Origin of the sequence: Solidesulfovibrio sp. C21 (assembly GCF_047785625.1) — a bacterium.
Classification (GTDB): Bacteria; Desulfobacterota; Desulfovibrionia; order Desulfovibrionales; family Desulfovibrionaceae; genus Solidesulfovibrio.
In genome coordinates this window covers 57,672-100,073 of record NZ_JBLODY010000007.1, presented here as the reverse complement: position 1 = coordinate 100,073, position 42,402 = coordinate 57,672, and the positions used below count along the sequence as shown (strand labels likewise).

Sequence of the window (42,402 nt, the reverse complement as noted above, 5' to 3'; positions counted from 1 at the left end):
GCAGTGGCGGATAGGTCGACACGGCTACAGGTCGCCGGAGCAGGTCAGGGAAAACCAGAAGGCCAAGCCCGCTAAGGTGGCATAACTTTGCCGCTCGAACTGTCCAAGAAAACCTAGACCGCTACACAGCCTGTTTGAGAGAATTCTGGATACGGTTAAGATGAGACATGTGTGAGTTACGAGCAGCCCTTTTCCCGGCTTATTCCTGGGCACCTTGGGTATTGTCGCTGTGCGATCGCGATGGTTTATCACCTGAGTTCGGTTGTTTTGACCGATATTACTGGCACTATCGAACCGAACGCGAATTTCCTGCCGCCACATATCAATACCATGTTCTATCTTTGGCCGGGTTCTACTTGGACCGGCATTCACCGTGGCACGGTCGATCAGAACTGAGGACCCTCGTCCTAGCGGGGTGCCGTTTTTGGGCTCGGATGCAGCGTCGCGATGGCACTTTTGACGAGTGGCTGCCTTACGAGCAGTCCCATGTCGCCACGGCGTTCAGCATGGCCATGATCACGGAAGCCCTCTTGCGGTTTCAAGAGGCGGGGGAACCGCTCAAAATCGGCCAGGAGGTATGGAACGCACTAAGCAAGGCCGGCCAATGGCTTTCGCGCCATCACGACCGGGTGGTACTCAATCACACGGCCGGGGCCGTAGCCGCCTTGGGCAACCTATACGCCCTGACGGGGGCACCGGCTTGGCGCGAAGGGGCCCAGGCGGCTTTAGATGTCCTAGCCCGGTCGCAAAACAAGGAAGGATGGTTCCCGGAGTACGGTGGAGCCGATCCGGGTTACACCTCGGTCAGCATCAATTTTCTGGCCCAGTATTGGCGGCGGAGCCAGGACCTGCGCGCTTGGCAACTGCTTAAACGCGCTGTGGCGTTTCTTGAGCCCTTCGTGCATCCTGACGGCACAGTAGGCGGCACCTACGGTTCGCGCAACACCCGATACCTTCTGCCCCATGGTCTGTTCATCCTGCGGCATCTGCCCCAGGCCCGCCAAGCGCTGGCACGATGGGCAGATGCCCAACAGGCCGGACGAGGCATCACCCTGCAGGGCCTTGACGATCGCTACCGAGGATTTTTCCTTGCCAACCAGTTGCTCGTGCTGCTTGATCTCGATGCTGGCGCGACGCTTGATACTGACGCCGCATCGCCAACAGCGAAGCCGGAGGAGATGTTTTATTCCGAAGCCGGGTTGGTCAAAGCCGAACGCGGCACGTATCTGCTGTACTGCAGCCTCAGGAAGCTCGGTGTGTTCGATTGCTTCGCTGAGCGGGAACTTATCTATGCAGATAGCGGTTATGATCTGCGCTTTGCCGATGGCAGACGGGCCACCACGCAATGGCCTGATCCTCAAGCGGTCGTTTCATGGGATGCGTCACAGGGACAGGCGGACGTCGCGGGCAGGCTGGCTCTGTTGCAGTCCCCCGAACTGTTCCACCGTACCCTCTTGCCGCACCGGCTTTTGAGTCACGCGCTTGGCGCCATAGGGAGCGGCGGCGAAGCCATCAACCGCCGCATAAAGGCGCTTTTCGTCAAGCCCCGGCGAACCGCGCCAGCAGTATTTCGTCGATGCCTGCGGATCACGGACCAGGGCCTTGACATCCGGGACGACCTCGCCTGGGATGCGGTCGTCTCGGATGTCGTCATCAACCGGGGATGGGGTAGAATGCATGTCCCCAGTTCGAATTTTTACGCTGACCGCCGCGATGGGCAAGAATATCTGGATGTTTCCGGAAAACACTCCCTGAGCATAGTCACCACGTTGGACAGCCGCGGGCTGCGCAGGAGCATTGTATGAATGTCGCATTGATCGTTCCCTATACTGAAAAAACAGGTAACGTCGCCCGGGATCTCGTTTACGGCTGCTGGTGCAAGGGAGGCCGTATCGGTGGTGCCTCCTTCCCGCCGCTGCCGCTCCTGCATTGCGCCGGCGTGCTGAGACAGGCAGGACACCGCACGGTCCTGGTCGACGCCCAAGCCGAAGGCCTTTCCTTGGCAGAGGTCAAGCAGCGCATCCGCGACTGCGAACTGGCCGTCATTCTCACCTCGACGACGACGCTCAATGATGACAGCGCCTATTTCCGCGAGCTTAAAGCCGCCAACCCGAAGCTTGTCACGCTCGCTTACGGTGGCCACGTCACGGCAGAGCCGGAGTCGACCCTGACCGATTCCCGCCGCAGGGGGTGTTTCGACATCCTGGCACGCCGGGAAGCCGAATGGATCATCCGCGATGTGGCCACGGCCCTGGAAAAGGGCGACGGTTCATGGACGAAGGTCAACGGCATCGCCTATCTGGAGCAGGACGGACGCTGCATTGTGCGGCCCGACTATCCGCTGAGCGAGAATCTTGATGACTTGCCCATAGCCGACCGGACCCAACTCAAGCCGGAGCGCTATTTCAATCCGATTATCTCGCGGACCCCTTTCACTACCATGCAGACTAGCCGTGGCTGCCCCGGACGATGCATTTTTTGCGCCAGCCCCTATTTTTACGGACGGGTCGAACGGACCATGAGTGCGGACAGGGTCCTGGAAGAAATTGAGTATTGCACGAGTCTCGGCTACAAGGAGATTTTTTTTCGGGACGAAAATTTTACCACCATCCCTGAACGGGTGGCGGCTATCTGTGAAGGAATCTTGGCGCGCCACCTGGATGTAACCTGGATTTGCTCCACTCGCGTGACCCATGTTCAGCGGGAGATGATGCGCCTCATGCGCCGAGCCGGTTGCACCATGCTGCGAATGGGCGTGGAATCCGGCAACGACGAGGTGCTCAAGCGCATAGGCAAAGGTTCCTCCGTGGAGGTTATTCGCCAAGCCTTCGCTTGGGCGCAAGAAGTCGGCCTTCGTACCCACGCGCATATGATGATTGGCCTGCCGGGCGATACCACCGAGACCCTTGACAGAACCATCGCCTTTATCAATGAGATCGCTCCGACCCTGGTTACCTATGGTATTCTCACCGCATATCCCGGAACGCCGCTTTTCGATTCCCTTCGAAGAAAAATTCCCGAGATCAAGGACGGAACGGATATCGATCTGACGCAACTGCACACGCAGCCCCTGTTCAACCAAGCCTTTTGCTCTCTTTCCAACGAACGGCTGCAATGGTATGTGCGGCATGCCTATCGTTCGTTTTATCTACGGCCGCGCTATCTGCTGGATCGTCTGCTCGAGATTCGCAATCCCAGCCAGTTTAATCGGTATGCCCGGGCCGGCCTCAAGGTCTTGCGCTTCGCCCGAGGTGGCGATTAAGGCCTGCTCGTTGCAGGGTCTCTCACATTCAGAAGCACTTTTTTTAAAGTCAATCACTCATGATATTATGACGTCATTTCCTAATAATACAGAAATTCACGAGGCAGGGGGGTGTCCACGCGATGAACGTCGATGGAACGCCAGTGCCTGGATGGATACCTAAGTTATGTGCGGCATTTGCGGCTTCGCCGGGATGCGCGATGACGAGCTACTTTGCCGGATGAACGACCACATGCGACACCGTGGGCCAGACGGAGAAGGGGTCTTTGTCACGGATGAGGTCAGCCTCGGGCACAGGCGGCTAGCTATCATTGATTTGGCGACCGGCGGTCAGCCCATCTACAATGAAGACCGTTCTGTCGTCGTTGTCTTCAATGGTGAAATTTACAATTACCCGACGTTGCGTCGAAATTTGGAGGCCAGAGGCCATCGTTTTGCCACAGCCACGGATACCGAAGTGATCGTCCATACCTATGAGCAGTACGGCTTGGACTGCGTGAAATCTTTTAACGGCGAATTTGCGTTTGCCCTTTGGGATAAAAAGACACGGACTCTTGTCTTAGCCAGAGACCGACTTGGAATTCGCCCTCTTTTCTACTGCCGGTGGGGAAGCCGCCTAGCCTTTGCCTCGGAACTCCGATCCCTTCTGTGTTGGAAGCAAGCGCGCGGCCCGCTTTCGACCAAGGCACTCGGAGCTTATCTGACGCTCCGATATGTACCACGGGCCGGCACTATGTTCGACGGCGTGGAACAGTTGCCACCAGGATCATATTTCGTTTTCCAAGAGGGGAAAAGCCGCACGGTACGTTACTGGCATGCCAGGGCTGCCAAGCTGGCCCCGCGAAGCACCAAAGATTGGGTGGAGGGTTTCCGTGATCTTTTTATCGACAGCGTGCGGCTTCGTATGCGAAGTGATGTTCCCATTGGCGCCTACCTTTCCAGCGGGATTGATTCCGCCTCCATCGTGACGGTCATGCGGCAGTTGACGTCACTACCGATCCAGACATTCACCATTGGCGGCTTTGGTGCCGGGGTGGACGAAAGCGCCGAAGCCCATGCCTTGGCCCAGTATCTGGGTGCCGAACACCATGCTTTGACCATTGAGTCGGGACAGTTTGAACTGCTTCCCCAGGTGATGGCGAGCATGAACCGACCTATCGGCGACGCAATCATCCTGCCAACATGGCTCTTGGCTAAGGCCACAGCCTCTCGTGTAAAAGTGGTCTTGTCCGGTGAGGGTGCTGATGAGATCCTGGCAGGATATGTGCATCATTTGGCGCTTTCCACCGGACAGACCATACAACGGGTGACGCCGGATGCGCTGTTACGCTTGGGCCGATGGATGCTGGGAAAGTGCTCGGACAAGTTTTTGAATTGTTTTTTCCCCTACCCCGCCGCATTGGGGAAGAAAGGAAAACAAAAATTAATTAATTTTTTAGATATGTTAGTCAGACACGATGTCGGACAGCAGTATTTACAATTGGCCTGTGTATTTCGCGAGCAGGACAAGCGCCTTCTGTTGGCCCAAGGAAGTTATGAAGCATCGATTGCCGACACATTCGTACTTGATTTGCTCCACAACGCCTTGGTCGAGGGAGAAAGTTTTTTTGATTCCCTTATTGCATGTGATCTGGAAAATTGGTTGGCTGACTATACCCTGGCCAAACAGGATGCCCTGTCAATGGACCATTCATTGGAAGCACGTGTGCCTTTTCTGGATCACCGACTTGTGGAGTATGCTCTTGCACTTCCGACACATATGAGATGGCGAGGGCTCCAATCAAAAGTTATTTTACGCCGGGCAATGCGTCAATCATTGCCGCGAAAAACTGCATCAGTGAAAAAAAAAGCCTTTTACATCCCATTTGAGAAATGTTTCAATAAAAAATTTGATTGTTTTGTACAGGATGTCCTATTAAGTAGAAGGTGCCTTAATCGTGGGATTTTTAATCAATCTTATATTGAGCGTTACACTTCACGAGTTCGTTCATGTGAGTTAATCGAGAATAAACAAATAATGTCACTATTACTTCTCGAACTTTGGTTGCGTGAATATAGTGATTTTTAGAGTTAATAGTGTTGTTTGCTGATATATACAACATTCCGGGAGAAAATGTAGGAAGCCATGCAAGACTTAAAAAAATATATAAAATGCCCTGGCTGTGGGGGAAAGCTTTTATCGACACCAGAGCAACATTCTTGCCAATCCTGCGGACGCATTTTTCTTATTGAAAATGGGATACATATGCTCTTATTTCCCCCTGAAAAAAAAACAATCCCTTTCTACGATGATCCGGATTACAAAAAATATCTTTCCCAGATAACCCGCCTTCACGCAGCTCATTACAAAAAAGGTTCCCTGACAGCAAGAATTGAGAGCAGCATGAAGAACGCTCTCCGGAATATTGCAAAACCAGCTATCCCTCCTTATATAGATTTAGGTTGTGGTATAGGCTCAGGATTCAGTTCCATTGGGAAAGATAAAGACATCATCGGCATTGATAATAACTTAAAATTACTTAAGCATTGTCGATCGTTGCATCCAGATGCAACTTTGATATATTGCGATATGTTAATGCCACCGTTAGTTCAAGGAGTATTTCAAAATATATTTTGCTTAAATACGCTGGAACATATATTTTATCTTGAATCTTTTATAGAATCTACAGCTAATATCCTTGACAAAAATGGGCATATGTATGTGGCCATCCCTACAGAGGGAGGCTTGGCCTGGAGCCTGGGGCGATTCTTGTTAACTACTCGACGCAACTCAAAACTATTGGGGATAGACTACTTAAAGGCTATAAAAAAGGACCATTGCAACACTGTATTTTCTGTCAATTCTGCGCTTCAAAAGCATTTTTCAATTGACATTTTATATCAATATCCATTCAGATTTTGTGGTGCCAATGTGAACATATCTTTTATCTATAGATTGAGTAAGTTATTATCGAATTCACATGACGATAATTAGCGCGGATCAGCGTCGTTCAGGTTAGTATCTTGTCATATCCCAATCTTTCAAGCAGGTTGCTCTTTTATGGCTATTACACAAGCCTTCTTATATTTGTTTTAGCACGGCGGTAACATGAAACTAATAATCCAAATCCCTTGTTATAATGAAGAAGAAACATTGCAATCTGTATTACAGGACCTCCCAACATTTATTGATGGCATCGATCACATCGAAACACAAATTATCGATGACGGGTCAACAGACAACACAATTGCCATCGCCAATAAATGCAATGTAGATTATATCATAAAGCACACCCACAATACTGGACTAGCGGCGGCCTTCCGTAGCGGTATTGAAAATGCATTGAAAAATGGTGCGGATATTTTGGTTAATACCGATGGCGACAACCAATACAATGGCCGAGACATCGTATTGCTTGTCAAAGAGATGTTGGCAAAGGGTGCCGACATTGTTATAGGCTGTCGTCCAATAAAAGACCATTTTGAATTTTCGAATAGTAAAAAGATGCTTCAGATTTTCGGAAGTTTTGTTGTTCGACTCATATCCAGAACAGATGTTCCTGATGCAGTAAGTGGTTTTAGGGCTTACAGTAAAGAGGCTATGCTACGGCTTAACATCTTATCCGATTTTTCCTACTGTATCGAAACAATAGTCCAAGGTGGGTTGATGAATATGAAGATCGGATATGTTCCGGTAAGAGTGAACCCCAAAACCCGTGAGTCTCGTTTGTACAAAAGTGTTTTTCAGTACTTGACCAAGCAGTTTAAAACAATCATTTTTCTTTTAACTATTTATAGGTCAGCACTCATTTTCAATGGAATTGCGACACTCCTTCTCGCAGCAGCAATATTTTTGACCATCCGTTTTGCTGTCCTAGTATATTTTTTTAATTCTCCGTTTACAAGCACATGGCCGTCTCTCACCCTTGCTGGCGTCCTGCTGATGATTTCCTGTATAGTCTATTTGGTGGGCTTGCTAACATCACTACTTGCGACTCAACGGAAACTCTCAGAGGAGATGCTCTATCATTTGCGATGCATGAATTTGCTTCAAGAAAATTTTAAAATAAAAAAACGCACACCAAACAATTCGACTATTGACTTTTAGTCCAATGGCCCCCCCCCCGGCTTTGCCGGGGGACCTCAAAAGTTTGACTTATGCGGGAGTAGAAGAAAGCCTCTCCATCTGTGAGCAGCTCAAAGTGAGCGATGGAGAGGCTTTCGATGAAGTGCTATTTGGTAAAACTCGTGGGTGCTTGGGCGAAAAGTTTCACGTTTTGGCTCGGCAGCGCGAGAGCAACATTTTGGAAGGGCATTTGTGCAAAGATCATGTTCACATGTATATTGCGATTCCTCCCAAGTATGCAGTTGCCCAGGTCGTAGGATTTATAAAGGGAAAAAGCACGATCCATATTGCCCGAGAAGTGCAGGGTAGGACGCGCAATTTCGCAGGTCAAAACTTTTGGGCACGCGGATATTTTGTTTCGACCGTTGGTCGTGACGAAAAGGTGATCCGAGAATATATTCGCCGGCAGGAGCAAGAAGACCAGCGGCTTGAGCAGCTCAAACTGGTCACGGAATAGCCGCCTTTAGGCGGCCCCAATATTAAGCCGCTTTGAGCGGCTCACAAGTGCAAGCCCCCGGCTTTGCCGGGGGTATCTGACTAAAGAATAGCCACGTTCCAACAACATGCAAACATGATTGATCGCCATGCACATTTATCGCTGTAATTGTTGTAATAATTCTTCATTCAAGCAAATTGGGCAGCTTTACGGCAGAAGTCTTGTCGTTTGTTGCTCCTGTGGCCTCAGAAGTTTTTACCCGGTACCAACGTATGCAGAATTGGCGGCATTAAACTCCGATGGAGGCATTCCATTTAAAAGTTATTTTAAATTAAATAAAAATAACAATTCCACCCATTATAAAAGAATTTTACAATATTTCGAACTTCTAAAAAATCGCTATCGCCCTGGCAATCGCGTCCTTGAAGTTGGCCCTGGCTCTGGAGATTTCATAGAGCTTTGTTTAGAAAAAAAAATAGAGATTGAAGCATTAGAGATATCGAAAACATTGGCGGAGTCCTTGCGGAATCGATATTCTGTTATTGTAAACGAGCGCCCCTTAGAACAGGCTTCCTTACCTCCCGACAGTTTTTTTGCCATCGTTGCGTTTGATATTATAGAACATGTAAATAACCCTAGGGCTTGGCTTCAAGCCGCTTGGTCTGCCTTGAGGCCTGGTGGGACACTTGTTTTTAGTACGGTAAGCACAAAGAATTTATTGAATATCATTGGACTTTTTTTGAACAGGTTTGGTTTCCCGGGCGCACTGAAAAGATTGCATCCAGCGTATCACATCTACTACTTTACCCCAAATGTTCTGGAAAAATACCTTAGAGAAACAAACTTTATTATCGAAACAATACGTCAAGACAATTATGACGTTAACAAGGCAACACAAAATAATTTTATGCGTTTTGCGATGAAATGTATATATAAAATACATGCCACTTTAGGCGAAGGAACAAATATCTACATTACATGCCAAAAACCACCAACAATGGCAGTGCCTGGCGATCCTTTCGACTCTTCTGTGGGGAAGTGAATGACCATGTTTTTCGCGATGGGACGTATGATGGACACGGACCTATATCCTTGAATTTTGGGCATGAGTGCCTACCGGACGATAGATTAACCGCGCCGTCAATTTGTCCAACCTATCCGTATTACCTTAAGGGTTACCGCATGCTGGTGAATAATTTGTTTCAAAAAAAATTTTATCAAGGTTTTATTTTTGAGTGGCTTGCCAGCTCTTTAAATTGCCTGATCGGCTTAACCGCTTTATTCATGCTGGCGCTTTCTTTTTACCTTATCCCTCGAGGTTTTTTTAATGGTGATTCTGGAATTATGTATTTTGTTTTTGAAAAACCTGATCAAAATCCCTTTTTGACGGCGACTCCTTTTATATTTAGATCTCTAGACTTTTTAAAAATAGAGCCTGTTTTCCTGCGCTATTTTAGATTTATAATCAGTTTAATCCTGTCTGGAATAATATTTTTTCTTTTTGCTCTCTGGTCAACAAAAAAATTCAACATTTATTTTGATAAATATCAAGCGGTTACTGTTTTTTTTCTAACACTCCTTGGCGGGACAATGTTTCCTATGCAATTTTTGGCTTGGCCATTTTACCATCATGACTTGATTCTTTGGTGCGTTTACCTTGTCATAATATTTTATTTTATTTCAGATATTTATCCTAAAAATCTAATATTAGTTACGACTAGTTTTTCAACTGGTTTTGTTGTTGCTGTCGATTTTTTTTGTAAACCATCTTCTGGGCTACTTTTTTTTGTGATAATTTCTTTTTTTTATATATTTAAATTTCCGAAAATTATGACCAAGTTTTTTTATCTGATATTTTTTATGTCAGGGATTCTATTTTTTACTGTGTACTATTTTGGAATGATACAACCATACAGCTCTTGGATAAAAATGGTCAGATTTGGGCTTGAAAGAATTCAAGCAATGCAGGAAAGCCTAGGCAGGCCAGATTATTTTTCAACAAGCCTAATAGCTTATATTTTAAGAACTATAAACGACTTCTATTCCATTTTGACAAATCCATTTGTTGAGCTTAAAAAATATACGTCAAATCTTTTTTATATATTTTTACTTTGCATCACCACGACATGTTTTACATTCATCGTTTATAAGACATTAAAACAAAGACATTTATGCACACAATTTTATACGGATATTATTCTTCGAACGAGCTACTATTCATCAGCATGCCTTGTAGGCTTGATATATATTTACTGCCTTGATGTCTATATAATCAATGGCATCCTCTCATCCCGGCAAGTAGGTTTAAATCTTGACACGAGCTTCCTCGTACTTTGGGCTGCTATTTTATATGGTTATACAAAGCTAAGGCAAAATATTTATGGGCTGGAGACTGTACCAAGCACTTTTATACGGCACTTTTTGCTGTTGGCGATTTCAGCTTACTTTGCCGCGCAAGCAGGATCAAACCAGACACTTCAACATTATGGCTTCGAATACCTTTTTTTGCTTATTCTTTTTTTTTACAGTCTTTACCTGCGTTATTTCGGGACAAGCCAACGACACAAAAATTTATTTTTTACAATCTTTTTTTTGCCAATAACTGTGTTTTTATTATTTAATTTTAATTCTCAGTTTGTGTTCTACTATAAATCATTTGAAAATATAAAAAATTTTAAATACAAACTACCATACTCCTCTCGGACGAAAAAGATACTTCTCGACGAAGATACTTACAACCTAATTTCAAAAATTCATGAAATACTTAAATCCAAAACAACATTTAAATTTGGCGACAGCTTCTTTGCATTCAACAATCTTTCGCGAGAAATCTATCTTCTAGGCGGCTATACTTGGCTCATGGATCACAGTTATAATGGCAAGTTCATACGCTCTTCATTTTACATAAATTATATCAAACAGCTTAATGCACCATGGATAAACGCTTCATTTCTATTATTGAATACAGAAGAAGTTGAAGGCCTTAAGGATTTTTTCCAAAAGATAAACTTGAATTTTACAAACGACTACCTTTTTATTGGAGAAGTTGACGCTCATCCAAGTTACCCTTTCAAAATAAGTATATTCGTGCCAAAGACAAAGATGAAACAACTATATTGAAAAAATTTAGGCCATTCCGACTTTTTCATGGGCAGGTGACCGGCTATGGTCAGCGCCGGAGGGTGACCATGAAGGACACGGACCTGTATTCTCGGATTCTGGGGCTGAGCGACCCGTGGTTTGTTGCCGACGTCGAGTTGGACACGGCTGGAGGCCGGGTGGACGTCCATGTTGTAAGCGTTCAATAAGGCCCATCTTGTGAGGGCCGCTGGCTGCAGGATAAGCTCAGGCAGAGACGATCAGACTTTGGGGTTCGAGATGCTGGGGCAGGAGCGCCTTGCGTTGGGCATCGGTGGTTGCGGCCGGCAAGTGCTCGAAGAGGTGGCGCAGATAGCGGTATGGCTCCAGGTCGTTGGCCTTGGCCGTCTCGATGAGGGAGTAAATGGTGGCCGAGGCGTCGGCTCCGCGCGGATGGCCGGAGAAGAGCCAGTTTTTGCGGCCCACGGCAAAGGGACGGATGGCGTTCTCGGCCAGGTTGTTGTCCGGGCGCAACCGGCCGTCCTCCAGATAGACGACCAACCGGTCCCACTGCTTGATTGCATAGTTGATGGGGTCACCGCACCAAACGGAAATTTGTGTACGCTAAGCCCTGAGAACTATACTGGGACGGCTCAGACCGGCCAGGCGGCGAAGAGGCCCGCACCTGGAAGTTACCTGCCGCGGGCCTCCTCCACATAGGAGTAGAGGGTGGGTTTCGAGATGCCCATGAGCCGGCAGATTTCGATGATCGTATGCTTCTTGCCTTGGTAAAGCTCCACGGCCAGCCGACGCTTTTCCGGATCAAGCAGCTTTGGCCTTCCCCCTTGTCTTCCTCGGGCTCGTGCTGCAGTGAGACCCGCCATCGTCCGCTCCCTAATGAGATTCCTCTCGAACTCCGCGAGCGCCCCGAAAATGTGGAAGAACAGCCTGCCCCCGCTCGTGGTGGTGTCAATCGACTCCTGAAGGCTGCGCAGGCCGATCTTCCGCTCCTCCATTGTCTCCACGTGTCTGATAAGGTCCTTGAGAGACCGGCCCAGGCGGTCGAGCCGCCAGACGACAACCCACCCGCCGGGAGCACATGCTGCGCCTGATGAAGGTCTACGGCTACCAATCCTTTACTACGGCTCACTATCAGAACCTCCTTGAATGGCTACATCCCATGGCGATGCAGAGTAAGCGCAAATTCCGCCCCTTCTACCGAGCTCCCATTCTGCCCCAAGCAAGGAGGGGCGGAATTTGCGCTTACAAAACATCGTGGCCTTCGGCCTGCCGGGGCGGGGAAAAACACATTTGCTGTGCGCTATTGGGCATGAGCTTGTCCGGCGCGATCACTCGGTGCTGTTCATCCCGGCCTACCGCCTGGTGCAGAAGCTGCTCATCGCCAAACGTGTCGGGGGCGGCGCTATTTGACCCCCCTGGCGAATGTCGGGGCGAACGGAATTGACCCCTGCCAGGGCGAAGTTATTTGACCCCTCTCTTGATCGCCGGTGAAGCCCAAACCGCCATGTGGATGATTATCCCCGAAGGAAATTTTCTTTCGGGGAGGGGACATGGCCCGGAGGGTGATCACCATGACCGAACAGGTCGAAGCCATTTACCATTGGCATGCCGGACAAGGGCTTAGGACCATCGTGAAGTCGCTTGGCCTCTCGCGCAACACGGTTCGCAAGTACGTCCGCTTGGCAAAACAGGCCGGACTGCGCCGAGGGGAACCACTCCCCAGCCGTGAGCGCCTGGTCGACATTCTGTACATTCCGGGGCCGCAGCCTGCGTCCTCGGGTCCCGCCACATCGCAGCTGTCCCCTTTTCATGCCCAGCTCGAAGCCTGGTTCAAGGAAAAGGACATGACCGCCAAGCAGGCGTGGCGTCTGCTTCGAGATGACCACGGCCTCCAGGTCGGCTACACCACCGTGAAATCGTATGTCCGCGCGCACATTCGAAAAATCGGCAAGACCCTGACGGTCCGAATGGAGACGCCGCCAGGGCAGCAGGCACAGGTCGACTTCGGCTATGTCGGCTTGATGGTTGATCCCCAGACCGGCCGCAGACGCAAGGCCTGGGCGTTCATCATGGTCCTGTCCCATTCCAGGCACCGGTTTGTCCGCTTCGTGTTTGGCCAGGACTCGCCCACCTGGATCGACTGTCATCGTCGGGCGTTTGAGTTCTTCGGCGGCGTCCCGGAGACCGTGGTGCTGGACAATCTCAAGGCCGGGGTCATCAAGGCGGACATTTATGACCCCACCATCAACCGGGCCTATGCCGAGTGCGGTGAGCATTACGGCTTTCTGATCGATCCGGCCAAGGCCCGGATGGCCCGGCACAAGGGCAAGGTGGAACGGCAGGTGCCGGTGGTGCGGCAGCAAGTTCTGGCCGGGCGCAAGTTCGCCGACGTCCACGAGGCAAATCAGCGGGCGCTTCTCTGGTGCCGGGAAGAAGTCGGCATGACCGTCCATGGTACGACCCAGCGCAAGCCGTACGAGGTTTTCCAAAGCGTGGAGCGGTCCGCCTTGAAGGCGTTGCCAGCCGAGCCGTTCGAGATCCCGACCTGGAAGGAGTGCACGGTCCATCCCGACCACTACATCTTCTTTGGCAAGGCCTTCTACTCCATGCCGAGCCGGTATCTTCACCGTAAGGTCTGGGTGCGGGGCAGCGCCAGGACCGTGAAGGTCTTTTTCGAGGAGAAGCTGGTCAAGACGCATCTTCCGGCGCCGTACCCGGGATTTCGGCGCACGGACCCGTCGGACCTGCCTCCGGCCAAGGTCGCCTACTGCATGCCGGAGCCCAGCCGGTTACGGCACCAGGCCAAAACCATGGGAGAACATGTCTCGGAGCTGGTGGACACGCTGCTTCATCAGAATACGCTGCGTAACCTGCGAAAAATCCAAGGCATCCTGCGGCTCGGGGAACGGTATGGCGACCGTCGCCTGGACGGGGCCTGCGCCCGGGCCATGGCCTTCGGTAACACCCGATACCAAAGCATCAAGCGCATCCTCGACCAGGGCCTGGAAAACCAACTTCCTCTTCCGACCGCCAGCACTGTCGAGCTATCCCAGGAAGGACAAGGCTTCCTTCGGCCGGGATCGTATTACGCGATGGAGCTTCACGCCGGAGGCCGGTCATGACCATCGACCACCATCTCCGGGAAAAACTCAAGGCCCTCAAGCTCTCCGGCATCCTGCACACCCTGGACGTCCGGGTGGCCCAGACGCAAAACGGCGAGATCGGCACCCTGGAGTTCCTCCACCTCATCCTCCAGGACGAAATCGAGCGCCGGGCAGCGGCGGCAGCCGCCCAACGCATCCAGAAAGCCGCCTTCCAGGAGGAGAAGACCTTGGAAGGCTTCGACTTCGGTGCGTTGCCCAAGCTCAGGCCCGCCCAGATCCGGGACCTGGCCACCTGCACCTTCATCGACCGGCGGGAGTCCGTGATCCTCTACGGTCCGACCGGGGTCGGGAAAACCCATGTCGCCCAAGGCCTGGGGCATATGGCCTGTCGCCAGGGATATCGCGTCCTGTTCACCAAGGTGGGCAAGATGCTCCGGTCGCTTCTGGCCGCAGAGCCGACCAGACCTGGGAAAAGGCCATTAGGCGCTACATCGCTCCGGACGTCCTTATCCTCGATGACTTCGGCCTATCGGGCTTCAGCCAGCACCAGGGTGAGGACCTGTACGAGATCGTATCGGAAAGGGTCATGAAAGCCTCGACCATCATCACCAGCAACCGCCCGGTGCAGGACTGGCTGGGACTCTTCCCCGATCCAGTCATGGCCCAGGCCGTGGTGGACCGCTTGCGTCAGAATGCACACTTGGTCGTCATGGAAGGCGATTCCTACCGGGGACGCTACCGTCCAGGTGGTGTGGCTGAGGCGAAGAACACCAAGCAGGAACAAGAATAAACAGGTGCCGTCGGGGAGGGGGAGAATAGTGACCGCGGCCAGGCCGTCAAGGCTGCCGCGGCTCGCTGCGAAGACTCCGCTCGGCCTTGACCGCCCGTCCTTGCTCTCACTGGAGTGACCCCAGGCGACGGCGAGAGGAGTGGCCTTCCTGCTCCGGCTCGAGGTGCAAAACGAGAAAGAGAACGCGGCTTCAGCGGCGATGAAAAACGTCCAAAGGGGTCAAATAAACGCGCCCCGGTAGGGGGTCAAATCACTGCGGCGTTGACAATCACATGGCTGAGGCCGAGGTGGATGCACAAAAATGGTTGTCGTCAGTGCCCAAGAGTAATTGACGCCGAGCAGCTACGTCCAGACCTGGAAGCGACGACAACAGACGTTGGCAACGCCGACCGTTGCGCTCCCTATCCTTTTTGCAACCGCTGCCAATCCAAAAGTATGGCCAGTCCTTTCTCCAGGGACAGGTTAGGTGAAAATCCTGCCGCGGCAAACTTGGAAAAATCCGCTACGGAATGACGGATATCCCCCTGGCGTGACGACAAGAATTCCGGTTCCCGGTCGTTTCCCGTAAGCTTTGCCACAAGTCTGGCCAATTCGAGGATGGATGTGGAATGCCCCGTCCCTACGTTGAAGATGCCGGCCAGGGGAGTCTCCGTGGGACCTGTCAGGCCGGCGGCAAGCAGATAGCCTTCCACCACGTCGGAAACGGCCACGAAATCCCGCGTCTGCCCGCCATCCCCGAAAATCGTCAGCGGACGTCCGCACAAGCCCCTTTCCATGAACAGGGAGATGACGCCGCTGTACGGGCTCGACGCACTCTGACGGGGGCCGTAGACATTGAAACAGCGCAGGGAAACGCCGAATCCGGACGCCGCGATCCGGGCGGACGCCAAAAATTTGGCCCGGCCATACGGGCTTTGCTGCACCGTGTCCGGTCCGGCTGCGCCTTCGACGATAGGCACGGTGGCGGTCTCGCCGTATTCCGCTGCGGAACCGGCAAAGACGAACGCGCGCAACCCGGCCTCCCTGGCGGCTTCGTGCAGGGACACGCTAGCGTCCAGATTCACGGCCATGGTGTGCCGGGGGTGGTCCACGGAATACGGAACGCTGACCACGGCGGCCAGGTGAAACACATGGGAAAGCCGTGGACAAACGGTCCGGGCCTTGGCCACAAGGCCGGGTGCGCAGACGTCGCGCTCAAAAAAGGTGAAATCCGGATGTTCGGCAAAGGCGGCCATATTACGGCGATGGCCCGTGGCGAGGTTGTCCACGCCGATGACGGAGCAGCCCCTGGCCAACAGCCGCTCGGCCAGATGGCTGCCGATAAAGCCGGCGCATCCCGTCACCAGGCAGGCAATACGGCTGTCTTCCATGGACGCTAGTCCTTGCGGCGAAACTGCAGGACGCCAAAGCCCTCGGCATGGCTGGCATCCCGCGCAAGCGTATGGGTATGGCGCAACAGCGCCTCGATGGCTCTCCGGTCCTCGAGCCCGTGGGTCTCCACCAGGATGTGGCGCACATGCCCCAACATGGGTTCCAAACTGCGCAAAATGGGCAGTTCGCTTCCCTCGGTGTCGATCTTCAAGATTTCGAGCGTCGTGATATCCATCTTTTGAAACAGGGAATAGGCGTCTTTGACGGGGACCTTCTTGTGCTCTGTAAACGCTGCGCCATCGTTGGTCAGGCTGTTTTGACCGGAATTGTCCTTGTGAATGTGCAACGTTGCCTCACCGTCGTAGTCGGCCAGGGCAAGATGGAAGGCTCGCACGTCCTGGAGCCGGGCGATATTGTGCTCAAGCATGTCAAAGGAGCTTAAGCAGGGTTCAAAGCAGCATATGCGCGCCGTGGGGTACAGTATTTTAAAATAGATCGCTGTCAGCCCTATGTTGGCGCCGATATCGACGACGCTGTGCACGGGACCAGGATCGGCAATGGCGTACTCCTGTTCCTTGAAAATGGCATCAAGGCGAAAAATTTCATTTTTTGGGATTTGAATGGAAAGTGTGCCATTGCCCAGTTTGAGCTCGATGGTTTCCGGCATAGGGTCCTCGCCTCACAGCAGCCCGGCCAGCTGTAGAATATTCTGGACGACGGCATTGTTTTTACGCCGCAACGCGTCCGGATAGCGGAAATCGTGGCGCACGTCCTGGTGGCGGATGAGATCGGCAAAGGCCTCCGTCACCCGCGTGATGTTGAAGCATTCCCGTGCGTGTCGCCGTCCCAGGTTCCCCAGGGCCTTGCGCAGCAGCGGCTTTTGCATAAGCGCCCCGGCCACCCGCGGAAAATGCTCCAGAGGCACGACCACGCCGCCGGCCTGATCCCGCACCGAACCGCACTGGGGCGTGGCCAGCCACGGCGTGCCGTGGTTCATGGCCTGCAAAATAACCATGGGGCATCCCTCGCCTTTGGAGGCAAGCAACAGGAGATCGGCATCGCGTATCGCTGCGGCCGTCACGTCGCGCGGCGTGAATCCGGCGACGGTGATGCGCGGATCGCCTGCCGCCGCTTGCTGGACCGTCTTGAAATAGTCCTCCATGTGGGGATTGCCGATGATGTGGAGCTTCCACTCCCCGCCCAGGTACCGCATGAAACGGATGAGCCCGATATGGTTTTTCACGGGCCAGTAGTTGGCGACCATGAGGAAAAACGGCACGCCCGGGGCGAGACCGATGGTGTCCCGGAAGGACTCCGGCACCGGGGTATCGTGCACGGCGTGGGGAATGAACCAGCTCGGCAGGCCGACGGTCTGGAGCAGCTGGGCGTCGCAGGAAGATTCGGTGATGGTGACCAGGGTGTCCGCCTTGGCCACATGGCGCATCACCATCGGCAGGAGCCCGTCGTCGAGAAACTTGTCCAGGTCCTCGCGATTGATGATCGGCAAATAGATGAGTTGCGGGCGCGGCTGCGGCAGCGAAAGAAGGTAAAAAGGCAGGGGCGGCGGCGCGGGATGCGCCAGCAGGATCACCGCGTCATAGCCGCCTCGAAGCGCCAGGGCCCCGATGTCCGCAAGGCCGCCTGGCTTGGCGCTGTCGGGATCCATGTAGTTCGGAAATTCGAAAATCCGTACCCCTCTGTGGACAAAGACCTTCCGAGCCGGGTCGGCCTTGGCCGCCACGTCCACGGCAAAGCCCCGCTCCACCAGACCAGCGCCGAGATCGCCAAGAAAAACCTCGATGCCGCCCAGGGAAGGCCAGAAGAATTCGCCAACCAGCAGCACCCGGCCGTTTCCGCCAGGGGCGCGCGGCGTGTTGATGGCCGCAAGCACCGCCTGGCGGGCTCGGTCCTCCTGGCCGGCCTGCGCGGCTTTTTGCGAAAGGGCCTGCATCAATGCAGCAGCCAGCCGGTTGATCTCCGGGCCGGCCTTGGCCCGAAGCGCCTTGCGCACCCAGACCAGGGCCCGGCCCGTGCAGCCCAGACGCGCAAACCGGTCGGCAAATTTCAGGCAGGCCAGCCCCTCACACACCGCCTCCGGCAGCCGCGCCCAGTCCATATCCGGACAGAGCGCCCGCAGCGGATGGGCGGCCAACATGGCTTCCACGATACGACAGTCGAATTCCAGGTTCTCGCCCGTGGTGGCGCGGCCATTGTCGTGATGGCGCCATTTGCACACAGGTCTCCCCGCGTGCTTGACTTCGGCCCGACCAGGAACCCGACTGAACCATTCATAATCCTGGGCGCGCAAATAATCCGCCGCAAAAGGACCCAGCGTTTCGAAACACCGCCGCCGCACCAGGGTGCCAGGATTGGGCAACTCGTTCCAAAAGGCCATGGCCGCAAGCAACCCCTCGGGATTGCGGTACCAGTCCTTGTATTTTTCCACGCGCAGGGGGGTGAGTCGGGCATCAACGGATTCCAGATCGCCATACACGATGTCCACGTCCGGATAGCGGCGCAGGATATCCACGGCGTCGCGCACCACCCCGTCAAGCAGCACATCGTCGGAATCGAGCCACAGGAGATATTCGCCCCGGGCCTCCATAATACAACGATTGCGCGCCGCCGGCCGACCGGCATTGTCCTGGCGTACGTAGCGCAGGCGACTGTTGTCCATGCCGCCGATCAGGGTAGGGGTCCCGTCCGTGGAACCGTCGTCCACCACCACCACCTCGAGCCGGGGATAGTCCTGCCCCAGGGCCGAGGCGATGGCCTCGCCGATCAACGCTGCCCGGTTGTAGGTCGGAATGCAGACGGAAATAAGCGGATCGTGGGGAAGGGACGACGCCGGGCCGGTGTCCGGGACGCGTACTTCCGCCGGCACCTCCTGATGACAGGAAGCGGGCGTGAAATCGGGCAAACCGTTTGGAAACAGGCGCTCCCCCCGGTCGAAACGGACCGCAAGCGCCGCCGCCGTCCAATTCTCCTTGGCGGCGTGACGATTGTCGAAGCGCTGCTGCACGACATTGAGCGGCAGGCAAAAAGCCACGGATGTCGCGTAGAAGGCCAGCGCTGGCCGGGTGCGCACAAAGGCGTGCTTGCAGCCGTCAAACATGGCCTCCAGGGTATTGGGATGGTCGAAGGCGTTTCCTGTGAGCAGGGGGAGAATGTCGGCGGTGCGAAAAAGCGAGCTCGAAACCTCGAGGGGGTAGGCGAAATACTGGGCGCTCCCGGTCCAGTCCACGCAAAGCTGCCCGTCCCCGGTCAGGGAAGTGAACGCGGGCGTAGCTTGGCGCGTGCCCGTGGGGTAGTGGCTGACGATGTTGCGGCCCAGGCGGTAGGAAAAGCCGATCAGTTCCGAATGCGCCTCCAGGGCGCGCACGCCGTCGGCCACGGCGAAAGGGCGCACGAAAATGGCGTCGTCCACCACGAACAGGATGTATTTTCCCGTACGGGCAAAGCGGATCACGTCCTCGCGGAAACGGAGCTCCGGATGGAAACGGACCAGGGGAAACGCTTCGGCCAGGGCCGCATAGTGCCTGGCATGGGTTTCGCTTGAAATCGCATAGAGGACATGGACGGTTGTCCGGACGGCGTCCGTGGCGCAGGCGAAAAACGTCCGCAGCGTGCATTCGAGCTGCAGCGCCCTGTCCTTGCTGAAAACCAGTACGGCGATGTCCGAAGTGGTGGTTGCTGTCATGACCCTTGCGTAATGCCCGCAGCGCGCGCTGTTTGAGCGGTCCAGTTATTAAGCTTCAAGACCTCGCACGGGCTCTCGTCAACCATGTGCCAGGAATGCACCAGCCGTACGGCCCGCAACACGGCCGCATCATCCAGTTCCCTGACCTTTATCGCCACCACGGTGGTGTTGTGCAGCCAGGGCGGCCTGTTCCAGGCCGTATCGCGCACAGCGGCCTCGAAGCCGAACGCCCCCAGCACCCGCACGAACTTTTCCCCGTACCAGCCGTCGCAATGCACGGCCCAAGGCGCTTCGTGGGAACCGAAAATGTGGCGCATGACGGCCTGTTTTTGCTCAAACGTCAGCTCGTCGCCCAGGACCTGGCCAAAGGATCCCAGGACATCCGGGGTCTCGATGACCAGCCGTCCCCGGGCACAAAGCCAGCGGCAAAAGCGCGCCAGAAGGGCCAGGGCCGCCGGCCGGTCAAAATGCTCGAACACATGGTGGGAGCGGATTTCCTCGAGGGTGCCGGCCGGATAGTCCAGGCTTGTGAGATCCGCGAAAATGTCGGCCACGGCGCGCTGCTGGGCGGTGTGGTGGTCCGGGGGGAAATCGATGTTGACGTAGCCGGGGAGATACTGTTCGCCGCAGCCGAGGTGCAGTTTGACGGGCGCACCGTCCGGCAGCACGGCCCTTGCCGCGGCAAAATGGCTTTCCCGCTTGGCCCGGGCCAGGGCCGCCCACGCCGTGACGGCCTCGGGGGCGTCATCCCGGTCGATGCGGCGACGGCTTACATCCAGCGGCCCGAAGACCGGCTGCCACAAAGATCCATAGAGAGCGATATCCTTATCGGCGGCGGTAAAATTGGCGGCCTTGAGCTTGTCCTGGACATCGTTATGGGAAACACGCGCCGTAAAGGCGGGTAGAATGGCCTTGCCGCGATGCAGCAGCTTCAGGCACAGGTCCCCGTCGGCGCAGTAGAACTGGTAGGCATGGGAAAATCCGCCGACCTCGATGGCCTGCTCCGTGCGCAGCAACCCGTAATTGACAAGAATTTGCCGACCGAGGGTGAGATCCACGCCGAAGTCCTTCCACGCGTTATCAGCGGTCAGGTTCCTGTAGGCCATGGCCACGCCACAACAGTCCCAACCGGCGGCGTCACCCACGGCAACGGCTGTTTCGATGCTGCCAGGATCAAAGACGATATCGTCCGAGGCGTACATCATGTAGCGGCCAGTCGCCCGGGAAAGCAGGAAATTCATCATTCGCGGCCAACTTGGCCGGTCGATGAAATACCTCGCCTGGTCAAACAGGCGCACCCCGGGCAGCTCCCGCAGGGCCAGAGCGCCGGCATCCGGATCGGCATAAAGCAACAACACCTCACAAGCCACGCCCTTTGCCGCGTCAGGAATGCTGCGCAGGAAATCCAACAGCAGCTGCAACCTGTCCTTTGTCGGTACAAGCAGGGAGACGACCGCGCCGGAAGTCCCCGCCAAAGCGGCATCGAGCCGGCTTGCATCCGAGGCGTAGTGCTTCCTGATCAGGGGAAAAGCGGCAAAATCCCGACTGGCTTCGAGCAGTCCCGCCGCCGCGGGAAATCGCCCCAGAGCCTTCAGCGTCCTGGACAGCCCGGCCAGGGCCACCGGTTCAAACGGATTGCGGTTTACCGCCGTGATAAACAAGGCCAGGGCGTCATCGAAATCTCTTCGTTCAAGCATTTCGCCCGCAGTGCGACACAGTTCCGCCATGGAGCGCTTTGGTGAAGGCGTCGTATCCAATGATATCCTCCGCGGCATGTAGCCCATGACAGTTGCAACGGGCGTCACGCCGTTGACAGAAAGAGGCGGCATAAAACCAGCGTGCAACATGCCGTTTATGCGACGCGTACGCGCTTTTGACAAAAGCAGCCAACCGTCTGGCGGGCCGGCACGGCCGTTCAGGAAACGTCGCGCACGTTTTTCCGCCAATGCTTTTTGATCCAGGCATCTTTCGAACCACCGGGAAATCCTTGCATGATCGATTCCAATTCCTTGGCCGTAAGCGCGTCACGGTATTGCTCGAACCGGACGCTTTCAAGGGTTTCCAGCGCCTCTTTGCGGCGACGCAAGGCGGCAACGGCGGCTTCGGCCTCGGCCTCCTCCCTGGAGACGTATTCCGGATGCGCCCGCAACACGCCCCAGCGGGCCAGGGCGGTAAAAATATACGCGGGCACGCTCCGCACCGGTTCGCCTGTTTGCAGGTCCACGAGCTTTCCCCAAGTTTCAAGCTCCCATTCAGCCCGGTCAAGGCTTAAGGCCACCAGATCCCGCTCGAGCGCCTTGCCAAGCTTTTCCCGCGCGGCCGCAGCCTGGCCGATCTGCTCCTGACGCAACCCCGCAGCAAAAACCCGTGGCCACATGAGTTCCAGAAACGCTTCGTCCCAACCTTCCAGGGCCTGGATAGAAAGATTTTCTTTCTTTTCTATCTCAAGAGGCACAGAGAGACTGGCTGACTGGCTGTGTGGCGTATTGATGGACTGGCTTCGAGACATGCTTAAAGAGAGGTCTTGAGAGAGGTCTTTTAATTGGCTTCTTGTAAGGCTCAATGAGGGGGTTACAGTTTGGTCGCATGTATGGTCTTGTTGGTATTGCTCGATGAGCGGCTGGTTGAATACCACGCGCACGCCCTGCAGGTTGCCGTCCCGAGCCTTGCGGAAAGTTAGGAAACCCAGGGCGTCAAGACGGCGCATGATCGTGCGTACGGAGGCTTCCCGCATATCGAGGGCAGCGGCGATGTCGCGGAATTTGACGATGTAGGGCTTGGTCTGCAGGAGCAGATTCAGGACGCGGCGCTGGTTGTCGTTGAGCCGGTCGGCGACCGTGGCGCGGCCCAATGTCTGGCTTCTTGAGAGGTCTTTTTCATGGCCTATAGTTCGGCTTAAAGTAAGGTCTTCTGTGAGGTCTTGAGACTGGCTTTCCTTGAGGCTTTTTGTTTGGCTGGCTGACAGACCGGTTTTTTGATTGGCCTTTGGTGTGGCTGACAGACTGGCTGACTGCGTATGGGTGTGGCTGACCGGCGTCGTATCTGGGGGACTGACTGGTTGACTGGTCGACTGTGTGGCTGGCTGACTGGCTGGCTCCGTCATGCGCCGGGGCGAGGCCTCGGGGATCGTCGGCGATGGCGGCGCGTCCGGGGGCGGAGCCGACGTTTTGCCCGTTAAAAAGGCGATGGCGTTTTCCGGAAACGCCGTCAGGGAAGGAAAGGCGTCGAAAACCTCCTGCGGCGGGATCGTGGCAAAAGGGTCCTCGGACAGACTAGGCTTGTTTTTCGACACGAGCGATCACCTCGCGGGCCAGGGCGTGGTAGTCCAGGGCGCCGGATTTGGTGGCGTCAAACTCGAAAATGGACTTGCGGTGCGAATGCGCGCGATCGATGTCGATGTTAACCCGAATTTCCGTATCAAACACCGGGATACCCTTGGCATCGAAAAAGGCCCGGATCCGGCCCTTGTTCTTTTTGTGGGTCACGGCCCGGCCGTCGAACTTGGTCAGCACCACGCCCAAAAGCAGCAGTTTCTTGTTTTGCTGTTTGGCCTGGGACAGCACCTGGACGAAGGTGGAAAAGCCGTCCAGGGCGTACTGGTCCCCCACCGGACACGGGACGAGCACGTAGTCCGAGATGAGCAGGGCATTTCGCAGCATGGGGCCGATATTGGGCGGCGTGTCGATCAGCACGTAATCGTAGCGGCCGATGTCCTTGTCGTTTTGCAACAGCCGTGAAAACCCCAGCACCGAATCGATGCCGGCGTAGGAGCGGACTTCCCATTCCATGCAACGAATGGAATTGGGAACGATTTCAAGATGTTCCGTTTTCGTGGCGCAGGCATTGGGACTGAATGCCCCTTCGGGGTCCTCAAGCGCCTTGACCAGGCTGGAATTTTCTCGCAACCCAAAATCCGGCAAAAGGGTGGACGTCGTGTTGGATTGCGGGTCCCCGTCCACCACAAGCACGCTCGCGCCTTCACGGGCCAACCCTGCGGAAAGATTTATACAAGTTGTCGATTTTCCAACCCCACCCTTATTGTTGCCCACGGTAATAATGATGGGTCCTGCCATTTTCACTCCCCCCTAAATTTCCCTATCGGGCATATTTCCACCGAGGAAAATTTTTGTCAACGCAATCCATGGGATATTCCAGGCGGCCAGCCATGTTGCGTTGCCTTTAAGCGTAGCGGGAAAGGCATGACACCCGCCAGCCAGAAGCTGTCCATCAGGCGCGTTTTGCACAATTTCGCCAGGAGCCAACAAATCATCCGGGAAAAGGAGATGGTGCGCGAGGAGGGCATTGTTTTGGTCGACTCTTCTCGTTAACTTTTCTTAAAAAGTTAACGAGCCATGAATCGTATAAAAGCGCATGAATTGATGGTGTTAGGCGTATTTTGAGGCCAGGCGCCTGAAAAAGACCTGCCTTGCTCATTAACTCATACTCAAATAAGGAGTAAAAGTTAAAATGCGGTGGGAGGGGAAAAATGGCCGGAAACGGAAACAGGAATCATCCCCAGCGGGGGAGCTCCATCGCCGTGGAGCCGATCAAAAGCTTGCGGGCCATCGCCACCATCAAGAAATTGCTGGCGGACAGTCCGCGCAACTACGCGCTTTTTGTGGTCGGCATCAACACGGCGCTTCGCGGCTGCGACCTGCTGTCGCTTACGGCCGGCGAGGTTCGCGCAATCCTGGCCGACCCGGACGGCGCGGCCAAACGTGAACGGAAAACCGGGAAGAAGCGGCAGTTGACCGCCAACGGCGCGGTGCGCAAGGCGATGACGGGGCTTTTGGCCACGCGGGGCTTCGCGGACGAGGAACGCTTCTTTCTGGGCCAGCGCGGGCCGATCACCAAGCAGTACCTGTGGGCCCTGGTCAAAGGCTGGTGCGGGGCCATCAACCTGCCCGGACATTACGGCGCGCACACCTTGCGCAAGACCTGGGGCTATCACCAGCGCGTGACCTTTGGCGTGGATATCCCGACGCTGATGGAAATTTTCGGGCATGCCACGCAACGCCAGACGCTCACCTACCTGTGCATCCAGCCGGAAGAAATCCGGTCGGTGTACGCCAACGAACTGTGAAGTCAGGGCAACATATCGGAAAGTGTTGGAAAATGCTGGAATACCGGCGTGCTGATGCCGGTTACACGCCGAGCCACAAGGCCAGGGAGCGGTTGACCCGAACCATGATCGCATCATCCAATTTTCCGATTACATCCCGCAGCCGATCGCGTTTGACCGCGGAAATATTGTCCACCATGATTTGCGACGTTGTTTCCAGGCCGTTTTTCGGGGTCGGATCAACGGTGATCCGAAAAAGCGGCGCATCCACCAGATGCGAGGAAAATGGACAGACGACAATGCTTGCGTGGGTCAGGTTGGCCTGGTCATGTGTGGATCACGACCGCAGGCCGCATTTTCCCGTAATAGCCGGGCATGAACACAATGGCGATTTCGCCACGCTTCATTCGGCGTCATCCCAGGCGCGCACGTCGTCCAGAAACAGCATGACATCCTTCTCCTCAGCACTCCGGCTGGCAAGCAGGGATTGCCGTCGCAACTCCTTGGCAATCTCCGGCGATCGCGTGTCCGGAACCCAGATCTGGACCGCGCGCAGTCCCTTTTGCTTCATCTTGCAGCGGTATTGCCGCATCTTCTGGCCGAGCGTGAGCGGCGTCGGTTGCATGGGGTCTCCTCCTTTCCTGGTCACGTAGTTACCACAAGGCGCATTGTCAAGAAACCGGCCTTGCCGCAAGCCCGCAGCCGGCAACGATCGCCAGTGCTCCGGCGCGTTATGGATGTCTCGCGGCGACGGACCACAAATTGGTTCCAGGCCAAATAGGCTCGGCAGGGCTTGGCTGCTTCCTTGGGCGAATCGGCCGCAGGGACGCCAGTATCCGGCTTTCGTGCAGCGATATGACCCGACCATTGATCCGGCATTTGATCCGACACATGCACCGACATATTCCAGGCAAATCCCCGCCGGTTGCGGCAGAAACCCGGGGTTTTCAAAAATTATCTGGTTAAAAATCAGCGTATTTTTTGTAAACGCAAGAGAAACCTATTGACTTTACGGTCTTATTTTAGAGAAAAAGGGGCAAAGTTTGTATAAATGCAGGGGACGTCGTGGGTACTATCATTACCATCGCCAACAACAAAGGGGGCGTCGGCAAGACGACGCTGACCTGCAACCTGGCGCATGCCCTGACCCTCAAAGGTGGCCGCGCCCTGGTCGTGGACACGGATTCCCAGTGTAATTCCACGAGCCTGCTGACAGGCAACGGCATCACCTTTCAAAATTCCCTTTACGACATACTGACCTCCCGGGATCTGGTGGCCCAAAAAGCCATCGTGGAATCGAAAATCAAGAAAGTGGACATTCTGCCCAACATCTCGGACACGGCGGTGCTGGAATACGACCTATCCCAAAACCTACCGGACAATTATTCCATTTTGCGCTCGAAACTCCGCGACTACGCCAAAAAGACCTACCAATATATCCTCATCGACACGCCGCCGAACCTTGGCTTTTTCTCCCTATCCTCCCTGTTTGCCGCGGACTTTTGCATCGTGCCCATCTCCGCCGGTTCCGCCTACAGCATCGAGGGATTGCTGCGCGTGTTGACCGTCATCGAAAAAATCCAGGAGGACGGCAACCCGGATCTGCGTTTCCTGCGCCTTCTGGTCAACAACATCGACCGCCGGACCGCCATGGGGCGGCTCATCGTTTCCGAGCTGGAAGACAATTTTCGCGGCAAGATGTTTGAAACCCACATCCCGCGCAGCACCGTCTTCGAACAGGCCGAATACACCAAGGCCACCGTTTTCGGCAGTCACTCCGCCACCTACGGCGCCAAGGCCTACCGGGAATTGGCCGCCGAACTCCGGCTTATCCTCGAAAGCCCCGAATGAGCGCCCCAGGGGAAGCCATGCCTGACGCCAAGCCCAAACACAGACGCTCCATCTTCGATACGCTCAAAAAATCGGCGGATGGCCGGCTCAGTCTGGCCGAGGCCGCGCGCATGGCCGACAAGATCAGCGTTTTTCCCACCAAGCGCCCGGAACCGGAGGCGGCTCCGGCCCAGGCAGGCCCGGATGGGTCGGGTCATGCTTCGGATCACCAGCCGGATCATTTGACGGAGCAAGAGTCGGGTCAGGTGTCGGTACCCCTGTCGGGACAGGTGACCCGACCGCTGTCGGGACAGGAGTCGGGACCCTGGTCGGATCATGAACCGACCCATGCACCAACCCATGAGCCAACCCCCAAACATGACCCGACAGGTGATCCGACTGGTGTCCCTACCAATCCCCCGGCCGATACGCTCGGGATGAAACAGATAATTAGGAGCCTGGCCGAGAACAAGCGGCGCTTCCTCCATTTCATCATCGACAACGAACCGGACGGGGACGATTACATCCTCAACCGTCACGCCGTGGCGAGAGCACTACAACTTACCGAAATTTCAGTAAAAAGGTACTTTGCCGAGTTTGCCGAACTGGGCTTTTTCCGCAAGGAGACCTACCGCCACGGCGTGTGCCAGGGACTGCGCCTGTTTCTGGTCCGCTCCCGCTGCCAGGCATTCAAGCTGCATGACCCGACACTAGATCCGACGCATGAGCCGAAGGTTGTTCCAACCATGAAGCCAATGAAGGAGCCTGAGCCGACAGGTGATCCGACCGTATATAAGGAAGATAGAAAGATAGAAAATCTATCTATCTCTTCGGAGCGCATCGCGATGACCTGGCCCAATCTGCACCGGGCAGGTTTTGACCGGGAACAATTCGAACAGATCATCGCATCCCTGGCCGAGCTTGGCAAACCCGTCGACAAGGTGGTGGGAAGCCTCGATCATGCCGAATGGGAGCTTACCCAGGGGACCATGCGCGACAAAGAGGGCCAGCCTGTGCTCGATCCGTGCTCCTGGATTTTCCGATCCCTGGCCCGCACCGGCTATTACCGCCGTCCAAAAGGGTATGTTTCGCCCGAGGAACAGGCGGCCCGGGACGCCGAGGAAGAGGCCAGGGCGGTCGCCGCGGCCTGGCGCAAGGCCGAACAGACGCAGTTCGAGACGTGGCGGGACGCGCTTTCGCCTGAGCAACTGGCCGAGGCCATGCACGGGTATCCAGGGGGCCCGAGGGATGCCTGGCTCAAGGCGGCTTGGCGCAAATCCCGGAAGTAAGAACCGCGGCAGCGCTTTTGCTGCGCGTTTTGATGCATGGGGCCTTTGGGGAGTGCAAAGAAAGACGGCAGTGAAGGGGCGAAGCGACTGTTTGGCGAGCTAGGGTGAGACCGCTGCATGAGGCGAGAAAAATGTGCTGCCGGGCCGGCGGTGGAAGGCGCTTCCCGCGACCGGCCGCAACAGTCCTGAAGGGAGGAGCATGTATCGTCTGCTCAATCTCGGCTGCGGTCGAGCCTGCCATGAAGACTGGGTCAATGTGGATTTCACGCCGCAACCACCCCGTGTGCTCGGGTATGACCTGACGCTTGGCGTTCCTTTTGCGGACGACGTGTTTGACGTCGTCTATCATTCGCATCTTTTGGAACATTTTTCACGTGTCACGGCCGTTTATTTTTTGCGGGAGTGCCTGCGCACGCTACGTCCTGGCGGCATATTGCGCGTGGCGGTCCCGGATCTCGCGGCAACGGCGCGAGCCTATCTGCTGGCGCTGGAAGCGGCCCAACGCGGCGAACCTGACGCGGATGCCCGGCATGAATGGATGACGATCGAGCTCGTGGATCAACTCGCCCGGCACCACAATGGCGGTGAAATGCTCGCCTTCTGGAAGCGGGAGCCCGTCCCGGTTCAGGATTTCATCTTGGAGCGGATGGGAGCGGAGGCGCGTGAGGCCATCCGGTCGGTCCGCCATACTCCGAATGAACCACCTTCTGCCGCCTCCCCATTGGAGGTGGGACGGTTCCGGCTTTCCGGAGAATGCCATCAGTGGATGTACGATAGCCATTCCCTGGCCAGACTTTTGCGTGAAACCGGTTTTGAGGCGGTCTGTCCTGTGTCCGCCGCAGAGTCCGCCATCCCCGATTTTATGCGCTACCATTTGGACGTCGAACCGGACGGCAGCGTACGCAAGCCGGATTCGTTTTTTATGGAAGCGCGCAAACCCGTAACGGGCGCGAAAACCACTTTCCCCAGAGTCATCAGCTTTTGCATGCAGCCAGCTGGCGGCGCCGGCGGCGCGGCATTGCGCCTGCACCAGGGGTTGCGGGATATTGGCGTTGCCTCCTGCCTGTATGTCGCCACCACTTCCTTGGGCCCGATCCCCGGCGTGGCGGTTATTCCCGCTGTCGCGGGCACCAGCCTGACGCGAGACGAACAAACCGGGCGCGTCACCAACAGCGGATGGCCGGTTTTTTTCCAGCATATGGAAAAAGGCCTTGCCGCCTATCCCGACCGTCCCCCCCATTGCGAGAATTTTTCCGATACGCTCGCGGTGACGCGGATCTCCGACATCCCCGGCACGGACATGGCCGACATTCTCCATCTGCATTGGATTGCCGGCACGGTGGATCTCACCAGGGATGTGGAATTTTTAAAAAACCGCCCCATCGTGTGGACGCTGCACGACATGAACGCCTTTACCGGTGGCTGCCATTATGCCGGGGACTGTCGCGGCTATACGCGCTATTGCGGTTCATGTCCGCAACTCGGCTCGAACGAGGAGAAAGACTACTCACGGGAAATCTGGCTGCGCAAAATGGCGGCCTACCGCGAACTGGACATCACGGTGGTCTGTCCGAGCCGCTGGTTGGCGACACAGGCCGCGCAGAGCACGCTTCTCAAAAAAAAGTCCATCTCCGTCATTCCTTACAGCCTGCCCACGGATGTGTTCAGGCCGCTTCAGGCCGCTGGCGTACGTCAGGCTCTTGACATCAAGCCGGGCGCTTTTGTCGTTCTTTTTGGCGCCGAAGCCCTGGAAACGCGGCGCAAGGGCTTTGCCGAGCTTCTGGCCGCCCTGGAAGGCGTCCCCCAGGGAGAGGCGTCCGCCGAGATCATTTTGATGACCTTTGGCGACGCCAGCCGGCTTCAACAGCTGTCCTTGCCGTTTCGTGCCGTCCACCTGGGTCGGTTGCGCACCCCAGCCGAGGTGACGCTGGCCTATAACGCGGCGGATTGTCTGGTCATAACGTCCCTTGAAGACAATTTGCCAAACGTGGTGCTGGAGGCGCTGGCCTGCGGGCTGCCGGTGGCTGGGTTCGCTACCGGCGGCATTGCGGACATGGTCCAGGACGGAGGCACGGGCCGGCTCGTTTCCACGGGGGATTGCCGGGCCTTGGCCCAGGCGCTGGCGGATTTGCGCGACATGTCTGCCGATGCGCGCAGCCGGATGCGCCGCGGCTGCCGTCAAACGGCCCTGCTCCGATACAGCATGCCGGTCCAGGCGCGGGCATATCTCGAGCTCTACAGGAGCCTTCTTACCCGGGCGCCTGTTGCGGACGGGTAAGAAGGGGCGGAGGCTCTGCAATTTTTAACGCATGGTGCTTCCAGGCATCGTCGTGGCGGGCATACCGCGCCTCCCTTTAAAACCGCATCGGATAATGTCCAACCAAGGGATTATAGCCATGGATAGAAAGCCGCTTTTTCGCCGCGCGTCCGTCAGCTTCGACAAGGACGTTCTGGCCGATCCGGCTCAGGGAATAGCTTTGGCAAGGACCCTGTGGGCGCGGCAGCGCTTTGAGATTGCCATGGACCTTTACGACCGGCTTGCCCAGGTCCACCACGACCAGGCCGTGTCCATCCTGGCCGAGGCCTATGACCGATTCCAGGAAATAACCCCCTGCACCCGCTACCGCCTGTACCAGTCGCGATTTTTCGACTTCCCCATCGCGCCCGGCGACACGGTCCTGGATATGGGCAGCGGCCATATCCAGTTTCCTTTGGCCACCCATATCGCCGACATCTCCCTGACCGACAGCGTTGACCGCCTCGGGGACGTGGACGGAAAGCCCGCCTTCGAGGTCCGCATGGAAGAGACCGGATTCGCGGACAAGCAGTTCGACTTCGTCTACTGTTCCCATGTTCTGGAGCACGCCACCGATCCCGCCGCCGCCTGCCGGGAGCTGGCCCGTATCGGCCGGCGCGGCTACATCGAGACGCCGACCAAGGGAAAGGACGCTTTTTTGGGCGGCGCCCAGGAATCCAACCATCGCTGGCATGTGGAACTGGTCTATGGCGTGCTGGTGTTCACGGAATACGAGGCGCGCGACCTGGAGGGCTTTGGCGTCGACCTGCTGCGGGACATGCACGTCGCGCCCCGCACCGACCGGGAAAAGGCCCTTTCCGCTCTGCTCTACCTTCGGGCCGATCAGTGCAACACCATGTTCGGCTGGGAAGGGACCATCCCCTGCGAAGTGCGCCGTCCCCAAAATTTCCTGGTCCAAGTCGCACCGCCGCAACCGGTCGAAAGCAAGGTCGCAGGCGCCGGGAACGTGCGCGCATCAAAGGACTCCGTCACGCTGACCGCAAAGGCGTCTGTTGTGACCTTGGCCTCCCGTTTGGAAAAACTGGCCCGCCTAGGGGCCGATCCAAAGACCCTGGACATCCTTCTTGGTGAAGTGCTCGCCGTGCTGCGCGAGTTGGTGGCTCAGCACCAATGGGACCAGGCCGTGCTGCTCGGCGCGGCGACTAAGGCCTTGCGACGGCCGGTTCGCGGCCTGGATATGTTGCGCGCCTTGACCTTCCACGGCCAAGGCTCCTTGAGCGCTGCCCGGGAGTCCCTCAAGGAGGAATTGCGCTACTTCCCGGACAACGCGCAGGCGGTGGAGCTCCTGCGGGCCGTTGAGGCCGCCGAAGCCCAGGCGGCCGCCGCCGTGGCATACGAGCCGGACCTTGCGGCCATCATGCCCGTGGTCAGGCGGTACACCATGGTGGCTCCCCCACATCTGGCCTCCCTGTTTCATTTGGCCCGCAAGGCCTGCCGCAACGATCTGCCCGGCGATTTTGCCGAATGCGGCGTGGCCGCCGGCGGCACGAGCGCAATGCTCGCCTATGCCATCAAGCGCTACAGCCAGCGCCCCCGGGTGCTGCACTGCTTTGATACGTTTTCGGGAATGCCCGATCCCGGCGACCACGACGTCCATGCCGGCACGTCGGCTCAGGACACAGGCTGGGGCGCGGGTACCTGTGCCGCTCCCGAGGATAATTTACGCGAGGCCTGCCGGGCGTTGGACGCCGAGGACATTATCCGCCCCGTCAAGGGATTTTTCCGTGACACCCTGCCCAAAGCCGCCTCCCGGATGCAGGGGCTGGCCCTTTTGCACATGGACGGCGACTGGTATGAATCCACCCGGGACATTCTGGTCAATCTTTATGACCGGATCGTTCCTGGCGGTCTGGTCCAGGTGGACGACTACGGCTATTGGGAGGGCTGCCGAAAGGCGATGACGGAATTTTTCCAGGAACGCGGACTGCGCGTACCCCTGCGTCCGATCCCCGGCGGCGGCGGCGTTTGGTTCCGCGTAACCACCTGACCCGCCGTACCGCTTGGCACCTGCCCCGATGAACACCTCGCGTGCTTTCTTTCTCTTTTTCTGAATCGACTCTGGAATTAATTGCACTGCCTTTTTTTGCTTGGCATTATTTATGCTTTAAATTGCGCGTGCAACATTTTATGTCAACTCGGTGAAAGAGAAAGATTATTTCCCCTTATCGCGGTTCCTTTTACCGTACCAGGAGAAAGCATTATGCAACAGAGCGATGCATGTATTCATCCGCTAGACCACCCGATCAGACTTGCTCAAATCGGCGCAGGCTACTGGGGACCAAACCTCATTCGGCATTTTGTGCAATCCAAGGATATTTCATCCTTTTTGATTTGCGATCAGAATCAAAAGGTTATCTCCAAGGTTCAAGAGCAGTATCCGAGCGTTCACGTTGCCGGCGACGCAAAGGCCGTGCTGTGCGATCCAGAAATCGACGCCATTGTCTTGGCGACCCCGGCAAAAACACACTACGCCATGGCCCGCGAAGCGCTGCTCCATGGCAAGCACGTGTTGGTGGAGAAGCCCCTTGCCTGCGCTTTGACGGATGCCGAAGACCTTGTGTCTCTCGCCCGGGAAAAGGGCCTCATACTGATGGTTGGGCATACGTTCTTATACAATGATGCGGTTCGCATGGTGAAAAAATATATTGATAGCGGTGAGTTGGGAGATATTTATTATATCCTTTCCCAACGCCTCAATCTTGGCCGCATTCGCGAGGACGTCAACGCTTGGTGGAATTTGGCGCCGCACGATGTTTCCATCATTTTGTACTGGCTTGGAGAAATGCCGTCAAAAGTGCAATGCAAGGGGATGCGTTTTCTTCAAGAGAATATTGAAGACGTGGTCTTTGCCAACTTTGATTTTCCCGGCGGAAAATCGGCTCACATTCATGTCAGTTGGCTCGATCCATTGAAAACAAGGCGCATGGTCATCGTCGGTTCGAAAAAAATGCTCGTTTATGACGACGTTGCGACGGAAGGCAAGATTACTATCTACAACAAAGGGATAGACAAATGTAGTGGCCTGAAAGATCTTCCGGACATCGAGTCCTATGGGCAATTCCAATTTATGCATTGGAACGGCGATATCATCATCCCGCATTTCAAATTTCGCGAGCCGCTTGGCGTGGAATGCCGGCATTTTCTGGAATGCATCCGGAACGGAACGCCTCCCTTGACGGATGGCCAGCACGGTCTTGATGTCGTAGCGGTCCTGGAGGAGGCGCAACGTTGTCTCGAGGCGGCAAGGTAAACAATATGCTTCATTCCAATTCCCCCATCACGGTTTTGATAACGTCCGCCGGCGTGGCAACCGCCTCCAACGTCATCGACGCCCTGCGCCGCGAAACCTCGCTGCCGACCAGGATCGTGGCCGTGGATATGAACCCCTACGCCGCAGGTCTTTATCGCGCCGATGTAAAGCGTCGCGTCCCTCCCTGCTCGGACCCGGGATATCTCGATGCGTTGCTCGATATCTGCCGCCAGGAGGAGGTGTTTTTCTTCCTGCCGCTTTATTCGGGTGAAATAAGTCTGGCGAGCCGCAATGTGCAACGGTTTTCAGAAATCGGCGTCAAGACGATGCTAGCTTCCGAACAGGCATCCGGCTTGTGCGACGACAAACCCCGGTTCCTCGCGTTTCTCAAGGAGCATAATTTCCCCTTCCCCCCCACCTACGACCTTGGCGGCTGTCAACAGCACGTCTTTCCAATGTTTATCAAACCAGCCTCGGGCAGTTCCTCGAAAAACGCCTACCGCCTCGACGCGCAGGCCGATCTCGACTATTTTTCGGCGAAGTATCCCCGGGCGATTCTTCAGGATTACATTGAGGGCGTGGAATATACGGTGGATTGTCTTGTCGACCGGGGTGAACTTCTGGCCTGCGTCCCCCGGTCCCGGCTCGTGGTCAAAGACGGCAAATCGATGGTGGGAAAGACGGTGGATCATCCACGCCTGCGCGAAGCCGTGGGCGAGCTGCTGCGGGCGGTCGGAATGCACGGTCCCTGCAACGTTCAGGTCATTGAGGATCGTGCGGGCCGCCTGTTTTTCATCGAAATCAATCCCAGGCTAGCGGCAGGCGGTCTTCCGCTGGCCGTCCGCGCCGGGGCCAACATCCCGGCCATGATGCTGCGTCTGGCGCTGGGGCAAAACGTCGCTCCCGTCACGGACTACCAAAGGGATCTCATCATGATCCGCTATCTGGACAATCTGTTTCTGGAAGAAGGCCCGGACGGGCTTCACCGGATTTAGGCATGGTTGAAGATCCGCTCGCCGGCTTTCAAGGCGCGCTGTTCGACCTGGATGGCGTCATTGTCCGATTGGGCGTGGATTGGGACGCCGTGCGCCGGGAGTTTGCAACGATCAAGGGCGTCGCGCCGGGGAGCAGCGTGAAGAGTGCTTTGGCCTGTGAAGAGCGGATCAGGGCGCGCATCCTTGAAATTGTCGGACGGTATGAAGATCGGGCGACAGTGTCGCCCATCCCCTCCGGCCTGTTGTTGCTGCGTGCGGCCGTGCGGCGCATGCCGGTCGGCCTGGTCAGCAACAATTTGAAGCGTACGGTGCTCCGGGCCCTGGCTTTGGCGGATGCTCCGTCCGGCATCCTGGTTTTGGGCGTTGACGACGTCGAGCTGCCCAAACCCGCGCCCGGGGGATTGTTGGTCGCCGCGCGTCATCTCGGTCTTGACCCGTCCCGGACCCTGTATGTGGGCGATGCGGAGACGGACCGGGAAGCGGCCGCCGCCGCGGGCATGGCATTTTTGCATATCGACCATCTCAAATAGGCCATCCAGAGAAGAGGCGCTGTATGAAGCTGCAAGGAAAGAACATTCTTGTTACCGGCGGAGCAGGATTTATCGGCTCCCATATCGTTGAATCCCTGCTTGCGAAGGGGGCGCGGGTCACTGTGCTGGACAACCTCCAGTTCGGTCGCAAAGAGAATCTGCGCGCCGTCCTTTCCGACATTGTCTTCGTCGAGGGCGACATCCTGGACAACGCGCTTTTGGCGCGTCTGATGCCCGGCATGGACGCCGTATCCCACCAGGCGGCCCAGCTTGAAATCCTGTTGGCCACGAGCAACCCCCTATGGGATCTCCAGGTCAATACGATTGGCACGATCAATATCCTCGAAGCGGCCAAGGCCGCTGGCGTGGAGAAAGTCGTCAACGCATCTTCGGCCTGCGTCTACGGTCAGAAAAACGGCGCCACCCGGGAAAACGACGGCCGGCACCCCAACTGGACCTATGGCGTCAGCAAACTGGCCTCCGAAGAATATTGCCGCATTTACAATGACAGCAAAGGACTGCCCACGGTGAGCCTGCGCTACGCCATCGTTTACGGCGAAAGGGAATGGTACCGCCGGGCGTTGCCTATTTTTCTCAAACGCACGATCGACGGGCGGCCTCCGGTGGTTTTTGGCGACGGCCGGCAATACCGGGACTTTATTCATGTCTCCGACATCGTGGCGCTGCACGACCGGTGCCTGGAATCCGACGCGGCCAATGGCCTCTCCCTCAACGCCTCCACCGGCAAGGGCGTTTCCATCGCCGAATTGGCGGCCCTTGTCAGCCGTTTGTTTCATACCGGCGAGGTGATCACCGAAAATTTGCCCGAAGGTGGCGTTTCGCAGTTGGTAACGGACAAAAAGCGCAATACCGACGAGCTCAAAAGTATGATTTTGGATCCCGGCGAAGCGGAAAGGCTTCTGGGCTGGAACGCCGTGATACCACTTGAGGAAGGACTGCGGCGGGAATACGAATGGGCCAGGGCCAATCCGGGACGCTGGGATTCCATCCGCTACACGGACAGCAAATGAGGCAAGCATGAGCCGGGATAAATACCGGGCGCTGGAACACAGCGCCGCAGCCTATGAAAATACCGTCATTTCGGGATGGGAAGGGCTCTATAGAGAAAAGCAACGCCGACTCATCGAGGCATTTGCGCCCTACATGCGCGGAAACAACGCCCTGGAGCTGGGCGTCGCCGACGGTGAGATGAGCGTTCGACTGGCCGCTTTTTTCCCCCGGCTCACCATTATCGACGGGTCCAAGCTGCACCTGGAGCAGGCGAAAGCGCGGCTCGCGGCAGCCGGTCATGGCCAGGTGACCGCCGTGCATGCGCTTTTCGAGGAATACGCTCCAACGGAACGGTTCGACGCCATATTCATGGCCCACGTCCTCGAACATCTCGACGACCCCGTGGCCGTGCTACGGCGCGCGGCGTCGTGGCTTACAGAATCTGGCCGGATTTTTTGCGCCGTCCCCAACGCCAATTCGCTGCACCGGCACATCGGAGTCAAACTCGGCCAGCTCGAACGGATCGACAGTCTGCATGCCCAGGATATCCTCGTCGGTCACCAGCGGGTCTACGTTCCGGATTCCTTGCGGCGGGATGTTGCGGCGGCGGGGCTGCGCCGCATCAAGTTCGGCGGGCTTATGGTCAAACCTTTGTCAAACCGGCAGATGAATGACTGGCCCCAGGAGATCCTGGAAGCGCTTTTCGCTATTTCCGAAGAATTTCCGGAGATTTGCTCCGAAATTTACGTGGTGGCGGAACAGTAGCAACTCCTCAAAAAAGCGAGACGGATTTCATGAATGTTCCATTCGTCGATTTGAGCGCCCAGTACGTCGCCATCCGCAACGAGATTCGGGAAGCCATGGATGCCGTGTTGGCCGACAGGACGTTCATCCGCGGTCCCCATGTCGCCGATTTCGAAAAGGATTTCGCCACGTTTTGCGGCGCGAACCATTGCATCGGTGTGGGGAGCGGCACCGATGCCCTGACCATCGCACTCCGAAGTCTCGGCATCGGTCCCGGACACGAAGTCCTCGTTCCCGCCAATACGTTTATCGCCACATCCGAAGCGGTTACGCTTGCCGGAGCGCATCCGGTTTTTGTGGACGTACATCCGGATACCTCCCTCATGGACCTGGATGCGGCCGAAGCGAAGATCACTTCGCGGACCCGGGCGATCATCCCGGTGCATCTGTTCGGCCAACCCGTGGACATGGCCGCCGTACGGACCCTGGCCGAAGCACGAAACCTGTTGATCGTGCAGGACTGCGCCCAGGCGCACGGCGCCACGGTGGACGGGCGGCCCCTGGCGGACTTCGGAGACGCCTGCTGCTACAGCTTTTTCCCCGGGAAAAATCTCGGGGCGTATGGCGACGCCGGCGCCATCGTCGTGAATGACCCGGAATTGGCCACACGCTGCCGCATGACGGCCAACCACGGCAGGATCGGCAAATACGACCACGAATTCGAAGGGATGAACTCGCGCATGGACGGTCTCCAAGGAGCCGTGTTGCGGGTCAAGTTGTTCCATCTGGAGGCGTGGACCGAGGCCCGCCGCGCCAATGCCGCCCGCTATGCCAAATTGCTGGCGGACGTTCCCGGTATTTCCCTCCCCGTCGCTTCACCCGGCCGTCGTCACGTCTATCATTTGTATGTCATCCGGCATCCCTGGCGCGATGCCCTCCAGGCCCATCTCAAGGCACGCGGCGTGGCCACGGGCGTACACTATCCCATCGCCCTTCCCAATCTCACGGCCTATGCCGGTTTCGGGCATAAACCCGAGGACTTTCCGGTGGCCAGCCGGTTGTCAGGCGAAATACTCTCCCTGCCCATGTACGCTGAATTGACCTCGGAACAGGCCGCCTACGTGGCCCAATGCCTTCGAGAGTTCAACCACCCGGAATAATTTTCCGCTTCGTTTCCCCCGGCTCTTCCTGTCCCTCGATTCCACGGATCACCGATGGGATGCAATGGACCTGATGCAGGGCTCCGGAACCCCCAGAGCCCAGAGGTATCCGCATCCCCCGCCCGTCTTGAAATAATTCAAATAAAGGCCCGCCACAGCGCGGCCGGTTTCATGTCCGGCCGTTGACAAGGCGCGCCTCGTGTCACGGTCATGCGTCTTCGCCATCCCCGTAATACGCCTTAAAACGACGCCATTTTATATAATGGCCTGTATTTTGCATATATACGGCTATCCATATACTGTGGATGTTTGGCGGAAAAAACGGAGTCAGCCATGGAGCGCCTTGCTTATAGAAATGGCGAATTTGAAGTGACATTCGCTTACAACGAACAAACCAAGCGGAATGAACTGTCTCTTACGAGCAAAGCGAGCGGGCGGCGTTTCGCCAAGCATACGCATTTTAACCTGCTTGATGAGCATGGAGAACTGTTGGAGGTTAAGCCAATAACGGAAGATATCGCACAGTTTATACTAAACAACTTCGAAATAAAGGGTGACACTGAATCATTTTCCATATTTAAGACTGATCTTGAACAAGGAACGATAGATCATACCCGCAAAATTACGCTTCGTCCTCAAAGTATTCTGCATAAAATAACGAAATCTGAGAATAATTATACGGCAACTGGAGCAAAACTGCATTACCATTGGCCGATATTCAAAAAATTCAAGGAAACAGGTTTCGGAAGTATTATACGCGCGACATTGACATTGCATCAAAAGTGCTCTTCGCGTTGCCATTATTGCTCGACGATTTCCAGAAATAAATCGGACAGTATCACCTTGGACGAGGCAAAACGTTTCGTCGACAAACTTTACTCCGGTCAGGCTCTCTTCAACAAAAAGCACTTCCCTGAATACAATGAACTTTATCAGCGTCACTGTGGTTCCGACATCAGGGTAAGGGGAATAATCCTTTCCGGCGGAGGGCAGCCCAACCTATGGCCCCATTTCGCGGAATTCGTTCAATGGCTTTCCGGGCTTGATATTGACCTTGGCCTCATAACCAATGGTTTTCCCAAGAGTGTTCCTGAAGAAATATATAATAGCTTTAAGTGGATACGAATTTCAATCACTCCGGAAGACGCTTCGCCGTTTTATCCCGACCAGCGCTTTGACAAGCAATATCTTCCCGCGACTATTTTGCACAACGACAAGGTAACGGTTGGCTATTCCTACGTTGTAGGGGCCTGGACCGACGACGAGATTTTTACCAGAATCAATCGCTCTCTAGATGAAAACGGCTTTCGCTATTGTCGCGTTTTAGCGGATTGCAATCTTACAAGAGAGATGCAGCTTAAGTCTCATGAAATGTTGTCTAAAAGGTTATTGCATCTCGGTTTGATTGCGGAAGATGGACAACCACTTGGGCGGATTTTTCATCAATTAAAGTATCATGGATATAAAGACGATGCTATGCGCATATGGGAACGTGGGCAATGCTATGTTCAGACGTATAATGTATTTTGGGATACGACAGATCATGACGAGAATAAATATTCGTATTGCTACCCTTGTGACTCAGTAACAGTGCTTACAGATACAAAAGATGATGGGGGCGTAATCCCTTCGGCCAGAAGATTTAACCATGCCAAATGGGGTACTGTAAAAAATACGGAAGTCGAAAAATTATATACCGAACCGGTAAAGCCTTTCTTTGACCCACGCCAAAGATGCTTGTCTTGTTTGTTCATGCGAAACAATAAGACGATTCTGGATATGATGAATTCGAATACAGATTTTTTGCCTGTGAGTACAGAGCTTGACCACGTCAATTTTCCGTAAACATTTCTTCTCTGCAACACTTAAAAAGTGAGTACGGACATGGAACAGGCAGTCAAAATAGGCCAATCTTTTGCCGATCAATTTGACGAGGATTATTTTGAACGCGGGGCGATTGTTGGCACGTCTGGCTACATAAACTATTCTTGGATGGCAGAGTTGACCATTCGGATGGCTCACTTTCTTATTATGAATTTGCCGTTGACGAAGGGCCAAAGAGTGTTGGACTATGGTTGTGCAAAAGGGTTTATGGTCAAGGCTTTGCGCCTTTTGGATATAAACGCCTATGGCGTTGATATTTCTGATTATGCAGTAAGTAATACACCAACAGATGCCAAACCGTATTGTTGTAAAATCAACAGTGTGGCCGATCCGAACTGTTTTTCCCAGGAGTATGATTGGCTCCTTTCAAAGGATGTCTTCGAACATATTTCTGTGCCTGATATTTCTTTGCTTTTGCGTCGTTGTAGAAAAAATGTGGCGAAAATGTTTATTGTCGTGCCGCTCGGTATAGATGACGTTTCAAATAAGTTTATCATTCCAGAATATGACAAGGACGTCACACATATAACCATTAAGACGGCTGCTTGGTGGAAAAGATTATTTATAAAATGTGGCTGGGAAATTGACAAATTCGATTATGCCTTCAAGGGCGTGAAAGAAAACTGGACACAGATATGGCCAAAAGGCAACGGTTTTTTCATTCTTTCCTAAGAGGATCGTGATGGGGTACACAACACGTAATCCCGTTTGTTTGTTCATTTACAGGAGATCGGACACCGTTCAGCGCATCATGAAGGCCATAAGCGATGTCAAACCCAAGACGTTGATGCTTATCGCCGATGGTCCCCAATCCGATGACCCGACTGAGCGCGTTCTTTGCAGCCACGCCAGGGCGTTGGCCATGCAGGTTGATTGGCCTTGCGAGGTGTTCACCAATTTTTCCCATGTGAACCTTGGCAATACCGTCAGGTTTTCTTCAGGGCTGGATTGGGTGTTCGCCCGGAACGAACAAGCTATTATTCTGGAAGACGACAACCTCCCCAGTCCGGATTTTTTCCGATTTTGCGACGAGCTTTTGGATCGATACGCAACCGACGAACGAGTCATGATGATCGGCGGCAGCAATTTTCTGCCCGCATCCATTAACGTTCCGGACAGCTATTACTTTACGAAAATTCCCAACATCTGGGGATGGGCCACATGGCGGCGCGCCTGGAAGCATTATGACTATTCCGCTTCACTTTGGCCTGGGTTTTGTGATTCGGGACAACTGGAAACGTATTTTCAGGATAGCGACTCCATCAGGTTTTGGCGGCGCTTTATGGAGTCTTCCTGCAGTATGGGCAACAGGCAATCTTTTGAGGGGCGCTGGATATTCACCCTTATGGCTCGAAATGGATTAGCCGTTGTCCCATCCTCTAATCTTATTTCGAATATCGGATTTTGCGATGGGGGGATCAGCGGTAGAACCAGACACCCATGGGCTGATTGGCCGCATCAAACCATGACCTTTCCCTTGCGGCATCCGCATATTTTTCTGCCGAACACCCAGGCCGACTATTATTACCAGAAAGTCGGATACGAACAGCTCCCCCCGGATATAATCGCCCGAATGGGCCCGCTCAACAAAGCATAGGCGCGGAGAGATACTTTGGAAAAAGAATTGAATTTGAATCTTGGCGGAGGCAAGTTTTGGAAAATGAACTCCTGGGTCAACCTTGAGCAGGAATTAGGCTATGACCTGTCGAAGAATTTGTTGTCCCAGATAATAGATGATTCGGTCTCGAAAATTTATACATCGCATTGCCTTGAGCATATCCCCCCCATCACCATGTTTCGGCTTGTTAGAGACTGCCGGCGGGTGCTGAAACAAAACGGCATACTGCGTATCGTAATGCCTGATTGCGAAAAATTCATTAGTGCGCTTATCAACGGCGAACGGAAAGGCGCTTTGGAAGATTACAAACTATTTGCCAAAACGCGTTACGAGTACGTCATCAATATGGGCGGCAATACAAAAGGACTGGATCTCCCTTCGCCCTACGGGCATTTCTTTTTTTGGACCGTGCATAATCTTTGCTGGGTCCTTTTGGCCGTTGGTTTTACGGATATTCATATCCAGGACTTTGGAAAGTCCGTAGACCCTGTTTTCGAGACCATCGCCGTCCTTGGGGTAAACCCGAACAACCCGCAACCCGTTTCCGGCTTTGATAATCCGAGACAGCGCTCACATTCATTTTACATCGAAGCGGTCAAGAGCTAGCGGCGCATTGCACGCTTTGGCAACCAACCGTTCGTCAAAGGACTAAAGCATGTGCGGCATTGCCGGCATCTATGACTTCAAGGGGCCCGTTAGCCAGGAGCGTCTGGATTTTTTTACCGATGCCTTGGCCCATCGCGGTCCCGACGGGCGGGGAACGCTGCTCGACGGCCCGGTGGGCCTGGGGCACCGGCGCCTGGCCATCCTTGATATCTCGGACGCCGGGCGCAACCCGTTGTGCT

The 42,402-nt window shown here is 55.3% G+C and carries 37 protein-coding genes and 2 pseudogenes (1 of these 39 cut by a window edge); 29 read left to right on the top strand and 10 right to left on the bottom strand.

The window, feature by feature from the left end; all coding sequences use genetic code 11:
* Window positions 1-171 precede the first annotated feature (171 nt).
* The 9 genes and pseudogenes from ACMZ6R_RS04280 (at window position 172) to ACMZ6R_RS04240 (ending at window position 10,923) form a co-directional block, all read left to right on the top strand.
* Window positions 172-396, top strand: a complete 225-nt coding sequence (locus ACMZ6R_RS04280) for a hypothetical protein (protein WP_416109643.1) — start codon at window positions 172-174, stop codon at window positions 394-396.
* Window positions 397-506: 110 nt separating this feature from the next.
* Window positions 507-1,805, top strand: coding sequence for a hypothetical protein (locus ACMZ6R_RS04275; protein WP_416109642.1), 1,299 nt, complete (start codon window positions 507-509; stop codon window positions 1,803-1,805).
* Window positions 1,802-3,262 carry a B12-binding domain-containing radical SAM protein gene (locus ACMZ6R_RS04270; RefSeq protein WP_416109641.1) on the top strand — a complete coding sequence of 487 codons (1,461 nt, stop codon included), beginning with the start codon at window positions 1,802-1,804 and terminating at the stop codon, window positions 3,260-3,262. The genes ACMZ6R_RS04275 and ACMZ6R_RS04270 overlap by 4 nt, the downstream gene beginning before the upstream one ends.
* 166 nt (window positions 3,263-3,428) lie before the next feature.
* Window positions 3,429-5,330, top strand: a complete 1,902-nt coding sequence (asnB, locus tag ACMZ6R_RS04265) for an asparagine synthase (glutamine-hydrolyzing) (RefSeq protein WP_416109640.1) — start codon at window positions 3,429-3,431, stop codon at window positions 5,328-5,330.
* A 57-nt stretch (window positions 5,331-5,387) separates the two neighbouring features.
* A complete protein-coding gene (locus ACMZ6R_RS04260; RefSeq protein WP_416109639.1) occupies window positions 5,388-6,236 on the top strand; it encodes a methyltransferase domain-containing protein in 849 nt (282 codons plus the stop codon).
* A 114-nt stretch (window positions 6,237-6,350) separates the two neighbouring features.
* Window positions 6,351-7,349: a glycosyltransferase family 2 protein gene (locus ACMZ6R_RS04255; RefSeq protein ID WP_416109638.1), complete on the top strand. Its 999-nt coding sequence runs from the start codon at window positions 6,351-6,353 to the stop codon at window positions 7,347-7,349.
* Between the two features lie 124 nt (window positions 7,350-7,473).
* Window positions 7,474-7,824: pseudogene (tnpA, locus tag ACMZ6R_RS04250) on the top strand (IS200/IS605 family transposase); the annotation flags it as partial.
* Between the two features lie 127 nt (window positions 7,825-7,951).
* Entirely contained in the window at window positions 7,952-8,845 is an 894-nt protein-coding gene (locus tag ACMZ6R_RS04245; protein ID WP_416109637.1) for a class I SAM-dependent methyltransferase, read from the top strand.
* Window positions 8,782-10,923: a hypothetical protein gene (locus ACMZ6R_RS04240; protein WP_416109636.1), complete on the top strand. Its 2,142-nt coding sequence runs from the start codon at window positions 8,782-8,784 to the stop codon at window positions 10,921-10,923. Before ACMZ6R_RS04245 ends, ACMZ6R_RS04240 begins: the two co-directional genes overlap by 64 nt.
* A gap of 225 nt (window positions 10,924-11,148) precedes the next feature.
* On the opposite strand, the pseudogene ACMZ6R_RS04235 reads toward ACMZ6R_RS04240, so the two are convergent.
* Window positions 11,149-11,481: pseudogene (locus ACMZ6R_RS04235) on the bottom strand (IS66 family transposase); the annotation flags it as partial.
* Between the two features lie 92 nt (window positions 11,482-11,573).
* On the bottom strand, window positions 11,574-11,939 hold the full coding sequence (locus ACMZ6R_RS04230) for a recombinase family protein (RefSeq protein ID WP_416109646.1): 366 nt from the start codon (window positions 11,937-11,939) through the stop codon (window positions 11,574-11,576).
* Window positions 11,940-12,138: 199 nt separating this feature from the next.
* Between ACMZ6R_RS04230 and ACMZ6R_RS04225 the strand changes: the two genes are divergently transcribed.
* The 4 genes from ACMZ6R_RS04225 (at window position 12,139) to ACMZ6R_RS04210 (ending at window position 14,796) form a co-directional block, all read left to right on the top strand.
* On the top strand, window positions 12,139-12,312 hold the full coding sequence (locus ACMZ6R_RS04225) for an ATP-binding protein (RefSeq protein WP_416109635.1): 174 nt from the start codon (window positions 12,139-12,141) through the stop codon (window positions 12,310-12,312).
* A gap of 140 nt (window positions 12,313-12,452) precedes the next feature.
* Complete coding sequence (gene istA / locus ACMZ6R_RS04220; protein WP_416109634.1) at window positions 12,453-14,024, top strand: IS21 family transposase; 1,572 nt, start codon at window positions 12,453-12,455, stop codon at window positions 14,022-14,024.
* Window positions 14,021-14,596, top strand: a complete 576-nt coding sequence (locus ACMZ6R_RS04215; protein ID WP_416109633.1) for an ATP-binding protein — start codon at window positions 14,021-14,023, stop codon at window positions 14,594-14,596. The genes istA and ACMZ6R_RS04215 overlap by 4 nt, the downstream gene beginning before the upstream one ends.
* Entirely contained in the window at window positions 14,485-14,796 is a 312-nt protein-coding gene (locus ACMZ6R_RS04210; protein ID WP_416109645.1) for an ATP-binding protein, read from the top strand. The genes ACMZ6R_RS04215 and ACMZ6R_RS04210 overlap by 112 nt, the downstream gene beginning before the upstream one ends.
* A gap of 401 nt (window positions 14,797-15,197) precedes the next feature.
* Here ACMZ6R_RS04210 and ACMZ6R_RS04205 read toward each other — a convergent pair whose 3' ends face one another.
* The 6 genes from ACMZ6R_RS04205 to ACMZ6R_RS04180 all read right to left on the bottom strand — a co-directional run bounded on the left by ACMZ6R_RS04205 (window position 15,198) and on the right by ACMZ6R_RS04180 (window position 23,940).
* Window positions 15,198-16,166: an NAD-dependent epimerase/dehydratase family protein gene (locus ACMZ6R_RS04205; RefSeq protein WP_416109632.1), complete on the bottom strand. Its 969-nt coding sequence runs from the start codon at window positions 16,164-16,166 to the stop codon at window positions 15,198-15,200.
* Between the two features lie 5 nt (window positions 16,167-16,171).
* Window positions 16,172-16,834, bottom strand: a complete 663-nt coding sequence (locus ACMZ6R_RS04200; RefSeq protein ID WP_416109631.1) for an FkbM family methyltransferase — start codon at window positions 16,832-16,834, stop codon at window positions 16,172-16,174.
* Between the two features lie 12 nt (window positions 16,835-16,846).
* Complete coding sequence (locus tag ACMZ6R_RS04195; RefSeq protein ID WP_416109630.1) at window positions 16,847-19,867, bottom strand: glycosyltransferase; 3,021 nt, start codon at window positions 19,865-19,867, stop codon at window positions 16,847-16,849.
* A complete protein-coding gene (locus tag ACMZ6R_RS04190) occupies window positions 19,864-21,564 on the bottom strand; it encodes a hypothetical protein (protein ID WP_416109629.1) in 1,701 nt (566 codons plus the stop codon). The genes ACMZ6R_RS04195 and ACMZ6R_RS04190 overlap by 4 nt, the downstream gene beginning before the upstream one ends.
* A gap of 218 nt (window positions 21,565-21,782) precedes the next feature.
* On the bottom strand, window positions 21,783-23,159 hold the full coding sequence (locus ACMZ6R_RS04185) for a hypothetical protein (RefSeq protein ID WP_416109628.1): 1,377 nt from the start codon (window positions 23,157-23,159) through the stop codon (window positions 21,783-21,785).
* Window positions 23,140-23,940 carry a ParA family protein gene (locus ACMZ6R_RS04180; RefSeq protein ID WP_416109627.1) on the bottom strand — a complete coding sequence of 267 codons (801 nt, stop codon included), beginning with the start codon at window positions 23,938-23,940 and terminating at the stop codon, window positions 23,140-23,142. Before ACMZ6R_RS04180 ends, ACMZ6R_RS04185 begins: the two co-directional genes overlap by 20 nt.
* 413 nt (window positions 23,941-24,353) lie before the next feature.
* On the opposite strand from ACMZ6R_RS04180, the gene ACMZ6R_RS04175 reads away from it, so the two are divergent.
* Window positions 24,354-24,950 carry a tyrosine-type recombinase/integrase gene (locus ACMZ6R_RS04175; protein WP_416109626.1) on the top strand — a complete coding sequence of 199 codons (597 nt, stop codon included), beginning with the start codon at window positions 24,354-24,356 and terminating at the stop codon, window positions 24,948-24,950.
* Window positions 24,951-25,011: 61 nt separating this feature from the next.
* On the opposite strand, the gene ACMZ6R_RS04170 is transcribed toward ACMZ6R_RS04175, so the two are convergent.
* Window positions 25,012-25,200: a type II toxin-antitoxin system PemK/MazF family toxin gene (locus tag ACMZ6R_RS04170; protein WP_416109625.1), complete on the bottom strand. Its 189-nt coding sequence runs from the start codon at window positions 25,198-25,200 to the stop codon at window positions 25,012-25,014.
* Window positions 25,201-25,332: 132 nt separating this feature from the next.
* Complete coding sequence (locus ACMZ6R_RS04165; protein WP_416109624.1) at window positions 25,333-25,554, bottom strand: antitoxin MazE family protein; 222 nt, start codon at window positions 25,552-25,554, stop codon at window positions 25,333-25,335.
* 440 nt (window positions 25,555-25,994) lie between these two features.
* On the opposite strand from ACMZ6R_RS04165, the gene ACMZ6R_RS04160 reads away from it, so the two are divergent.
* From ACMZ6R_RS04160 to asnB (ACMZ6R_RS04090), 15 genes are all read left to right on the top strand, one after another.
* Window positions 25,995-26,780: a ParA family protein gene (locus tag ACMZ6R_RS04160; protein ID WP_416109623.1), complete on the top strand. Its 786-nt coding sequence runs from the start codon at window positions 25,995-25,997 to the stop codon at window positions 26,778-26,780.
* Between the two features lie 17 nt (window positions 26,781-26,797).
* Window positions 26,798-28,048: a hypothetical protein gene (locus ACMZ6R_RS04155; RefSeq protein WP_416109622.1), complete on the top strand. Its 1,251-nt coding sequence runs from the start codon at window positions 26,798-26,800 to the stop codon at window positions 28,046-28,048.
* A 199-nt stretch (window positions 28,049-28,247) separates the two neighbouring features.
* Complete coding sequence (locus ACMZ6R_RS04150; protein WP_416109621.1) at window positions 28,248-30,326, top strand: glycosyltransferase; 2,079 nt, start codon at window positions 28,248-28,250, stop codon at window positions 30,324-30,326.
* A 118-nt stretch (window positions 30,327-30,444) separates the two neighbouring features.
* Window positions 30,445-32,352 carry a class I SAM-dependent methyltransferase gene (locus ACMZ6R_RS04145; protein ID WP_416109620.1) on the top strand — a complete coding sequence of 636 codons (1,908 nt, stop codon included), beginning with the start codon at window positions 30,445-30,447 and terminating at the stop codon, window positions 32,350-32,352.
* A 213-nt stretch (window positions 32,353-32,565) separates the two neighbouring features.
* Window positions 32,566-33,615 (top strand): Gfo/Idh/MocA family protein, encoded by a 1,050-nt coding sequence (locus ACMZ6R_RS04140; RefSeq protein WP_416109619.1) that lies wholly within the window; start codon window positions 32,566-32,568, stop codon window positions 33,613-33,615.
* A 5-nt stretch (window positions 33,616-33,620) separates the two neighbouring features.
* Complete coding sequence (locus tag ACMZ6R_RS04135) at window positions 33,621-34,610, top strand: ATP-grasp domain-containing protein (protein ID WP_416109618.1); 990 nt, start codon at window positions 33,621-33,623, stop codon at window positions 34,608-34,610.
* 2 nt (window positions 34,611-34,612) lie between these two features.
* Entirely contained in the window at window positions 34,613-35,140 is a 528-nt protein-coding gene (locus ACMZ6R_RS04130) for an HAD-IA family hydrolase (protein WP_416109617.1), read from the top strand.
* A gap of 23 nt (window positions 35,141-35,163) precedes the next feature.
* Entirely contained in the window at window positions 35,164-36,171 is a 1,008-nt protein-coding gene (locus ACMZ6R_RS04125) for an NAD-dependent epimerase/dehydratase family protein (RefSeq protein ID WP_416109616.1), read from the top strand.
* Between the two features lie 7 nt (window positions 36,172-36,178).
* Window positions 36,179-36,916 (top strand): class I SAM-dependent methyltransferase, encoded by a 738-nt coding sequence (locus tag ACMZ6R_RS04120; protein ID WP_416109615.1) that lies wholly within the window; start codon window positions 36,179-36,181, stop codon window positions 36,914-36,916.
* A gap of 29 nt (window positions 36,917-36,945) precedes the next feature.
* Window positions 36,946-38,055, top strand: coding sequence for a DegT/DnrJ/EryC1/StrS family aminotransferase (locus ACMZ6R_RS04115; RefSeq protein WP_416109614.1), 1,110 nt, complete (start codon window positions 36,946-36,948; stop codon window positions 38,053-38,055).
* A 333-nt stretch (window positions 38,056-38,388) separates the two neighbouring features.
* Window positions 38,389-39,900 carry a hypothetical protein gene (locus ACMZ6R_RS04110; RefSeq protein ID WP_416109613.1) on the top strand — a complete coding sequence of 504 codons (1,512 nt, stop codon included), beginning with the start codon at window positions 38,389-38,391 and terminating at the stop codon, window positions 39,898-39,900.
* Window positions 39,901-39,939: 39 nt separating this feature from the next.
* Window positions 39,940-40,611: a class I SAM-dependent methyltransferase gene (locus ACMZ6R_RS04105; RefSeq protein ID WP_416109612.1), complete on the top strand. Its 672-nt coding sequence runs from the start codon at window positions 39,940-39,942 to the stop codon at window positions 40,609-40,611.
* Between the two features lie 79 nt (window positions 40,612-40,690).
* Window positions 40,691-41,536, top strand: coding sequence for a hypothetical protein (locus tag ACMZ6R_RS04100; RefSeq protein WP_416109611.1), 846 nt, complete (start codon window positions 40,691-40,693; stop codon window positions 41,534-41,536).
* Between the two features lie 15 nt (window positions 41,537-41,551).
* Window positions 41,552-42,163: a class I SAM-dependent methyltransferase gene (locus tag ACMZ6R_RS04095; RefSeq protein ID WP_416109610.1), complete on the top strand. Its 612-nt coding sequence runs from the start codon at window positions 41,552-41,554 to the stop codon at window positions 42,161-42,163.
* A 49-nt stretch (window positions 42,164-42,212) separates the two neighbouring features.
* A protein-coding gene (asnB, locus tag ACMZ6R_RS04090; protein ID WP_416109609.1) for an asparagine synthase (glutamine-hydrolyzing) crosses the window boundary here: on the top strand, window positions 42,213-42,402 show its beginning. 1,517 nt of this gene lie beyond the right edge of the window; 190 of the gene's 1,707 nt are visible here — the first part of the coding sequence; it begins with the start codon at window positions 42,213-42,215; the stop codon falls past the right edge of the window.

Excerpts from the sequence above, each read along its gene's own strand:
- ACMZ6R_RS04255 (WP_416109638.1), top strand. The coding sequence starts at position 6,351 with ATGAAACTAATAATCCAAATCCCTTGTTATAATGAAGAAGAAACATTG.
- asnB (WP_416109640.1), top strand. The coding sequence starts at position 3,429 with ATGTGCGGCATTTGCGGCTTCGCCGGGATGCGCGATGACGAGCTACTT.
- ACMZ6R_RS04205 (WP_416109632.1), bottom strand. The coding sequence starts at position 16,166 with ATGGAAGACAGCCGTATTGCCTGCCTGGTGACGGGATGCGCCGGCTTT.
- ACMZ6R_RS04140 (WP_416109619.1), top strand. The coding sequence starts at position 32,566 with ATGCAACAGAGCGATGCATGTATTCATCCGCTAGACCACCCGATCAGA.
- ACMZ6R_RS04155 (WP_416109622.1), top strand. The coding sequence starts at position 26,798 with ATGCCTGACGCCAAGCCCAAACACAGACGCTCCATCTTCGATACGCTC.
- ACMZ6R_RS04120 (WP_416109615.1), top strand. The coding sequence starts at position 36,179 with ATGAGCCGGGATAAATACCGGGCGCTGGAACACAGCGCCGCAGCCTAT.
- ACMZ6R_RS04125 (WP_416109616.1), top strand. The coding sequence starts at position 35,164 with ATGAAGCTGCAAGGAAAGAACATTCTTGTTACCGGCGGAGCAGGATTT.
- ACMZ6R_RS04190 (WP_416109629.1), bottom strand. The coding sequence starts at position 21,564 with ATGCTTGAACGAAGAGATTTCGATGACGCCCTGGCCTTGTTTATCACG.
- ACMZ6R_RS04145 (WP_416109620.1), top strand. The coding sequence starts at position 30,445 with ATGGATAGAAAGCCGCTTTTTCGCCGCGCGTCCGTCAGCTTCGACAAG.
- ACMZ6R_RS04195 (WP_416109630.1), bottom strand. The coding sequence starts at position 19,867 with ATGACAGCAACCACCACTTCGGACATCGCCGTACTGGTTTTCAGCAAG.
- ACMZ6R_RS04135 (WP_416109618.1), top strand. The coding sequence starts at position 33,621 with ATGCTTCATTCCAATTCCCCCATCACGGTTTTGATAACGTCCGCCGGC.
- ACMZ6R_RS04165 (WP_416109624.1), bottom strand. The coding sequence starts at position 25,554 with ATGCAACCGACGCCGCTCACGCTCGGCCAGAAGATGCGGCAATACCGC.
- ACMZ6R_RS04175 (WP_416109626.1), top strand. The coding sequence starts at position 24,354 with ATGGCCGGAAACGGAAACAGGAATCATCCCCAGCGGGGGAGCTCCATC.
- ACMZ6R_RS04260 (WP_416109639.1), top strand. The coding sequence starts at position 5,388 with ATGCAAGACTTAAAAAAATATATAAAATGCCCTGGCTGTGGGGGAAAG.
- istA (WP_416109634.1), top strand. The coding sequence starts at position 12,453 with ATGGCCCGGAGGGTGATCACCATGACCGAACAGGTCGAAGCCATTTAC.
- ACMZ6R_RS04110 (WP_416109613.1), top strand. The coding sequence starts at position 38,389 with ATGGAGCGCCTTGCTTATAGAAATGGCGAATTTGAAGTGACATTCGCT.
- ACMZ6R_RS04130 (WP_416109617.1), top strand. The coding sequence starts at position 34,613 with ATGGTTGAAGATCCGCTCGCCGGCTTTCAAGGCGCGCTGTTCGACCTG.
- ACMZ6R_RS04275 (WP_416109642.1), top strand. The coding sequence starts at position 507 with ATGGCCATGATCACGGAAGCCCTCTTGCGGTTTCAAGAGGCGGGGGAA.
- ACMZ6R_RS04270 (WP_416109641.1), top strand. The coding sequence starts at position 1,802 with ATGAATGTCGCATTGATCGTTCCCTATACTGAAAAAACAGGTAACGTC.
- ACMZ6R_RS04240 (WP_416109636.1), top strand. The coding sequence starts at position 8,782 with ATGCCAAAAACCACCAACAATGGCAGTGCCTGGCGATCCTTTCGACTC.
- ACMZ6R_RS04215 (WP_416109633.1), top strand. The coding sequence starts at position 14,021 with ATGACCATCGACCACCATCTCCGGGAAAAACTCAAGGCCCTCAAGCTC.
- ACMZ6R_RS04105 (WP_416109612.1), top strand. The coding sequence starts at position 39,940 with ATGGAACAGGCAGTCAAAATAGGCCAATCTTTTGCCGATCAATTTGAC.
- ACMZ6R_RS04180 (WP_416109627.1), bottom strand. The coding sequence starts at position 23,940 with ATGGCAGGACCCATCATTATTACCGTGGGCAACAATAAGGGTGGGGTT.
- ACMZ6R_RS04100 (WP_416109611.1), top strand. The coding sequence starts at position 40,691 with ATGAAGGCCATAAGCGATGTCAAACCCAAGACGTTGATGCTTATCGCC.
- ACMZ6R_RS04200 (WP_416109631.1), bottom strand. The coding sequence starts at position 16,834 with ATGCCGGAAACCATCGAGCTCAAACTGGGCAATGGCACACTTTCCATT.
- ACMZ6R_RS04115 (WP_416109614.1), top strand. The coding sequence starts at position 36,946 with ATGAATGTTCCATTCGTCGATTTGAGCGCCCAGTACGTCGCCATCCGC.
- ACMZ6R_RS04245 (WP_416109637.1), top strand. The coding sequence starts at position 7,952 with ATGCACATTTATCGCTGTAATTGTTGTAATAATTCTTCATTCAAGCAA.
- ACMZ6R_RS04150 (WP_416109621.1), top strand. The coding sequence starts at position 28,248 with ATGTATCGTCTGCTCAATCTCGGCTGCGGTCGAGCCTGCCATGAAGAC.